At 67.6% G+C, this 57671-nt stretch carries 51 protein-coding genes and 5 pseudogenes (2 of these 56 cut by a window edge); 33 read left to right on the top strand and 23 right to left on the bottom strand.

The annotated features are described in order from the left end of the window. A protein-coding gene (locus tag OG538_RS35275; RefSeq protein ID WP_406099702.1) for a DUF2267 domain-containing protein crosses the window boundary here: on the bottom strand, positions 1 to 195 show its 5' end (the start). It extends 201 nt beyond the left edge of the window; 195 of the gene's 396 nt are visible here — the first part of the coding sequence; it begins with the start codon at positions 193 to 195; its stop codon lies beyond the left edge, outside the window. Between the two features lie 90 nt (positions 196 to 285). After that, complete coding sequence (locus tag OG538_RS35280; protein ID WP_406099703.1) at positions 286 to 720, bottom strand: Hsp20/alpha crystallin family protein; 435 nt, start codon at positions 718 to 720, stop codon at positions 286 to 288. A gap of 125 nt (positions 721 to 845) precedes the next feature. Between OG538_RS35280 and OG538_RS35285 the strand changes: the two genes are divergently transcribed. Beyond that, a complete protein-coding gene (locus OG538_RS35285) occupies positions 846 to 1496 on the top strand; it encodes a type III effector protein (protein WP_406099704.1) in 651 nt (216 codons plus the stop codon). Between the two features lie 96 nt (positions 1497 to 1592). On the opposite strand, the gene OG538_RS35290 is transcribed toward OG538_RS35285, so the two are convergent. The 3 genes from OG538_RS35290 to OG538_RS35300 all read right to left on the bottom strand — a co-directional run bounded on the left by OG538_RS35290 (position 1593) and on the right by OG538_RS35300 (position 3450). Continuing rightward, positions 1593 to 2465 carry an oxygenase MpaB family protein gene (locus OG538_RS35290; protein ID WP_406099705.1) on the bottom strand — a complete coding sequence of 291 codons (873 nt, stop codon included), beginning with the start codon at positions 2463 to 2465 and terminating at the stop codon, positions 1593 to 1595. A gap of 386 nt (positions 2466 to 2851) precedes the next feature. Then, positions 2852 to 3208, bottom strand: coding sequence for a hypothetical protein (locus OG538_RS35295; protein WP_406100457.1), 357 nt, complete (start codon positions 3206 to 3208; stop codon positions 2852 to 2854). Continuing rightward, a complete protein-coding gene (locus tag OG538_RS35300; protein WP_406099706.1) occupies positions 3112 to 3450 on the bottom strand; it encodes a maleylpyruvate isomerase N-terminal domain-containing protein in 339 nt (112 codons plus the stop codon). The genes OG538_RS35295 and OG538_RS35300 overlap by 97 nt, the downstream gene beginning before the upstream one ends. A gap of 502 nt (positions 3451 to 3952) precedes the next feature. On the opposite strand from OG538_RS35300, the gene OG538_RS35305 reads away from it, so the two are divergent. Together OG538_RS35305 and OG538_RS35310 are read left to right on the top strand one after the other, a co-directional pair. Then, positions 3953 to 5032: a protein kinase family protein gene (locus tag OG538_RS35305; RefSeq protein WP_406099707.1), complete on the top strand. Its 1080-nt coding sequence runs from the start codon at positions 3953 to 3955 to the stop codon at positions 5030 to 5032. A 325-nt stretch (positions 5033 to 5357) separates the two neighbouring features. After that, positions 5358 to 6728 carry a DEAD/DEAH box helicase gene (locus tag OG538_RS35310; protein ID WP_406099708.1) on the top strand — a complete coding sequence of 457 codons (1371 nt, stop codon included), beginning with the start codon at positions 5358 to 5360 and terminating at the stop codon, positions 6726 to 6728. A gap of 557 nt (positions 6729 to 7285) precedes the next feature. Here the strand turns inward: OG538_RS35310 and OG538_RS35315 are convergent. Continuing rightward, the gene (locus OG538_RS35315; RefSeq protein ID WP_406099709.1) at positions 7286 to 8221 is read right to left on the bottom strand and encodes an SDR family oxidoreductase; all 936 of its coding nucleotides are present in this window, start codon (positions 8219 to 8221) and stop codon (positions 7286 to 7288) included. A 52-nt stretch (positions 8222 to 8273) separates the two neighbouring features. Next, the gene (locus tag OG538_RS35320; protein ID WP_406099710.1) at positions 8274 to 8906 is read right to left on the bottom strand and encodes an NADPH-dependent F420 reductase; all 633 of its coding nucleotides are present in this window, start codon (positions 8904 to 8906) and stop codon (positions 8274 to 8276) included. Between the two features lie 286 nt (positions 8907 to 9192). Between OG538_RS35320 and OG538_RS35325 the strand changes: the two genes are divergently transcribed. Beyond that, positions 9193 to 10104, top strand: a complete 912-nt coding sequence (locus OG538_RS35325) for a LysR family transcriptional regulator (RefSeq protein ID WP_406099711.1) — start codon at positions 9193 to 9195, stop codon at positions 10102 to 10104. Then, a complete protein-coding gene (locus OG538_RS35330; protein ID WP_406099712.1) occupies positions 10097 to 10357 on the top strand; it encodes a hypothetical protein in 261 nt (86 codons plus the stop codon). Before OG538_RS35325 ends, OG538_RS35330 begins: the two co-directional genes overlap by 8 nt. A 159-nt stretch (positions 10358 to 10516) precedes the next feature. On the opposite strand, the gene OG538_RS35335 is transcribed toward OG538_RS35330, so the two are convergent. Continuing rightward, positions 10517 to 10918: a helix-turn-helix domain-containing protein gene (locus OG538_RS35335; protein WP_406099713.1), complete on the bottom strand. Its 402-nt coding sequence runs from the start codon at positions 10916 to 10918 to the stop codon at positions 10517 to 10519. 596 nt (positions 10919 to 11514) lie between these two features. On the opposite strand from OG538_RS35335, the gene OG538_RS35340 reads away from it, so the two are divergent. The 5 genes from OG538_RS35340 (at position 11515) to OG538_RS35360 (ending at position 23349) form a co-directional block, all read left to right on the top strand. Next, positions 11515 to 14679: a LamG domain-containing protein gene (locus tag OG538_RS35340; protein WP_406099714.1), complete on the top strand. Its 3165-nt coding sequence runs from the start codon at positions 11515 to 11517 to the stop codon at positions 14677 to 14679. 97 nt (positions 14680 to 14776) lie between these two features. Continuing rightward, a complete protein-coding gene (locus OG538_RS35345) occupies positions 14777 to 15532 on the top strand; it encodes a transposase family protein (RefSeq protein ID WP_406099715.1) in 756 nt (251 codons plus the stop codon). A gap of 30 nt (positions 15533 to 15562) precedes the next feature. Beyond that, entirely contained in the window at positions 15563 to 16120 is a 558-nt protein-coding gene (locus OG538_RS35350) for a LamG-like jellyroll fold domain-containing protein (RefSeq protein ID WP_406099716.1), read from the top strand. Between the two features lie 175 nt (positions 16121 to 16295). Further along, entirely contained in the window at positions 16296 to 22892 is a 6597-nt protein-coding gene (locus OG538_RS35355; protein WP_406099717.1) for an RHS repeat-associated core domain-containing protein, read from the top strand. Positions 22893 to 23016: 124 nt separating this feature from the next. Continuing rightward, on the top strand, positions 23017 to 23349 hold the full coding sequence (locus OG538_RS35360) for a hypothetical protein (RefSeq protein WP_406099718.1): 333 nt from the start codon (positions 23017 to 23019) through the stop codon (positions 23347 to 23349). 126 nt (positions 23350 to 23475) lie between these two features. Here the strand turns inward: OG538_RS35360 and OG538_RS35365 are convergent, their stop codons facing one another. Then, positions 23476 to 23817, bottom strand: a complete 342-nt coding sequence (locus OG538_RS35365) for a DUF5959 family protein (RefSeq protein WP_406099719.1) — start codon at positions 23815 to 23817, stop codon at positions 23476 to 23478. Positions 23818 to 23840: 23 nt separating this feature from the next. Between OG538_RS35365 and OG538_RS35370 the strand changes: the two genes are divergently transcribed. From OG538_RS35370 to OG538_RS35410, 9 genes and pseudogenes are all read left to right on the top strand, one after another. Continuing rightward, complete coding sequence (locus tag OG538_RS35370; RefSeq protein WP_406099721.1) at positions 23841 to 24590, top strand: transposase family protein; 750 nt, start codon at positions 23841 to 23843, stop codon at positions 24588 to 24590. Between the two features lie 79 nt (positions 24591 to 24669). After that, positions 24670 to 24844 (top strand): annotated as a pseudogene (locus OG538_RS35375) (IS5/IS1182 family transposase); the annotation flags it as partial. Positions 24845 to 24955: 111 nt separating this feature from the next. Beyond that, positions 24956 to 25711: a transposase family protein gene (locus tag OG538_RS35380; RefSeq protein ID WP_406099715.1), complete on the top strand. Its 756-nt coding sequence runs from the start codon at positions 24956 to 24958 to the stop codon at positions 25709 to 25711. Between the two features lie 601 nt (positions 25712 to 26312). After that, a complete protein-coding gene (locus OG538_RS35385) occupies positions 26313 to 27179 on the top strand; it encodes a GNAT family N-acetyltransferase (protein WP_406099722.1) in 867 nt (288 codons plus the stop codon). Positions 27180 to 27461: 282 nt separating this feature from the next. Further along, complete coding sequence (locus OG538_RS35390) at positions 27462 to 27764, top strand: GFA family protein (protein ID WP_406099724.1); 303 nt, start codon at positions 27462 to 27464, stop codon at positions 27762 to 27764. Between the two features lie 354 nt (positions 27765 to 28118). Then, positions 28119 to 28652 carry an AAA family ATPase gene (locus OG538_RS35395; protein WP_406100423.1) on the top strand — a complete coding sequence of 178 codons (534 nt, stop codon included), beginning with the start codon at positions 28119 to 28121 and terminating at the stop codon, positions 28650 to 28652. A gap of 279 nt (positions 28653 to 28931) precedes the next feature. Further along, positions 28932 to 29429, top strand: coding sequence for a hypothetical protein (locus OG538_RS35400; protein WP_406099725.1), 498 nt, complete (start codon positions 28932 to 28934; stop codon positions 29427 to 29429). Between the two features lie 25 nt (positions 29430 to 29454). Further along, positions 29455 to 30045, top strand: coding sequence for a DUF6529 family protein (locus tag OG538_RS35405; RefSeq protein WP_406099726.1), 591 nt, complete (start codon positions 29455 to 29457; stop codon positions 30043 to 30045). Between the two features lie 207 nt (positions 30046 to 30252). Next, positions 30253 to 31641, top strand: a complete 1389-nt coding sequence (locus tag OG538_RS35410; RefSeq protein ID WP_406099727.1) for a PP2C family protein-serine/threonine phosphatase — start codon at positions 30253 to 30255, stop codon at positions 31639 to 31641. A gap of 408 nt (positions 31642 to 32049) precedes the next feature. On the opposite strand, the gene OG538_RS35415 is transcribed toward OG538_RS35410, so the two are convergent. The 3 genes from OG538_RS35415 to OG538_RS35425 all read right to left on the bottom strand — a co-directional run bounded on the left by OG538_RS35415 (position 32050) and on the right by OG538_RS35425 (position 34835). Beyond that, entirely contained in the window at positions 32050 to 32535 is a 486-nt protein-coding gene (locus tag OG538_RS35415) for a DUF5709 domain-containing protein (protein WP_406099728.1), read from the bottom strand. 447 nt (positions 32536 to 32982) lie between these two features. Further along, entirely contained in the window at positions 32983 to 34278 is a 1296-nt protein-coding gene (locus OG538_RS35420; protein ID WP_406100424.1) for an MFS transporter, read from the bottom strand. A 17-nt stretch (positions 34279 to 34295) separates the two neighbouring features. After that, a complete protein-coding gene (locus OG538_RS35425; RefSeq protein ID WP_406099729.1) occupies positions 34296 to 34835 on the bottom strand; it encodes an ArsR/SmtB family transcription factor in 540 nt (179 codons plus the stop codon). Between the two features lie 167 nt (positions 34836 to 35002). Between OG538_RS35425 and OG538_RS35430 the strand changes: the two genes are divergently transcribed. The 4 genes and pseudogenes from OG538_RS35430 to OG538_RS35445 all read left to right on the top strand — a co-directional run bounded on the left by OG538_RS35430 (position 35003) and on the right by OG538_RS35445 (position 36950). Beyond that, entirely contained in the window at positions 35003 to 35215 is a 213-nt protein-coding gene (locus OG538_RS35430; RefSeq protein WP_406100458.1) for a hypothetical protein, read from the top strand. Between the two features lie 65 nt (positions 35216 to 35280). Continuing rightward, complete coding sequence (locus OG538_RS35435) at positions 35281 to 35793, top strand: SMI1/KNR4 family protein (RefSeq protein WP_406099730.1); 513 nt, start codon at positions 35281 to 35283, stop codon at positions 35791 to 35793. Positions 35794 to 36139: 346 nt separating this feature from the next. Further along, positions 36140 to 36220: pseudogene (locus OG538_RS35440) on the top strand (hypothetical protein); the annotation flags it as partial. Between the two features lie 91 nt (positions 36221 to 36311). Continuing rightward, entirely contained in the window at positions 36312 to 36950 is a 639-nt protein-coding gene (locus tag OG538_RS35445; RefSeq protein WP_406099731.1) for a zinc-binding dehydrogenase, read from the top strand. 336 nt (positions 36951 to 37286) lie between these two features. On the opposite strand, the gene OG538_RS35450 is transcribed toward OG538_RS35445, so the two are convergent. After that, positions 37287 to 38189 carry a helix-turn-helix transcriptional regulator gene (locus OG538_RS35450; RefSeq protein WP_406099732.1) on the bottom strand — a complete coding sequence of 301 codons (903 nt, stop codon included), beginning with the start codon at positions 38187 to 38189 and terminating at the stop codon, positions 37287 to 37289. 215 nt (positions 38190 to 38404) lie between these two features. On the opposite strand from OG538_RS35450, the gene OG538_RS35455 reads away from it, so the two are divergent. The 4 genes from OG538_RS35455 to OG538_RS35470 all read left to right on the top strand — a co-directional run bounded on the left by OG538_RS35455 (position 38405) and on the right by OG538_RS35470 (position 42784). Continuing rightward, a complete protein-coding gene (locus OG538_RS35455; RefSeq protein WP_406099733.1) occupies positions 38405 to 39382 on the top strand; it encodes an aldo/keto reductase in 978 nt (325 codons plus the stop codon). Positions 39383 to 39444: 62 nt separating this feature from the next. Further along, complete coding sequence (locus OG538_RS35460; RefSeq protein WP_406099735.1) at positions 39445 to 40473, top strand: zinc-binding dehydrogenase; 1029 nt, start codon at positions 39445 to 39447, stop codon at positions 40471 to 40473. Positions 40474 to 40503: 30 nt separating this feature from the next. Beyond that, positions 40504 to 41355 carry an aldo/keto reductase gene (locus tag OG538_RS35465; RefSeq protein WP_406099737.1) on the top strand — a complete coding sequence of 284 codons (852 nt, stop codon included), beginning with the start codon at positions 40504 to 40506 and terminating at the stop codon, positions 41353 to 41355. 919 nt (positions 41356 to 42274) lie between these two features. Continuing rightward, complete coding sequence (locus OG538_RS35470) at positions 42275 to 42784, top strand: lamin tail domain-containing protein (protein WP_406100425.1); 510 nt, start codon at positions 42275 to 42277, stop codon at positions 42782 to 42784. A 587-nt stretch (positions 42785 to 43371) separates the two neighbouring features. On the opposite strand, the gene OG538_RS35475 is transcribed toward OG538_RS35470, so the two are convergent. The 7 genes and pseudogenes from OG538_RS35475 to OG538_RS35505 form a co-directional block, all read right to left on the bottom strand. Further along, complete coding sequence (locus OG538_RS35475; RefSeq protein ID WP_406100426.1) at positions 43372 to 43872, bottom strand: metallophosphoesterase family protein; 501 nt, start codon at positions 43870 to 43872, stop codon at positions 43372 to 43374. Between the two features lie 649 nt (positions 43873 to 44521). Next, the gene (locus tag OG538_RS35480) at positions 44522 to 45361 is read right to left on the bottom strand and encodes an urease accessory protein UreD (protein WP_406099738.1); all 840 of its coding nucleotides are present in this window, start codon (positions 45359 to 45361) and stop codon (positions 44522 to 44524) included. Beyond that, on the bottom strand, positions 45358 to 46056 hold the full coding sequence (ureG, locus tag OG538_RS35485; RefSeq protein ID WP_406099740.1) for an urease accessory protein UreG: 699 nt from the start codon (positions 46054 to 46056) through the stop codon (positions 45358 to 45360). Before ureG ends, OG538_RS35480 begins: the two co-directional genes overlap by 4 nt. Positions 46057 to 46090: 34 nt before the next feature. Then, positions 46091 to 46765: an urease accessory protein UreF gene (locus OG538_RS35490; RefSeq protein WP_406099742.1), complete on the bottom strand. Its 675-nt coding sequence runs from the start codon at positions 46763 to 46765 to the stop codon at positions 46091 to 46093. Between the two features lie 120 nt (positions 46766 to 46885). Further along, positions 46886 to 48955 (bottom strand): urease subunit alpha, encoded by a 2070-nt coding sequence (locus OG538_RS35495; protein WP_406099744.1) that lies wholly within the window; start codon positions 48953 to 48955, stop codon positions 46886 to 46888. Then, complete coding sequence (locus OG538_RS35500) at positions 48945 to 49478, bottom strand: urease subunit beta (protein ID WP_406100427.1); 534 nt, start codon at positions 49476 to 49478, stop codon at positions 48945 to 48947. The genes OG538_RS35495 and OG538_RS35500 overlap by 11 nt, the downstream gene beginning before the upstream one ends. Then, positions 49455 to 49751: pseudogene (locus tag OG538_RS35505) on the bottom strand (urease subunit gamma); the annotation flags it as partial. The pseudogene OG538_RS35505 and the gene OG538_RS35500, both read right to left, overlap by 24 nt. A gap of 406 nt (positions 49752 to 50157) precedes the next feature. On the opposite strand from OG538_RS35505, the gene OG538_RS35510 reads away from it, so the two are divergent. Then, positions 50158 to 50397, top strand: coding sequence for a hypothetical protein (locus tag OG538_RS35510; protein ID WP_406099745.1), 240 nt, complete (start codon positions 50158 to 50160; stop codon positions 50395 to 50397). 151 nt (positions 50398 to 50548) lie between these two features. Here the strand turns inward: OG538_RS35510 and OG538_RS35515 are convergent. Further along, positions 50549 to 50823, bottom strand: a pseudogene (locus OG538_RS35515) (helix-turn-helix domain-containing protein); the annotation flags it as partial. A gap of 622 nt (positions 50824 to 51445) precedes the next feature. On the opposite strand from OG538_RS35515, the gene OG538_RS35520 reads away from it, so the two are divergent. Both OG538_RS35520 and OG538_RS35525 read left to right on the top strand, forming a co-directional pair. Next, positions 51446 to 51952: a DUF402 domain-containing protein gene (locus tag OG538_RS35520; protein WP_406099747.1), complete on the top strand. Its 507-nt coding sequence runs from the start codon at positions 51446 to 51448 to the stop codon at positions 51950 to 51952. A 3-nt stretch (positions 51953 to 51955) separates the two neighbouring features. Beyond that, positions 51956 to 52135 (top strand): DUF6480 family protein, encoded by a 180-nt coding sequence (locus OG538_RS35525; RefSeq protein ID WP_406099749.1) that lies wholly within the window; start codon positions 51956 to 51958, stop codon positions 52133 to 52135. A 263-nt stretch (positions 52136 to 52398) separates the two neighbouring features. On the opposite strand, the gene OG538_RS35530 is transcribed toward OG538_RS35525, so the two are convergent. Further along, positions 52399 to 52668: a GlsB/YeaQ/YmgE family stress response membrane protein gene (locus OG538_RS35530; RefSeq protein ID WP_406099750.1), complete on the bottom strand. Its 270-nt coding sequence runs from the start codon at positions 52666 to 52668 to the stop codon at positions 52399 to 52401. A 632-nt stretch (positions 52669 to 53300) separates the two neighbouring features. On the opposite strand from OG538_RS35530, the gene OG538_RS35535 reads away from it, so the two are divergent. Both OG538_RS35535 and OG538_RS35540 read left to right on the top strand, forming a co-directional pair. Then, positions 53301 to 54854: an alpha/beta hydrolase gene (locus tag OG538_RS35535; protein WP_406099751.1), complete on the top strand. Its 1554-nt coding sequence runs from the start codon at positions 53301 to 53303 to the stop codon at positions 54852 to 54854. Between the two features lie 106 nt (positions 54855 to 54960). Continuing rightward, positions 54961 to 55184, top strand: a pseudogene (locus OG538_RS35540) (hypothetical protein); the annotation flags it as partial. 94 nt (positions 55185 to 55278) lie between these two features. On the opposite strand, the gene OG538_RS35545 reads toward OG538_RS35540, so the two are convergent. Further along, a complete protein-coding gene (locus OG538_RS35545) occupies positions 55279 to 56106 on the bottom strand; it encodes an NUDIX domain-containing protein (RefSeq protein ID WP_406099753.1) in 828 nt (275 codons plus the stop codon). Between the two features lie 1328 nt (positions 56107 to 57434). Between OG538_RS35545 and OG538_RS35550 the strand changes: the two genes are divergently transcribed. Next, positions 57435 to 57671 carry the start of an amino acid adenylation domain-containing protein gene (locus OG538_RS35550; RefSeq protein WP_406099755.1) on the top strand. It continues 16188 nt past the right edge of the window, so 237 of the gene's 16425 nt are visible here — the first part of the coding sequence; it begins with the start codon at positions 57435 to 57437; the stop codon falls past the right edge of the window.

The following is a 57671-nucleotide window of genomic DNA, read 5'->3' on the forward strand; positions in this document are numbered from 1 at the left end:
GGCCTGCAACGGGTTGAGCAGGATCAGGGCGAAGGTCTCAGGGAGCCGGGCGGCCAGCTCGGCCCGGACCTCACCCACCAGGTGCGCACCCAGCAATGCCACGACCGTACGCGCAGCCCGTTCGGCTTCCTGAGCCGTGGCGTACTCGCCGCGTTCCCGTACGTGATCGAGGAATGCTTCCCATCGCACGGTCACCACTGCCCTTCTGCATGGTGTGGTAGCAGGGCGGGGGAGCAGGGAGACCGCTGCCCCGCCCTGCGCCTTCGGCCTCGGCGGCGTGAGTCGTCAGCCGCTGATCTGCTTGTGATCGGAGTTCGTGCCGATCGCGATCTTGCGGGGCTTGGCACGCTCGGCGATCGGGATGCGCAACGTCAGCACCCCGGCCTCGTAGTCCGCCGTGATGCGCTCGGTGTCCAGGGTGTCGGCCAGCACCAGCTGGCGGGAGAAGACGCCGAGGGGCCGCTCGGAAAGCTCCATCTGCACGTCGTCCGCCTTCGTGACCGGGCGGCGTTCGGCCTTGACGGTGAGCATGTTGCGTTCGACGTCAATATCGAGCGCGTCCTTGTCGACCCCCGGCAGGTCGAAGGCGATCACGTACTCCTCGCCCTCGCGATAGGCATCCATCGGCATGGCCGAGGGCCTCGACCAAGTGCCGGTCGCGCCGGTCAGCTGCTGAGCGAGCCGGTCGAGTTCGCGGAACGGGTCAGTGCGCATCAACATCGCGAAAACACCTCCACAGGTCTGGCAGAAACTGCCAATGCGCTTCGTCTGATCCCGTTGTAGCATGTCATCCAAACGATGACAACCTGGAAGTCATCCAAAGGGTGACGCCGGAAAGGATCTTCATGACTGCTACCCCCGAGCCCCGTGATGCCACGCCCTTCTTCGCCGCCGCGGCAGCGCTGGACACGATCAACGAGGCCGTTCGCACCGCCCGGGCCACCGGTACGGGGACGCGTTCCCCTGAGGGGCACGCCAGTGCTGAGCAAGCCCTGGCCGCGCTGCTCCTCCTGCGGGAACTGCGCGATCAGCTCGCAGAATGGGAACCCGGTCTGATCGAGGCAGCCCGGGAGGCAGGATCCAGCTGGGCAGACCTGGCCCACCCCTTGGGCGTCGCCAGCCGCCAAGCCGCGGAGAGGCGCTACCTGCGCGTGCGTCCGGGGGCTCCCGGAGCCACCGGGGAACAACGGGTGCAAGCGACCCGCAGCCGCCGTGCCGCCGACCGCACCGTTACTGCCTGGGCCCGGACCAACGCCGCGGACCTGCGCCGGCTCGCCGGCCAGATCACCTCACTCACCGACCTCCCTGCCCGGGCCGGCGCCCCCCTGGCCCGTCTTGCCGAAGCCCTTGCCGACGACGACGCGGCCGGCCTCATCGGCCCGCTCTCCGACACCCGCACCCATCTCAAGGCCGGCCACCCCGAGTTCGCAGCCCGCATCGACGCCATCACGGACAGCACGGATCAGCTTCGCCAGACCCACAGCGACCCGCACTGAACACCCCGTGCACGTCCTGTGATGTGACCGAGGACCACGTGGCCCGGCCGTCCGTGCTCGTGGCCCCGGCCTCGGATGTCGAACGGACAGGGAAGATCACATCGCTGGGCGTGGCGGAACCATCGCCCAGCGAATCGCGGCGGTCAGAGCTCGTCCGGTCGGCGCCACACAGGCTTCGGCGACCCCGGGCAGCCGGGGAAGTTCGAGTGCTGTACGGGCCCACCGGGGGAGGGCGGCGACGGAGTTCGCCGCGAGAACCGCATAAGGGGCACGGGCAACCCAGGGCAGTGGAGGGTGCAGCAGAATGAAGCGTGCTGCCTCGCGTGCTTCGCTGGTCGGGCGCAGTTCACCCCGGTACTCCCCGAGGCGGGCGGCGAGTTCTCTGCGATTACGCGGAGGATCGATGACGCCGAGCGCTTCCGCCACCCGCGCCGCGTCGGTGATGTAGCCGTCGCACCCAGCCGCGTCGAGCGGTTCGACCCCGAACCGCTGGTGGGCAAGCAGGAAACTCTCGACCTCGGCCACGTGCACCCAGCCGAGAAGGTGCGGATCAGCGGCGTAGTAGGACTCCCCGCGCGAAGTCGTTCCCCGGACCCGGCTGTGCACGGCGCGGACGTGGTCGACCGCCCGCTGCGCGTCGTCCGCTGTCCCGTACGTGGTTACGGCAAGGAACGTACTGGTGCGCTGGAGCCGTCCCCAGGGGTCGCCGCGGTAACCGGAATGAGCCTCCACGGCGGCCATGGCCAACGGGTGCAAGGACTGGAGCAGAAGCGCCCGCAGTCCACCGATAAACATGGACGCATCCCCGTGGACAGAGCGGATTGGCCGGTCCGGACCGAACCAGCGCGGGCCGGGCGTTTCGTGGATACGGGCACGGTTCTTCGGCCCTGCCGGCCCGGCGACCTGGGCAAAGATCGCGCTGCCCAGCCGCTCCCGCAAGCCGGGTGCGGCATGCGCGGACGAGTCCATAAGGCCAGTATGCGCTCACAGTGCTGGGGACTGGTGCCAGTCCGTAGCGGCCGCGCGGCGGACTGGTGCCGGACCGCAGTGGGGCCACAGCGGCTGCGCGGAACACCCGGATGAATGCGGGGCGTGACGCCGAGCCGGGAGGCCCGGCCGCTGGAACCGGCGTGAGTGTGGAAGCGCCGGGGTGTTGCGGGCAAGGGTGTGCTCCACGGGGCCTCAGGCTTCAGCCCGGCACCCCGGCTGCAGATCGTGATCTTGATGTGGCAGCTACGGTCTGTGTCACCAGAGGGCGACGGACCTCTCCTGTGTGACGAACTGGGTGACGTGGTGGAGATTCTCGCGCTACGTGCCCGTGGGCAGCGCTGGCAGAGCTCGCTGTCTTCTTCCTTTCAGCGGCCCATCAGCCGCAGCAAGCGGCTCTGCCGGACCTCGTGGGCCGGAGGCGGGGCCCCTGGGGCGGCGAAGAACCGATGGGTCGTGTCAGGGGAGACGGGCGACTCCGCCAACCCGGCATAGATTTCAGCGAGGTTGTCCTCGATCCAGGCGACGAGTCCCGGATCGAGCTCTTCGGGAACGCCGAGGGCCCGGGCCAGATCCCAGGTGTGAATGACCGTGTCGGTGGTCCGGACCGCGAGAGCCTGTCCTCCGGCTATGGGGCCGAGGGGGTAGTCCAGGGTCCACTGGAGAGCACCCGGCTTTCTGAACGCCGTGGCGCACTCCCGCACCGAGCGGGTGTACGCGCGCACTGGATCGCTGCCCAGGGCGTCCTCGTCCCGGAGCCGTAGGAATCGGCGGCCGGTCCGCCGTTGAGCAGAAGAACGTAATTGAGATTTCCCCGGGTCGCGTGATTGACGAGGTGCCGGACGTCCCATTCCGCGCAGGGGGTGGGCGCTGTCCACTGTTCGGGCCTTACCGAGCGCAGCCTGCGGCCGAATTCGGACGCAGCACGTAGATAGAGGTCGACGATGTCTGCGAAGCGGTATGGCATGTTTTCAGCGTGCAGGGTGCGGGGGGCGGCATGCTGGCGGAAATCGGACGCCGCGTTGGTGCCGCATACCTGCGCGTCTCGTCGAATGCCTACTCGTCCACCTGCTCGTCACCGTGGACAGCCCATGGTGCGGATTCACGGGGCGCGCTCGCCGGACGCGGGCGCGCAGCTCTGCGGGCCGAGCCGTTTGGACGGACATTCGAGCTCAAGGGCTTTCCTGGTCGGGACGGAGACCGGTGGCCATCCCACTGGCAGGTCTTCGCCGAGCCCGGGACCGCGGAAGCGGGACGTCCACCACACACCGATAGCTCGACGGCCCACCCGGGCTGATCGATGGAAGAGCCTGCCTTGCATCCTGAGCATGGCACCCGGGGCTGAGGCGACGACGGAGGTTGTCGCTCAGGGCGGGCACCAGGACCTGTCGGAACCGCCTCGGCGGCTAAGGTCGATCGCGTTCGCGAGATCACCGACGCCCTGGTTCCGGGGCACCGAGGAGCTGTCGATGCAACAACCGGGTCCTCGGTATGCAGCGCGGCTTGCCACTTATGGGGCCGCGGCCACGCGCCTGGCCCTCCTGAGCGACCGGCGGCTCGCCGAGGTCGTGGGCACCGCCGGCCCGCTCGGGTCAGGAATCGGCGGCAGGTCGGCAGAGGTGGACATCGACGGGACGCGAGTGTTCGTCAAGCGGGTCCCTCTGACAGATGTCGAGTTGCGGCCGGAGAACGCGAGGTCGACAGCGAACCTCTTCGACCTGCCGATGTTCTACCAGTACGGCGTGGGCTCAGCCGGGTTCGGGGCCTGGCGTGAGCTGGCGGTGCACGTGATGACCACCAACTGGGTCCTGGGGCGCGACTACGAGGGCTTTCCGCTGATGTACCACTGGCGGGTCCTGCCCGACTCCCCTCCCGAAGGGTTCGCTGACGAGTTCGGGGGCATCGACGGGGCGGTTGCCCACTGGGAGAGCTCATCTGCCGTGCGCGAGCGACTGGAGGCCATCGGCCGGTCCTCGTCGAGCCTGGTCCTGTTCTTGGAACACGTCCCGCAGACACTCGGCGCCTGGCTGCACGACTACCGGATCGCCGCACCGGAGGGCGGGGAGGGGGCGCCGTACCTGTGGGTGGAGGATGCCCTGGAACGAGGGACAGCCTTCATGCGCGCGCAGGGGCTCGTCCACTTTGACGCCCACTTCGCCAATGTTCTGACCGATGGGCGACTGCTGTACTTCGCAGATTTCGGACTCGCCCTGAGCTCTGGCTTCGAACTGGCAGCGGCTGAGGCGGAGTTCCTCTCCGACCATCTTGACTATGACCGTTGCCACACCATGAACCACTTGCTCCGCCACCACCTGCCCGACGGACTGCGCAATGGTCTGGAACACGAGGTGTTCCTGGGTGAGTGGATTGCCGGTCACCAGCCCGATGGGGTCCCGCACGAGATTGCCTCGATCATCGACCGGCATGTTCGAGCCGCCTCCGTCATGAGCGAATTCGCCCGTCGTCTGCTCACCGAGAGCAAGCGGACACCATTTCCGGCTGCCGAGATCGGGCGGGCCTGGGGTCCCGCGATCACCGCGCGCCGCTGAGGTCTGCTGCAGAAGTTCGTCGTCGGGACGTGTCGGGCCCGCTGTGTGGGACCGGATCTGATCGCTGCCGCCGCTGAGCTCAGTGAGTCGGCACCGAGGCGGCGGCTTGCGGCGCAGAGAGGGCCGGCCCCGAGGTCCCCCGGCAGGTCTGGGCACCGTTTGCCCTGGAGCGAGGCCAATGACGGCAGCGAGGGTGCGAACGGGCCGGGAACGTGCCGGGGCGCCCGCTGGTAAACTCGGGGGCACGCTTTCGAAACCGTTGGGGCCCGTACCGAGGGGTACGGGCCCCGGCGCGTTCCGGCGGTCAGACCGAGGAAGGTTCCCCATGAACGCGAAACTGCCGGCTCCGAAGGACGAACCCGCGTCGGCGCCGACGACTGCCAGCGACCTGTCGCCGGTCGAGTCCTTTGACGCACTCGGGCTGCCGTCGGAGCTGACGGTGGCGATGACCGGGCTCGGCGTGACGGAGCCCTTCCCGATCCAGGCGGCGACCCTGCCCAACGCACTGGCCGGCCGTGACGTGCTCGGCCGCGCGCGGACGGGCTCCGGTAAGACGCTCGCCTTCGGGCTTGCGCTGCTGGCGCGGACGGCGGGGATGCGAGCGGAGTCGAAGCGGCCGCTCGCACTGGTCCTGGTGCCGACCCGGGAGCTCGCACAGCAGGTGAGCGAAGCGCTCGCACCGTACGCACAGGCGCTGAACCTGAGGCTGGCGACGGTGGTGGGCGGGCTGGCGATCAACCGGCAGGCGGCGCTGCTGCGGACCGGCGCCGAAGTGGTCGTCGCGACGCCGGGGCGGCTCACCGACCTCGTATCGCGCCGGTCCTGTGATCTGCAGCAGGTACGGATCACCGTGCTCGACGAGGCGGATCAGATGTGCGACCTGGGGTTCCTGCCACAGGTCTCCGAGATCCTCGACCAGGTCCGTCCCGACGGACAGCGACTGCTGTTCTCCGCCACGCTTGACCGCAACGTCGACCAGTTGGTGCAGAACTACCTGCATGAGCCGGCAGTGGCTTCGCTCGACCGGGTGGCCGGCTCGGTCACCACGATGGAACACCATGTGCTGAACGTCCACCCAGCCGACAAGTACGCGACCGCGACCGAGATCGCCGCGCGGGACGGCCGGGTCCTCATGTTCCTGGACACCAAGGCCGGCGTCGACCAGTTCACCCGACACCTGCGGGCCAGCGGCGTACGGGCTGCGGCCCTGCACAGCGGGAAGTCGCAGCCCCAGCGCACACATACGCTCGCGCAGTTCAAGGACGGTGAGATCACCGTGCTCGTGGCCACCAATGTCGCGGCACGAGGCATTCACATCGAGGCGCTCGACCTCGTCGTCAACGTCGACCCGCCGGCCGACGCGAAGGATTACCTGCACCGTGGTGGGCGTACGGCACGCGCCGGGGAATCCGGGAACGTGGTCACCCTGGTCACCCCGAGCCAGCGACAGGACGTGAACCAGATGATGACCAAGGCCCGGATCCGGCCGACCATCACCCAGGTGCGCTCAGGCGAGGAGAAGCTGACGGCCATCACCGGGGCGAAGCGCCCGCCGATTGAAGGGAAGGGCAGCGGCAACGCACCTTTCCGTGGCATGGGCACTCGTCCGGGCCGCCCCAAGGAGTCCCGCAAGACGGCCGACGCCCGTAAGACAGCGGAAGCACGAGCGGCGGCCCGGGTGCGCAAGGGACGCTGACCAAGCCGGACTTGCCCGGGTGCGCTCAAGGGACAGTGGCAGACGGGACATGCACTGCTCGCGGGAGGGCCTGGCTGCAGGTAGCCGGTTCTACCACCTCGCGGCTGCTCCGGTCATGGATGACCGTCCTCCGCGCACCCGGTGAACGGGTGGTCCGGGTGCCGCGAAGAATCTCCCCGGCATCAACGTGTACGGCGCCGCACTGTTGGCGGGTAGACCGCAGGGCGGAATCCGTCAGCAACGGTCGCGGAGCGCGGACTTGGTGATCCCGGAAATCTGGGCGCCGCCAGGTCGCGGTTGCCTCGACCCGGCGGCAGCTCCGCCCCTGAGGCAGATGCGCTCTGCACCGCACCGCTCGCCTGTCGGCAGACAGGAACGGTGTACGCCCCCGCCCCGTCGCACATCCCTCAGCCTTCAGCGCAGCGCCGCAAAGCCATCAGCGCGCGCATCACGACCGCCCCCACTCGCAGCACAGCAGGGCGCTGCACCCTTTCCCGCGTGCGGGCGGTGAAATCGGATCGCTTCGGCTCGGCCGGGTCGTGAACAACTCCCACCTGTCAACTGGTGGAGAAGTAATGACCGTTGTCCAAATCGGCGAGCAGACTGGGCTGAGCGGGTTCCCAGCCGAGAGTCCGGCGCGTGATGAGGTTGGAGGCGGGGAGGTCCAACGTGACCACGTTCGCGAGGAACCCGAAGTATCCCGGCACCGTCAGTACGTCCAGGGGAACGCTCACGGCGGGCAGGCCCAGACGGCTGCCAATGGCCTCGGCGATGTCGCGGACCGGAATGCCCCTGTCCTCAACCGCGTGCCAATATCTGCCGGCCGGGCCCTTCTCCAGCGCCAGCCGGAACAGGGAGGCGACATCGTGCACGTGGACGGCGCCCCACAGGTTCGCCCCGTCTCCGGGGTAGCCGGCGAAGCCCTTCTCCTTTGCGAGCGCGATCAGCGTGGGGAGGAAGCCGGCCCGATCGGTCGCGCTGTGCATGATGGGAGGAATCCGTACGACCGAAGACCGCACTCCCTGCTCGGCGAGGCCGACTACGGCGGCTTCCACGGCGTTACGCACCCACAGGGTGCCCTTGTGCTCATCACCGCCGGGAAGGGCCGGGTCCTCCTCGGTGACCGGTCGGCCGAGGTTCCCGGGCGATCCCGTACTCCCCGCCGTGACCAGCGGCTTTCCGGTTCCCGCGAGTGCTTCGCCGTACGCGAGCATGACGGGGAGCTCGGCGGCGGCGACGGCGTCCATCCCGCCGGACGGAAGCAGATCCTGTCTGTTTGCGACGTGGATGACGCCGTCGGAGTCCGCAGCCGCCTCCTTGAGCCCGTTGAGATCCTGAAGGTCGCCGCGGCGCACCTTCGCGCCGAGCGCGGACAGCGTCGCAGCGGCCCTGTCCGACCGCGCCAGGCCGGTGACCTCGTGCCCGGCGGCGAGGAGCTCGGGGACGATGTACGAACCGGAATGGCCGGTCCCGCCAGTGACGAAGACGCGCATGTTGCTGGTCCTTGTGAGTGAGGTGGCGCGAGCAGTGGTGGTGCGGGTGCGCTCAGCTCAGAATGCTGACGCCCAGGAAGAAGTTGGTGTGCTTGACGGAGTGGGAGACGAGGCCGAGTTGCAGCAGGGCGACGCTCTCCAGTGCCCGCGCCATAGCCAGTTTCCCCGTGTCCATCGGGCGCAGCCCCAGGCTCTCGATGAAGGCCGACACGTGTGCCTTTGCCCGTGTGTCGTCGCCGGCGATGAACACGTCCATCGGGTGACCCTCGGCTGGGCCGGCTGCCAGGACATGGGAGAACAGGGTGTTGAACGCCTTGACGAGATGCGCGCCGGCGGGTGCGGCGGCGGCGATCTCCTGAGCACCGGAACTGCCGTCGGGGGTGACGAAGCCCTTGAAATCGGGGGAGACGGGGTTGGTGATGTCGATGATGACCTTGCCGCGGAGTGCGTCCCCGTATTCGCTGACCACCGCCGCCGCGCTGGCGTACGGCACTGCGAGGACAACGATGTCGCCGGCCGGGGCGGCGTTGACCGTCCCGACAGTGGCGCCGCCGAGCGCGGCTGCCAACTCCTTTGCTTTCGCCGGGTCGCGGCCGATGATCTCGACGGCGTTGCCGCCGGCGAGCGCCCGGCCGGCCAGGGCGCCGGCCATGTTCCCCAGGCCGATAATGCTGATGCTGCTCATGAAGTCCTGCTTTCTGGATCGTGATATGACGCCATGTCAACCCCGTCGTGGTTAACGCCTGCGTCCTCGACGCTGTCGAATGGCGAGATGGGCGGCGCTCAATTATCGAAATGCCAGTTCCGGGCCTTGAAGCTGCTGTCGAGTCCCGATGTCGAACTCTTATGTCGAATTCCCTCCGGCCCGCCCGTTGGGCACATATGAAGAATGGCATTGGCCTGCGTCGGGTGTCCAAGACCTCTTTCAACCCTGGTGATACCCTGAAGGCATCGCCGGCCGGGGAGGCGTCATGGATCTGGACCTGCGCAAGTTGCGCTACTTCGTCGCCCTCGCCGGCCAGCTGCACTTCGGCCGCGCCGCCGATGAGCTGCACATCGCGCAACCGGTGCTCAGTCGGCAGATCCGCGCGCTGGAAAAGGATCTCGGCACCCCGCTGCTGACAAGAGACAGTCATGGCGTGGCGCTGACAGACGCCGGCAGGCAGTTGCTGACCGACGCCGGCCCACTGCTGGCCTCCGCGCACGCCGTCCGCCGCCGAGTGGCTGTGGCCGCGCGCGGCAGCCAGCGGCTAATGGTCGGTTTCCGGGCAGGCGTTGCGGTCGCTCCGGCGGTACAGCTGTTCGCTACCCAGCACCCGGACGTGATCGTGGACGTGCGGCGAATCGAGTGGGACGACCAGGCCGCGATGCTGCTGGACGGCCGCATCGACGTCGGTTATGTGCGGCTGCCCATCGACGAGGCCGGCCTGCGCGTCGCTCCGCTGTATGCGGAGCCGCGGGTGGCGGTGCTGCCCGTGGGCCACCGGTTGGCCGGTCAGGAGCAGGTCACTGAGGCCGACCTGGCCGGCGAGCCGCTGGTCTGGCATGTCGACACCAGCACACAGCCCACCAGGCGCCCGCACCCCAACGCCGGATACCGGGTGCGCGGGGTGGAGGAGACGCTTGAGCATGTCGCGGCCGGCCGGGGTATCTCGTTCCTGGCCCGTTCGGCGACCGTGTTCTACTCGCATCCGAACATCAGCTATGTCCCCATCCCGGATCTGGCGCCCGATCAGGTGTGCCTCGCAGTTGCGGCATCGCGTACCTCGCCGGTCGTCGACGCCTTCTTCGCTGCGGCTCAGGCGACGGCCGAGATCACAGCAGAATGTGGGAACTACGAAATGTGGAAGCTCGGAAGCAGTCCCGCTTCAAAACATGGTTGAGCAGGTCGACCGGTATCCGTGGCAGCAACGATGGGCGTGCGACACAGCAATGGTGAAGGAATTTGAATCGATGGCGGCGGCGCTGTTGGCGCACAGCTCGAACGGACGCCGCGCAATCGCCCTCGAATCGATGGGAATCATGATCTCGTTGATCTCGTTGATCTCGTTGATCTCGTTGAAGTCGTTGAAGGAATTGTCGCTCGATTCCGAGAAGTGCTTTTCCTACTCGATCGTGGGCGGCGGCCCAGCATGAACGATGTTCAGTCCACCCTCCTGTACCGGACGGGGCGAACCTTTCGCGTTTGGCGCTACGGAGTGGGGCACGCGCGTCTGCTTCTCCGTTCTCTGCCCAGTGGAGAGCACACCGACCAACTTGACCTGCACTTCGAGGCGGTCGACGCCATGCAGCTCGTCACACGCTACGAAGGGCTTGAGATACATGCGGTCGACGAGGCGGAGTTCGCCCGTGTTTATGAGCAATCCGGGATGCCTGCCGAGTGGCGGGGGACCAGGCTCGTCGTTCGGCTGAGGTCCAGCAGCGGCAGTGGGTTCGTACAGTACTCACTCCTACCTTGACCCAAACGAAACCGCCTAGCCGGGGTCGACCAGGACACCCCGTGGAAGCTACTCCGGCGTGGCCGCCCTCGCGCCACTGGCGTCGCCAACGTTCCACCGATCGTTCCGAGACCCGCAGCATGGCAGCGATCTCCCGGTTCTTCCCGCCAGCCTTGAAGCACGTCACGGCATGGCGCCGGACCCGCTCCCTCGCGTCTCTCGCGACGTCGGTCAAGCCGCCGCCCTGCGAATATCTCACCGAACGAGGACTACCGGGGTCACCTTCACACTGTCCGGCGAACAGCCCGTCATCACCCGATCAAGTTCAGTAGTGCCTCCAGGCCCGCTTCTATGCCGTGGTTCTCCATCGACCAGTCGTACGTGTCGAGCCGGGACGCGGTCATCAGCGCCGCGATCAGCGTGCGGTCGCCCAGGTGGTGGCGTCCATTTTCGTTGTTTCGGCGCCGACGAGGTTTCTGGTCGTTCAGTTAGCTCAAGACGGCCATCGTTGTTCATGTCAGGCAAAGAACTCATTCAGGCACACGCCATGCCATACGGCATACCGTGTGTGGCTCAGGTGCTCTCGGCCATAACCAGCTCTTTCAGGAGAGTGTTCGAGCTTCCGTCACTTTTCAAATTGAGTCGTTGGCCGCCTTTTGTGAACTGACTGGATGCCTCTTTCGGCGGCATATGCCAGAAGTTGTGGTGGGGGCAGGTTCCTGCGGGTTCTTTCACGGACCACACATTTCATTGACGTGCGATGTCTCGCGTGCCTATAGTCCGCCAGCGACCTTCACTGGAAGGTCATAGGTGTGATGGACCCGGGGGGGTCCCGCAACGGGGTTGGGGTGGGGTATGTCTGTTGGCAGGCGGAGATCTGCGCGGGTTCTGGGCCCGCTGTTGGGCCTCGCGCTCATGGCCGGGGCTGCTCCCGCCTATGCGACCAGCCCCGGCGCCGTGGCTGAGGCGACCACCCTTGCGACCGACTCGGTTGCGGAGCAGACCGCGCTGGCCCAGGCCGCCGAGACCGGGGAGTCGGTCGAGATCACCGCAGCGCGCACCGAGTACGCCACGACCGCGGCGAATCCCGATGGGTCGTTCACGCTGACGCAGTCGACGGTCCCGCAGCGCGTGCGTGCCGACGACGGTTCGTGGCGCAGCGTGGACACGACGCTGGTGCGCCGTCCCGACGGTTCGGTGGGGCCACAGGCGGCCGTGGTGGATCTGGCCTTTTCCGGCGGGGGCAGCGGCAAGGACATGATCCGGCTGGGCAGCAAGCAGGGTTCGGTGTCATTGGGCTGGCCCACCGCGTTGCCCGAACCGACCATCGACGGCGCGACCGCCACGTATGCGGATGTCATGGCGGGAGTCGACCTGGAACTGACCGCGACAGCCGAGGGCTATCACGAGGTGCTGGTCGTCAAGTCGGCAGCAGCTGCCGCCAGCACGGAACTGGAGCAGGTGACCCTGTCTGCATCCGGTGAGGGCCTGCAGGTGGTGCCTGGTGCCGGCGGAGGGCTGCGCGCGGTCGACGGGAACGGGAACACCGTTTTCCAGGGCCCGGCCGGCCAGATGTGGGACTCGGCAGGCGGTCAAGCGGCAGCGCCCCGGTCGGCCCGTGCAACGGCGATGGATGATCCCCAGGATCCGGCAGGTGAGGGCAACACCACCCAGCCTGGGGTGAACGACACCACCGCGGTCCTTCCGGTCAGCGTCGAGGGTAAGTCTGTTTCGGTGACTCCGGATCTGGACCTGCTGCGAGGTGCGGAGACGGTGTATCCCGTGCGCATAGACCCGTCCGTCGGGCTGTCCGAGCGGTCGGTGATTTCCTCGGACGGTGACCGGTGGTGGGACTTCAAGGGGGAGTACGGCGTCGGGATGTGCGGGACCGCGGACGGGTACTACTGCGGTAACGGATACAAGAACCGGATGCTGTACGAACTTGCGCCGACTGGGCTCGCAGGCAAATACATTCTGGATGCGACGTTCCGCGCATTTGAAACATGGTCGTTCAACTGTGATCCGCACTGGGTGGATCTGGTGCGGACCGACAACATGACCGAAGGCACCCGTTGGCCGGGCCCGAACGTGCTGGACCTGATGGGCGACAGGAATGTGTCATACGGGCGGGGAGACAGATGCAGCCCCACACCGCAGCCCGACAGCTGGGTTGAGTTCAACGACAATCCCGCCGAGGCGGACGAGAACCTGAAGTCCACTGTCCGCTCGTTCGCCGACGGCAAGATCAGCCGTCTGACGTTCATGCTCAAGGCAAAGGACGAGACCGATCCCAGAGCCTGGAAGCGCTTCGACGAAAACGCTGAGCTCAAGGTCAACTATGCGCACCGGCCGGGTGTACCGACCAGTGTTGGTGTCATCCCGGGCAACGGCAATGTCGCGTACTGGCGGAAGACTTCGACGGATCCCCTGATGGTGACCCGGATTGACCCGATGGTCCAGGCACGTGTTCAGACCAAGGTTGAAGCGCACCTGGGGGAGAACGAGGGATCTCTGCAAGCTGAGTACGTCGTCGAGCGTGGCGACGACGCAGCCTGGCACGAAGTCTGGTCCGACTACCGGCCGGCCAGCGGCTGGGTCCCGGACGAAACGCTGCAGAACCTGCGCACCTCCAGCCGCGCGGACGGAGGCTTGTACCGACTCAAGGCGCGCACGCAGTCCCATTGGTCGTACGACGGCGCCTCCGGTGACCTGTTCTCCCCCTACTCCTCCTGGTGCTACTTCAAGATCGACTCCACGGCACCGAAGGCACCCACCATCACTGCGGGCACCCCGTACACCGAGTGCACGGTGAACCTGTGCAACCCCAGCGGCGGTCCCGGCACGCCAGGCAGCTTCACCTTCACGCACAACTCGGCGGACAGCGACGTCAAGGCATTTCGGTGGCGCCTGCTGACCACCTCGGCCCAGAAGACCAAGCAGGTCAGCGGGTCCACCGTGACGGTCAATGACGTCACCCCATCCCTGGCCGGCACGCAGGTGCTGTCCGTGGAAGCCAGTGACCTCAAACTCGACTCTTCCGGCCGGACACGTTGGGGCACGCCGGCAGAGTTCACCTTCAAGGTGTCGACGCCAGCTGGCCCCGTCGGTCGCTGGCACCTCGACGACGGCCTAACCGGATCGGGTGTCGTGGTGGCCAAGGATGTGGCCACCGAGGCAGGCGCGCGGCACGATGCAACGCTCGTCGGGTCTGCCGGCGCCACCTGGTCGGGTCGCGGTCGCCGCGGTGATCCGGACTATTCGTTGCGCCTCAACGACGCCGCGACGAATCCGGCAGATCAGGTCGGTCATGCGGCCACTGCCTCTGCTGCGGTGAACACCAAGGACTCGTTCACCGTCTCGGCATGGGTGCAGTTGTCGAACCCGTCTGAGAATCGGGTCGTTCTGTCCGAGTCCGGGGTGAACGGCAGCGCGTTCGCCCTCTATTACTCCGCCAGTTTCAAGAAGTGGATCTTCAATCGCATGGACAGGGACCAGGCGGATCCCGCGTTCATTCGATCCGTTGCCGATGGGAGCAATCCGCCACTGAATGTCTGGACACACTTGTCCGGAGTGTTCGACTCCCAAGGTGACGCGAACAAGAGCAATGACACGATCCAGCTCTTCGTGAACGGACGACCGCAAGGGGAACCTGTCACGCTTTCGGCTAGCGCCGCTACGTACGAACCGTGGACCGCGAACGCTGGTCTGCAGATGGGCCGTTCGATGGAGAGCGGCGGGTATGGCGGGTACTTCTTCGGACTTCTGGACGAAATTGCCGTCTGGCAACGCCCACTCACCGGCGACGAGATCATGGAGGAATCTAAAGCCGCCGTGGACAGCATCCCCACCAACGAGTTGGTGGCCCATTGGGATGCCGCAGCAGCGACGGAGACAGAGATTCCGGAGAGCCCTGCCACGCTTTACGCTCCGGGTTCCCTGAAGTTGGCCGGCGGCGCGGCTCGCAATGACGAGCACAGCGCTGTGGTACTCAACGGGACCACTGAGCTGTTTCCAACCTGACGGTGGTGTCCGTCAGTTGGGCGGCTCTGCATCGCGGTGAAGCTCCTGGTAGGAGGTGTCACGACCAAGATCCACCGTGCCCCACCAGGAGCTTCGCGTGCTTGTCTACCCGTCGTCGATTGATCTGTCCAGCCGCACCCTGCGCTATCTGAGCGATCGTCTGCATGCCCGGCGGCGGGAGATCGGGACGCGCTGGCGGCGTCTGCCCGCAGGCCGACAGGCCCTGCTCGCCTTGGCCCACCTGCGGTGCGGCGATACCTATACCCAGCTCGCCGCCGGGTTCCGCATCGGCATCGCGACGGTCTACCGCTACATACGCGAGGTCATCGACGTCCTGGCCGCCCTCGCCCCCACCCTGACCGAGGCGATGAAGACCATCCGGACCAAGGCGTTCGTGATCCTGGACGGCACCCTCCTGCCGATCGACCGGATCGCCGCCGACGCCCCGTACTACTCTGGGAAACACAAGCGCCACGGCATGAACGTCCAGGTCCTCACCGATCCCTTCGGGCGACTGCTGTGGGCGTCACCCGCCCTGCCCGGGTCCGTCCACGACCTGACCGCCGCACGGACCCATGGAATCATCGACGCGCTCGCCGCGGCCGAGCTGAAGTGCTGGGCGGACAAGGCGTACCAGGGAGCCGGCCACCCCGTACGCGTCCCGTTCCGAGGCCGTCGCCTCAAGCGATGGAAGCGCCGACACAACAGCACCCACGCCAAGATCCGCTGCCTCGGCGAGCAGGCCATGGCCACCCTCAAGGGCTGGCGCCTCCTACGGAAACTCCGCTGCAGCACCAACCGCATCACCGCGATCGTCCAGGCCGTACTTGTCCTCCATCACGCGTCAGCGTGAGGTTGGAAAAGGCTCACTGCCTACGCGTCTGTGAAGGGCCCAGTGGTTGACGAAAGTGGTTCCTTCACAGTCTCGGCGTCGGTGGAGTTGGATTCGAAGGCACTGGAAGAGAAGCCGTTGGGCTACACCGGGCAGATCGCTGGCCAACGCACGGATAATGAATCCGCCTGGGCGCTGTGGGTCACCAAATTTGCGAATGGCATGTACCAGTGGAAGTTCACCCGGACCGGTTTCGACTCCGACGGACAGGTCGAGAGCGCCGAGGTTATGGCTGAGGAACTTGCAGAGACCGACACATGGGTCGAGGTGACCGGGGTCTACGACGCCCAGGAGAGCTCGGGATCGGCTGACGCGACCTACGGACAACTGCACCTGTACGTCGGTACCTCCCACCAGCCTTCGGGCCCCAATTCAGCCTTCACCGCTGCACAGCCCGGCAGCGATGAACTGGCAATTGGCCGTGGCGCCAAGGGGGGCGCCACGGGCAACTACCTGCCCGGAAGTCTGCAGAGCCTGAAGATCTGGACCGGAGCGATGACGTCCGACCAGGTCAGCGCCGAAGTACAGGCCGCATCAGGCGCAGGTTAACCGGCGCCGGCCGGGTGGCAGCGCAGCTGCACTGTCACCCGGCCGATGCCTGGCCGTGCTGTCGCGACGGCCCTCACAGTCTTTGCGTTACCCACCAATCGTCCCCGTCGGCACAGGCCGCGGGGCAAGAACGCAGGGCGCCTTCCGGGCCGCTCATGCGGGGAGCGGAAATCAGATGAACGGGATCGGATCAGCTAGGCGTACGCGCAGAGTCCGTCCAGGCAGAGCAGCAGCCTGGACACGACGGATCGCGACGCTTGCCGGCTTCACCCTCATACCCGGACTGCTCACGCCGGTGGCGTTCGCCGACCATGTTGATCCGCTGGGCAAACCGCAGGTCACGCTGCACCCCGACAAGGTGTCACCGTTCACCGCGAAGGTGAACAAGAGAATTGCAGCAGTGGTGGCGGAGTCGGCTGCCGAAGCCCGATCCGCGACCGCAAGAGCCAAGAAGGATCGCGCCCAGACTGTCTCCTGGCCTACAGCTGGCCAGGCCCAGCTGACCCTGCCCACAACAGGGTCGGCCAAAGCATCGCCGGGGTCGCTCCCACTGACCTTGGACCGCCCGCAACGGGCCAAGGGAGAGAAGCAGCCCAAGACAGCTGGCTCGGTCAAGGTCAAGGTCCTCGACCAGAAGCAGACAGCCAAACTCGGAGTCAAAGGCATCGTTCTGTCCGTAACGGGCCCTGCCACCGGTGGGAACGCCCAGCTCGGGATTGACTACGCGGGGTTCGTCTCCGCGTACGGAGGGGACTGGGCAGGCCGCCTGCAGGCCTCGCGTCTGCCCGACTGCGCGCTGAGTGAACCCTCGAAGGCCGCGTGCCGTACCCGAACACCCCTTGAGTTCACCAATGTCCGTAGGCACAATCGCATCGACGCCCAGCTGACCTTCGGCACTGCAGCCGCCTCCGAGCAGGCTGCCCAAGTCGAAGGGCGCACGATGATGGTCGCCCTGGCAGCGGGCACCAAGTCCGGTGAGGGCGACTACAAGGCGACCTCCCTGGCGGCCGCCTCCACCTGGGAGGCAGGAGGCTCCGCAGGCACCTTCACCTGGTCGTACCCACTGCGCACTCCGCCCGCAGCAGCAGGTCCGGCGCCGAACCTGTCGATCTCCTACGACTCCGGAGCGGTCGACGGCCAGACCGCGAACACCAATAACCAAGGCACCACGATTGGCACCGGCTTCGACATCACCTCGTCGTATGTCGAGCGCAAGTACGGCGTCTGTGACGACGACGATCAGCCCGACAAGTTCGACCTGTGCTGGAAGTACGACAACGCCTCTCTCGTCCTCAATGGCAGGTCGAGCGAGCTGGTCAAGGACGACGTGACCGGCGTGTGGCGGCTGAAGAACGACGATGCCTCCACGGTTGCCCACTCAACCGGCGCCGACAATGGTGACGACAACGGCGAGTACTGGACTGTCACCACTGGAGACGGCACCAGGTACGTCTTTGGTCTCAACAAATTGGATGGCGCAGGTGCCAGTGACCGCACCGGCTCGGTGTGGACGGTGCCGGTCTTCGGCGACGACTCCGGTGAACCCGGCTATGCGGACGGGACCAGCTTCTCCGGCCGGGCCAAGGAACAGGCCTGGCGGTGGAACCTCGATTACGTCGAGGACACCCACAAGAGCGCCATGTCGTACTGGTACACAGCCGAGACCAACAACTACGATCAACTCGGCGACGACAACACCGGCACCCCCTACACCCGCGGCGGCTACCTGAAGGAAATCCGCTACGGACAACGAGCCGACGGCCTCTTCGCCACTCAGCCCGCCTCGAACAAGGTCGTCTTCACCTACGCCGAGCGTTGCGACGCAGCCGTTACCGGCTGCGATGCCCTGACCGAGGACACCCGGGACAACTGGCCGGACGTTCCGTTCGACGCCGTGTGCAAGGACGGCGGCAAGTGCACCGGCAACGTCAGTCCCACCTTCTTCACCCGCAAACGGATGACTGGTGTGACCACCTACGCCTGGGATGCCGCCGCGGCCACCCCTGGCTTCTCCCCTGTGGACAGCTGGGCGCTGCAGCAGCACTACATCGACCCTGGCGACACGGGGGACTCGACGGACCAGTCGCTGTGGCTGGACGCGATCAAGCACACCGGTAAGCGCGGCACTGACCTGAGTCTGGACCCGGTCACCTTCACCTCGGAGTCGCACCCCAACCGCGTCGACTCCACCAGCGACGACATCCTGTCCCTGGAGAAGCCGCGACTGACCAAGGTCACGTCCGAAGCAGGTGCGAAGACCGTCGTCACCTACATGGAAGCCGGGTGCGTCGCCGGACAGACCATGCCTCGCCCGGATGAGAACACCGGACGCTGCTACCCGGTGTTCTGGTCACCGAACGGGGAGAAGACCCCGATCCTGGACTGGTTCCAGAAGTACCCGGTCTCCTCGGTGCTCACCACCGACTCCCACGGCGGCTCCGAGGCCGTGCAGAACACGTACACGTACACCGGCGGTGGTGCCTGGCACTACAACGACGACCCGATGACCAAGGAGAAGGAACGCACCTGGTCCATCTGGCGCGGCTTCGGCCGAGTCACCCACCTCACCGGCGTGGCGGGCAAGACCCAGTCGAAGACCGTCACCGTCTATATGCGCGGCATGAACGGTGACCGGGTCCTTCAGGACGACGGGAAAGCCGTCGATCCGGACAAGCGCAAGACTGCCCAGGTCACGGGTATCAAGGCCGCGGAGATCACCGACTCCGAACCGTACGCCGGATTCACCCGCGAAACAGTCACGTACAACGGCGCCAACGAGGTCGGCGGCACTGTCAACGACCCGTGGTCGAAGAAGACGGCCACCCAGCACAAGTCGTACGCCGACACCGAGGCGTACTACGTGCGCACCGCCGCCACCCACACCCGCACCAACACCACCAGCAGCGGCACGCCCAAGGACCGGGTCCGCTCCGCCGTCACCTCCTTCGACGACTACGGCATGCCCCAAACCGTCGAGGACAAGGGCGACGACGCTATCCCGGGTGACGAGAAGTGCACCCGCACCTGGTACGCCCGTAACGACACCGTGGGCATCAACTCCCTGGCAGCCCGCACCCGCACGGTCACCAAGCCCTGCTCCACCACGGATGCCACTCTGGACCTGCCCGCGGACTCCACCAAATCCGGTGACGTCGTCTCCGACATCGCCACCGCGTACGACACCACCACCTGGAGCGCGACACAGAAGCCCACCAAGGGCGAGGTCCAGTGGACCGGCCGTGCCAAGTCCTACGGCCTCGATGACGCGCCAGTATTCCAAAAACTCGTCACCACGACCTACGACATCCTCGGCCGGCCACTCACCGTCAAGGACACCAACGACGCCCTCGTCACCACCGCGTCTTACGTCCCGTCCGGCAAGATCGGCCCCCTGACGTCCAGCACGAGCAGCAACATCAAGGGCTACACCACGACCACGGCGGTGGACTTCGCGACCGGCGCTGTCACCAAGGTCACGGACCCCAACGGCAAGAACACCGAGTCCGAGTACGACTCCCTGGGCCGTGTCACCAAGGTGTGGCTGCCCAACCGTCTCAAGATTCTTAACGCCACTCCGAACTACGTCTACAACTACAGCATCACGGCCACTGACACACCGTGGGTGTCGACCGGCTCGCTCAAGGGCGACGCGTCCGGTTATAACACCACCTACGAGATCTATGACTCCCTGCTGCGACCCCGGCAGACACAGTCCCCCTCGCCTGTGGGCGGAACCGTCATAGCCGAAACGCTGTATGACGAGCGTGGCCTCTCCGTCGCCAGCCTGGCGGATATCTGGGCAGACAAGATAAGCCCGTCCGGGCAACTGGTGGGAACCGAGGGCGGCCAGGCCCCCATGGAAAACGACACCACCTACGACGGTGCCGGGCGTGCCACCGTCTCGGTGACCAAGGTCCGGGGTGTTGAACGGTTCAGGACCAAGACCGACTACACCGGTGACACCGTGTCCGACAGCGCCCCAGCAGGGGGCCAGGCCACGATGGTCATCACCAACGCACTCGGCCAGACAACGGAACGCCGGGAGTACGCAGGACCACAGGCGACCGGCACCGAATACACCACCACGGGGTATGAATACACCCCGGCCGGCCAGCAGAAGGTCGTCACCGGGCCGGACAAGACCAAGTGGTCGTACACCTACGACCTCTTCGGGCGACAGGACAGCGCCACCGACCCCGACAAGGGCACCTCGCACACCCACTACAACGCGCTCGACCAGGTCACGAGCACCACCGACTCCCGCGGCAAGACTCTCATCTCCGAGTACGACAACCTCGGCCGTCAAACCGGTCTGTGGGACGGGACCAAGACCGACGCCACTCAGCTTGCCGCCTGGGGCTTCGACAGCTTGGCCAAGGGCCAGCAAGACACGGCCACCCGATACGAAGGCGGCCTGGCCGGCGGAGCGTACACAACCAAGGTCACAAAATACGACAACCTCTACCGCGTCATCGCCAGCGACCTGACGCTGCCCGATACTGAGCCACTGATCACAGCAGGCGTCGGCGTCCCCAAGACGCTGTCATTCACCACCAACTACAACGTCGACGGAACCGTCAAGGATACAGAGCAGCCCGCCATCGCAGGCCTCCCTCGCGAGACCGTATCCAGCACCTACAACGCCCTCGGCCAGCAGACCACCGCCACGGGCGCCACCGGATACCTTCAGGCAGCGACCTACTCCCCCCAGGGAGACCTGCGCCAACTCACGCTGGGCACCGATCCCACGAGTTCCGCGAAGAAGGCCTTCCTCAACTACGACTACGAGGACGGCACCCGCCGACTCAGCCGCTCCTACGTCACCGACGACATCCACGGCTACATGCCCCAGGAGCTCAAGTACAGCCAGGACGACGCCGGCAATGTCACCTCCATCTTCGATGCCAGCACCCAGGGCGGCACCACCAAGGCCGACTACCAGTGCTTCGAGTACGACGGTAACCGCCGCCTGACAGAAGCCTGGACCCCCAAGACCGCGAACTGCGCCACGACCGGGCGCACCACCACCAACCTTGATGGTGCGGCTCCTTACTGGACCAGCTACACGTACAAGGAATCCGGCCAGCGCGCGAGCGAGAAGCAACACGCCGCTTCGGGTGACACGACAACGGCGTACACGTACGGAACCACCACCGGCCAGCCCCACCCACTGTCGAAGACGACGGGCACCAAGACCAGCACCTACGTATACGACGAAGCGGGCAACACAACCAGCAGGCCCGGTACCCAGGCCCAGCAGACCTTGGTCTGGAACTCCGAGGGCAAACTCGTTTCCAGCAGCGAGCCCGCCACGGGCAGTAAGCCAAAGCTGGCAACGAACTACCTTTACGACGCTTCCGGCGAGCTGCTGATCCGGCGCGCGACAGGCGACGGCGAGACTGTGCTCTACCTCGGTGGCACCGAAGTCCACCTCACCACCAAGGGCACAACGAAGACCCTGTCCGGCACCCGCTACTACACGGCCGCCGGCCAGACCATCGCCCTGCGCACCGCCACCAGCGGGGTCTCCGGAACCAAACTCAAGTTCCTCTGCTCGGACACGCACGGAACAGCCAGCATTGCACTCGAACCCGCCACTTGGGCCGTCACCAAGCGATACACCACGCCCTTTGGCTCAACCCGAGGCGGACCCGCCACCACGTGGCCCGACGACAAGGGTTTTCTCGGCAAACCGGCCGACACCACCACGGGGCTAACCCACATCGGCGCCCGCGAATACGACCCAGGCATCGGCCAGTTCATCAGCGTCGATCCGATCCTTTCTGTGAACCAGCATCAGTCGCTCAACGGGTATAGCTATGCAAGCAACACCCCGGTCACGGCGAGCGATTCCACAGGACTAATGCGTGACGGAGGTGGCGACTGTGGCCAAATAGGTACCTGTAATCCCGATCCCAATGCTGGAAGCGACAACTGCTACGGAGGTAATCACTCCGCAAGCTGTAACCCCACAGGACAGGGCGGAGCAGTCCCCGGGGCCGCTCCGGGTGGAAGCCGCGGTACAGCCGGCGGAGGCGGATATTCCGGGGGAAACCAAGGAGTATCAACAGAAATCGTACCTCCCTTGGGGAATGGTGACCTGTGGATCGACCAATGGACAAACGGGAATGGGCACCTGTGGGTAAACTCGAATTACCAGATCGCCGAAGAGTACCGACTAAAAGCAGCAATGTGCATGTCGGATCCAATTCTCCTGGCCTGCACTAGTTCAACAGCTAGTACCATTTCGAAAGGTGTGACCGTAGGGCAGGCATTGATGTATTGGGCCACCGGGACGGCTCCCCAGGCGATGGTCTACGGGGATGGAAGTGACATAGCTGGCCTGATGGCGAGAACGCCAGAGGCGGGTAGAGCGCGGCACGCAGCAATGGAGAAGTGGAAGAGGCACGGCAATCGCGATTTGGCGAGGCTTTCTACCTACTCCATCGGCAAGTTTTCGACCGCCCAGAAGGCTGCACAAGTGACACGTGATGCTGGCAGCATGTTGGGGAACCTTCAAGATCCAAATTCCGTGAAAGTCCTACTCGGATCTTTTAAGATAACCGGTCGGGTACTGGCTTCCTCGAAAAGAGGGATACAAGTTAAATTCATGATCGACGAAATCTCAGATATTCCTTCAGCAGCCCATTTGATCACAGGGTATGAGGGGCTCGCAGCCATGATGGTGGAAGGGTACCTTGGTGACGGAGTCGGTAGTTTCATGACGCCGGTTTCCCAGAAAGTTACGTGGCGAGAGACGCTTCTCTATTGAAAGTGAAGGAGTACTGCGCGTGTCTAGATTGTGCGGCGTTTGGCGCATTTCTACCTGGGGTGTCATCGTTCTAGCTTTTACCGTGCTGGTTTCTGCATGTAGCCCTTCGCCCACTCTTGAGGATGTGGGGAGCGTCAAGAGGTCGGAACTTATCGGTACTTGGCGCGGCAAGGCAGGAGCCGTCCTCGTCTTGGGGAGTGATGGAAAGTTTGAGGCAAGCTCATTGAATACCTCTTACACCGGCGGTGCGGGGGTGGAAGTGATATCGAAGGAGGTTATCAAAGGGAAAGGCGAGTGGGTCTTCGGTGACTACGGGGATGGCTGGATGGTAGACCTGTCATTCACATCGGGCGGGAGCGCCTCGCTTCTAGCGGCTTCTCTAAAGGGTGAAAAAATCCTCTGGGCCTGGGTGAGGGACGGCGAGCAATTTATCTTGAGAAGGTCGGAAAGTCGCTGACCCCAAGTCGTTTGCTGGACCAAGAGGTCTTGCCAGAGTCGCGGGGGCAGGACCCACATGTTCACGGGGTGGTCTTCTGTGGTGCAGGACGACTCCGACGCCGTGATCACACCAGACACCCCAAGATTATCTCATTGCGGCAGAGCATCTCTTCGCGATCGCCTTGCGTACGTGACCAAGCCGCAGCCGGTTGTCCTCCAGCCACCCGGCCGACACGTCCACGGGAATCTGCACTGCGATTTGCGTCGACGGCGAATCGTGCACAGTGACCTCCAGCGGATCCTCGGGAACCACAGAGAGCCACGCACTACGGCCGCCGGGCGGCCACTCGGTTCCCTCAGCCGCCTCAAGGGCATCGAGAAACTGAGCGTTTCCAGCGTGGCCACTGATCGAGTGACGGGGCGGGGTGGGATCGGAGTGCACAACGGACAGGGCTCCCGTGCCGTTGAGGGAGGTGTTCGACGTCACAACTCAGCAACGCAGGAGCCCTGTTGGTACCGTATCCTGCCGTACTCGACCTGCCTCACGCCTTGGTCGAGTGGGTCACGATGCTCATCGTCACCCGTGAAGGTGACCGCCGGTGCAAACTCCCGCCGCACCGGCGTGCGCTGATCGCGCTGGTGTACCTGCGCCGGCACGACACCCTCGCTCGTATCGCCGTGGCCTTCCGGATATCCGTCGGCACCGCCCATGCCTACGTCACCGCGGTCACCGGCCTGCTCGCCGAGCAGGCACCGGGCCTGCTGAAGACGCTGCGCGCGCACGACCCGGACTTCGTTCTCCTGGACTGCACACTCGCAGAGTGCGACCGCGTCGGCGACGGCAGGGCCGACTACTCGTCGAAACACAAGCGGCACGGGGTGAACGTGCAGGTCGTCACAGACCCCAGAGGGGAGATCCTCTGGCTGTCGCCGGCACTCCCGGGCCGAACCCACGACCTGACAGCGGCCCGAACCCACAGGATCCTCCGGATCTGCGCGCGACAGGGCATCCCGATCCTCGCCGACATGGCCTACATCGGTGCCGGCGACTGGGTCACCACCGCCAAGCGCCGCCCGCCAGGCGGTGAACTCACACCCACTGAGCAGACTGCGAACCGAGCCCTGTCCGCAGCCCGTGCACCCGTCGAACGTGGCATGGCGCGACTGAAGTCCTGGCAGATCTTCCGCAGATCCCGCATCAGCCCCAACCGCATGAGCGTCATCGCCAGAGCCGTCCTCACCCTGGAGAGGCAACGCTGAAAACGCTCAATGTTCGGGACGTGCAGACCGGGAATCTCGTGGGCCTCATAGGACGCCGACAGACATTTTTGCAGACCTGGCAGTCCTGGACGAGCTCGGGCCCGGGGTGGGTTGGACTGGTCGCGGTGCGCGATCGACTCGGTCAGTGTCCGGGCGTCAAAAGGGGGCTTCTGACGGGACCGAATCCGACCGACCGTGGCAAGTTGGGATCGAAAATTCATCTGGTCACGGACCGGAACGGACTGCCACTGAGCTGTTTCCAACCTGACGGTGGTGTCCGTCAGTTGGGCGGCTCTGCATCGCGGTGAAGCTCCTGGTAGGAGGTGTCACGACCAAGATCCACCGTGCCCCACCAGGAGCTTCGCGTGCTTGTCTACCCGTCGTCGATTGATCTGTCCAGCCGCACCCTGCGCTATCTGAGCGATCGTCTGCATGCCCGGCGGCGGGAGATCGGGACGCGCTGGCGGCGTCTGCCCGCAGGCCGACAGGCCCTGCTCGCCTTGGCCCACCTGCGGTGCGGCGATACCTATACCCAGCTCGCCGCCGGGTTCCGCATCGGCATCGCGACGGTCTACCGCTACATACGCGAGGTCATCGACGTCCTGGCCGCCCTCGCCCCCACCCTGACCGAGGCGATGAAGACCATCCGGACCAAGGCGTTCGTGATCCTGGACGGCACCCTCCTGCCGATCGACCGGATCGCCGCCGACGCCCCGTACTACTCTGGGAAACACAAGCGCCACGGCATGAACGTCCAGGTCCTCACCGATCCCTTCGGGCGACTGCTGTGGGCGTCACCCGCCCTGCCCGGGTCCGTCCACGACCTGACCGCCGCACGGACCCATGGAATCATCGACGCGCTCGCCGCGGCCGAGCTGAAGTGCTGGGCGGACAAGGCGTACCAGGGAGCCGGCCACCCCGTACGCGTCCCGTTCCGAGGCCGTCGCCTCAAGCGATGGAAGCGCCGACACAACAGCACCCACGCCAAGATCCGCTGCCTCGGCGAGCAGGCCATGGCCACCCTCAAGGGCTGGCGCCTCCTACGGAAACTCCGCTGCAGCACCAACCGCATCACCGCGATCGTCCAGGCCGTACTTGTCCTCCATCACGCGTCAGCGTGAGGTTGGAAAAGGCTCAGTGCGGGCGAATCATCCTTGACCGCCGAGAAGGGCGTTCGTGTGATGCCGTCGCCCCGACCGAACCACGTGATGTGCTCTGGAGACTGCGGCCCTCAGACCTTCGCCCCGACGGGCCCGGCGTGGCCGCCTCGTCTCTCGATGTCCAGTGAGGTGTCGCCATCTTGAAGTTGCCGTTCAGGGGGCCGGTCCGGCAAGGTTTCGCGGCACTCGCACCGATCGCCGATGGGAGTCTGTTGTCAAGATCATCTGGCGGTCCCCTGAGTCCTTGGTGACCGTGCGCGAAGCTTCTTCGGCGCTCTGTCGTCTGACAGATTCCGTAACGCCGGACCACATCGCCGCTCGGCGGTCTGAGTTGGTCGTCGCTGACGTGTAGCCGGCCAAACGGTAGGTGGACGTGCGGGCCGAGGGTGACGAGTTCGAGGTGGCGATGCGCGCCCTTCGGCATATCGGAGAGCAGATCCACGGCATGTCGCGCCGACAGGACAACCGTGCGGAGCGAAGGTCTCAGCCGGGCCGCTGCGGGAGTACTACGGGATCGCTTAATCGGTTGCGAGCCTTCAGGGCGGGGTGTCTGATCCCGGCTATGACGATTGTGCTGGGAACGCCGGCGGTCGACGAGGTGCGCGAGGCCATGGCCGCGCTGCGGGAATGGCAGTACGACGGAGCGCCAATGCAATTGCATTCGGGGGACATCGGCTGGAACTACCGGTTCGGAACGGCCGAGACGGCGGCGGTCGTCCGGACCTGGAGCCGGGACGGACGGATACTCGCGGTCGGGATGCTGGACTCGCCGATGGTGGTGCGGATGACGGTCGCTCCGGATGTCTTCCAGGATGAGGGCTTGGCGCGGCGGCTCGTCGAGGACTTCTCGCTGCCTGAGCGCGGCGTGCTGCCGGAGGGAGCGGTGTCGATCGAGGCGCCGCTGGGCCTGCTGCTTCACGACCTGTTGACCAACGAGGGCTGGGGCGTCGACGAGCCGTGGACGCCCCTCTTCCGCGACCTGGCGGAGCCGGTCGAGGTCCCCGGAGTGCGGATCAGGGCCGTCGGCCCGGAGCAGGCGCAGGATTTCGCGGACGTCCTGCGGTCGGCGTTCAACACCACGAAGCCTACGCGCGAGTACTGGCACGCGATGTCGGCGGGACCGTTCTACGCAGACGCCCGCTGCCTGGGCGCCTATGACGACCAGGGCAACGTGGCGGCGGTGGTGACGGTGTGGTCGGCCGGGCCGGGGCAGCCGGGGCTGGTCGAGCCGATGGGCGTACACAAGGACCACCGTGGTCGCGGCTACGGCCGGGCGATCACCGTGGCCGGGGCGGCCGCGCTGCGGGAGATGGGCTCGTCGAGTGTGCGCGTTTGCACGCCGAGTTCCAACGTAGGTGGCGTCGCCACGTACAAGGCCGCCGGGTTCGAGGCGCGACCGGAGGTACGGGACCGGATCCGGACGGCGTGACACCGTGGTTGCTCGGCGGAGCGGGCCGTAGGGCCAGTCAGGTGCGGGGCGGGGGCGCGTCAGCAAGGGTTCAGCGATCACAGCCAGTCGCTGTCCCCTTGGGTGAGCGAGGGCTGTCAGACTGATGGGCTCAACTGGCCTACGTCTTCTGGAGATCGCCTGATGACCGCTTTCCCCGCTGCGGGATTGGCAGAGCGCACCGGTGGATGCCTGTGCGGTCGGATTCGCTTCACCGCCACGGGTCCGGCGGTATACCCGCACACATGCCACTGCGGCCATTGCGTGCAGCTCGGTGGGGCCCCGGTGATGTGGTGGGTCGGCTTCGAGAGGGTCACGTGGACCGGCGAGGGTGGCGAGCCGAGCTGGTTCGAGACGTTCCCGGGCAAGGCCAAGCGCGGCTTCTGTCCCACCTGCGGCAGCCGAGTCGCGGCGGTCGACTGCGACATCCCGGAGATCGGCATCAACGTCCCGGCCCTCGACGACACCAGCGGCACAGACCTCATGCCAGTCAACGCGTCCTTCCACGAGAACGCGGTGCGCTGGATGCCCCCGGTGCCCGATACCCGGCGCAACCCCATCGGCTGACCCGCAGTCCGTTCGGGCGGACGTCAGCATCTGGGCGCCCGGGCTCACATCACACGGAGGCCTGCCTGGCTTCCGCCACGACCACCATCCGGACGGCCACGTGCCACGCAGGGGCCGGCGCTGTTCCGGCCCCGGACGAGGGCCGGTACTGAGGGCTTGTCCGGGACCGTGCCGTCGACTGCAGAAGGCAGGTTCCGGTGCTGCGACACGGCGAGTGCAAGACAACCCGAGCGTTGCACCGTGACCTGCGGATACCCGAGGAAGGGTCCCTTGGCCCGCAGGCTGCGCACAGGGCCGCAGACTCGGCCATAGTCCATGGCTGTGTCAGACGCTGCCGGTAGCGTTGTGCGGATGATGGCGGGTACCGCAGAGACCAGGCTCGTTCTCCTGCGCGGGAACAGCGCTTCGGGCAAGTCCACGGTCGCGGCCGGCATCCGGGAGCGCTTCGGCCGCGGCCTCGCCCTGGTGGGGCAGGACAACCTCCGCCGGATCGTACTGCGAGAACACGACCGCCCCGGCGGCGCGAACATCGGCCTCATCGACACCGTCGCCCGCTACAGCCTCGATGCCGGGTATCACGTCGTCCTCGAAGGCATTCTGTACGCCGACCACTACGGGCAGATGCTCCGGCATCTGCGCGCCGACCATCGCGGGCACACCCACTGCTACTACCTGGACGTCCCCTTCGCGGAGACCTTGGCCAGGCACGCGACCAAGCCAATCGCGGGAGAGGTCAGCGAGATCCACTTGCGGGAGTGGTTCCGGCCGCTCGATCTCCTGCCCGGCAGCATCGAGACCGTCATCGACGCCGGCAGCACTGTGGCGGACACCATCGACCGCATCATGCACGACACCGACCTCGCTCGACTCGCCCCACTGGAGGACTGACCCCCCTTCCCCCCTTCCCCCCTTCCCCTCATTCCTCCCGGGACGTCAGGGCGCGGCGCGATCGTGAACAGGGCCACAGTGCCCCGCTTGCCCCGCAACCGACATGGGCGTACGCCCGAATCGGAGCCCCGTTCGCGCCAACGGCGCGCGGGGGAATCTCCCGATAAGTCAATGGGCCGATGCTCCGGGGGAGTGGATTCGACGACAGGTCTGTCAGCGGTGGGGCGCGGGCGGGGAGAGACATGGAACCCCGCCGCATCCTCACCTACGGAGCTCTCGATGAAGCGCACCGCCACGGCCACCACGTGTGCCGCCGCCCTACTTGCTGCCGTTCTGACCGGATGCTCCGACAACTCCGGTGACACCTCGGGCGACGGCTACGGTTCCACCTCCTCCAGCGCCTCGCCATCCAAACCGGCCACCGTTGACACGAAGTCCGTAGGCAAACTGGGCACGATCGTCGTTGACGAAAAGGGCCGCACCCTCTACCTCTTCCTCGCCGACAAGAAGAACAAGTCGAACTGCACGGGCGACTGCGCCAAGGCCTGGCCTCCGTTGCTCAGCAAGGGGGATGCCAAGGCCGGAAAGGGCGTGGACCAGAAGCTGCTGGACATCACCAAGCGATCCGGTGGTGAGGAGCAGGTCACCTACAACGGTCACCCCCTCTACTACTACGCGGGCGACACGAAGCCCGGCCAGACCAATGGCCAGGCTCTCGACCAGTTCGGCGCCGAGTGGTACGTCCTGAACGCCAAGGGCAAGCAGGTCGAAGACTGAGACGAAGACTGAGACGGGAGACGACATGAGTGCGCGGCGCGACGGGAAGGGCGAGGGGAGCCGCGTTGCCGGCGTCGTGCTCGCGCCCCTCGCGGTCCTGGTGCCTGTCGCGGTCGGCGTCGGGATCTACCTCTTCGGAACCCTCCACACACCGGACTACGGGACCGGGCTCTTCGGCAGGAACGGCAGCGCCGCAGTCGACCTGAAGGCCCAGCTCGGTACCGCGCTGCTCGGTCTCGCCCTCATCCAACTCGGCCTCGCCCTGTGGATGTACGGCCGCATCCCCGGCGTCCGTGCCGCGCCCCGACGGGTGCGATGGGGACACCGTGCGCTTGGTTTCCTCACCTTCCTGCTTTCGCTCCCGATCGCCTATCACTGCCTTGCGACGTACGGAATCGAGACGGCTTCACCACGGACCGCGATCCACTCCATCGCGGGGTGCGCCCTCTACGGTGCGTTCGTGGCCAAGGTGATCGTGGTGCGCAGCAGGCGCCTGCCCGGTTGGCTGCTCCCCGCAGTGGGCGCCCTGCTCGTGCTCTGCATCGCCCTCCTCTGGTACACCGCCGCTCTGTGGGCTCTGAACGCAGATTCGGCACCGGGCTTCTCCGCCACGTGACGGCACGACTTCGTGGTACCCGTGGTTTTTTGGGCTGGGCGCACATCATGTGCCTGGGCACGGGGGCGGGGGACTCGTCTGCCGAGCCACCGGCGGGACCGTGGAGAAGGACTTGGCCGATGAGGGCTTCAAGGACCAGGTCGTCGGCCCCTCAGCTCTCGATTGCTACCGGATGCGCCGTGCGCCGACGCGTGATCCGATACAAAGGTGTCGCCCTTCCGCTCACCGCAGATCCGCCCGCCGGGCCCGCCGCCCGGCCTGTCGGGGCGGTGGCGGCAGGCACTGGAGCGCAGAGTGGATCGGGCGGCGTACGTCCTGCCTGCCTGGCTGCGGCGGCGCCGGGTGGGCTGGTTGCTACCGCTGACGGCACTGGTCGCGGTCGCCGTCACCGATTGGAACACCTCCGGCGATTTCCGGGCGCTCTCCTGGATCGTGATGGTCCCGGGCCTCGCCGCCGCGCTCTGTCCCGTCCGGGTGACCGTGCTCTTCGGGCTTGTCTCCATCGTGGCATACCTGGGTCTCGACGCCGCCTGGTCGCACGAGTACCGGGCCGGTCTGCCCGACTTCATCCTGGTCGCCGCGGCCAGCGTGCTCGCGGTCGCCGCCTGCTGGCTCCGGCTGCGTCGGGAAGGCAGAATCCTGCACATTCGTAATGTCGCGGACGCGACCCGAGCCACTGTGCTGCGTGACATGCCGCCGCACGTTCACGGCGTCGAGAATGCCCACGTCTATCTCCCCGCCGATGCGGTGGCAAGGCTGGGCGGCGACTTCTACGACCTCCAGCCGAGCCGCTGGGGAGCTCGGGCTCTGATCGGCGATGTTCAGGGGAAGGGGCTGGGTGCCCTGGCCGCGGCCGCCGCGATCCTCGGATCGTTCCGCGAGGCCGGGTACCACGTGCCGAACCTCAGCATCGTTGCCGGACGGCTGGAAGTACGGATGGAACGCCAGCGCCGTCTCGGCGTGGCCATGGGAGACACGCAGCCCGACCGGTTCGCGACCGCGGTGCTGATGGGCTTCCCCAACCCAGGCTGTGGCGAGTCCTGGGTGGACGTTGTCGATTTCGGCCACGAACCGCCGTTGGTCGTGAGCCCGCGCGGGGTCAGGGTGCTGCAGGTGGCCAATCGGCTGCCGCTCGGCCTCAGCGACCTGGATCCGGCCGGAGTGGCCTCCGCCGTCCCTCACCGCTTTACGCTGGCCGACGACGACGTGATCGTGCTCACCACCGACGGGGTCACCGAGGCACGCGACGCGGCGGGTGAGTTCTTCCCGCTTCGTTCGTTCCTGGAGGACGCCGTCGTCCGCGATCCCGCCGCGGTGGCGTCCGCACACCAGGTTGCCGCACTGGTCTCGGACGGGCTGCTGCGGCACTCGGGGGGACGGCTCCACGATGACACGACGATCTTCGCGCTACGGTTCTCCGCCACCGAGGACACGTACTGGACGCTGCCGCTGGACGACAACGCCGCACGGGTGCTCGGTCCGCTGCCGGCCGGTGGCGATCCGTCCGAGCAGGTTTTCGAGCAGGGCATCGTCCGGCTGCGAACGGGGCCCGAGTACGGCCCCTCCGGTGCCCGCGATGTCGGCGCAGCCGACTGAGCTGGGTCACGACGCAGGCCGTGGCGGGGGCGGAACGGATTGTGGGACCTCGTAGTACCCGGAGTGTGCGGGGCGTGGCGTTCGCCAAGACCGATGCCGGACCTGGGTGGCCCCAGCTGCCCAAAGGGCCCTCAGCGCTATCGGGGCCTCCGCCCGCCACCCCGTCGGCGCGGAGGCGAGGGCGGTCGCGGCGGCGGTCCTGAGTGGGGCACACCAACTGGGCCTGGTCCGGGGAGCGAACGGTGAAGGCAGGGGAGTGCAGAGTCCCCACAGCGGCCGTCAGTGCGTACGTACCCACGACGCGGCCTGCTGTCATCCTGCGCCCGTAATGCGGCCTGCCGTCATTCGGTTCCAAGCACAGACAACTCTCCCCCTGCGCAGAGGGATCCAACATGCTGACGCGTGTCTTCAGCCTCGGCGACCCTGGTCCTCTTCCTCGTCCGTGGTGTACACGGCTGCCTCCTCGGCCGAAGCCGCACCGCCGTCGATGCCCATGTCCTCGGCGTAGACATCGGTGTGCCGCCCGGGTACCACCTCCGCAGCGCTCAGGCGGCCGGAGCGCGTCTCGTCTTCCTCCGGCTCCAGCGGTTCGCCCTCGCCGTCGGCCAGGTCTCCGATGTCGTCGTCTCCGATGTCGTCGCCGTCCGGCGGCTCGACGTCGTCGACCTCCTGCGCCAGGCGTTGGTCGAGGGATTCCCCGCGGCGCTCCTCCTCGCCCGTCGTCCCGTACTTGTCGACGGCCAGCGGACGCTCGGGCGGGGAGTAACCATCCTCCATCTGGTCGTCCAGCCCCCGCTCACCGAGCGCGTTCTCCAAGTCGAGCTCGTCGTTCGGCGGGTCCTGGCCGTCGTGCTGCGGCTGGTAGACATCGTCGCCGCGTGCCTCTGTCGGCATGATTCGTCCTTCCGTCGGAGGCGTCATGAGTACCCAGGTCGCCGCCGGGCGCTGTCAAGCCACCCGCTGGCTTGCATGCGCACTTTGCGAGTGCCCTGGGAGGTGGCGGTACTCTAATTGTCACCCTAGGGGCGGGTTTGATCGGCGTCCTCCTGGACGTCCTCACTCGGGCTCAGCGCATCCCCGGACTGACATGGTGGCCCGGATCGCCCCTCACCGCGGCGCGGGCCCCGCCATCGGAGTGTCCCCGAACGCCCGGCCCGCTCGGCGGCGCGGCATCGAGGTACCGGAGAGGTACTGGGCCCGGGTCGGTACCGGAAGGGCCTGGCGCAGGCGGTTCAAGAGCGGCTGCGCTGAGCGTCTGAGAAGCGGGCGAGCCCCGCCCGCCGCGCATGTCGTTGGATGGGCCCCGCGCTCCGGGCCGAGGCGACGAAGGCCGAGTTGCGCTCAGCGTCGGCTCTCCGGCTTCGCGGGGCTCTGAATGGCACCTTCCTGCACGCGGCCCGAAGGTTCCGGGTGCTCTGTATGACCGGCCGGGGCGGCGGCACGCAGCGCGGCCTCCACATGGTGGTTGCTGGTCATGGTCGACGTGACGGCGGTCATGGTGAGGAGGAGGCCGGCAGCGGTGTAGAGCGGGGTGCGTACGTCGTAGGTGGTGGCCAGCCAGCCGCCGAGGAAGGCGCCGAACGGGGCGGCGCACATGGCGAGCATGCGTGAGGTGGAGGCGACCCGGCCCATGAGGTGGGCGGGGACGATCGCCTGTCGGAGGGACGGGCCGAGCACCATCGTGGCGCCCATGCCCGCTCCGCAGACGGCCAGCGCGAGGCCCGCCACATACGGGTTCGGGGCGGCGGCGAGGCCCAGGACGGCGAGTCCCTCGACTGCGGCCGTGCAGGTCAGCGCGGTGCCGGTGCCGAGTCGTCGGCCGAGGAAGGAGGCGATGCCCGCGCCGAGCAGACCGCCGGTGGCTTCCGCCGTGAGGAGCAGGCCGAAGCCGAAGGTGTCGATGCCGAGACGATCGTGCGCGAAGAGGGCGAGTACGGTCTCCACGGCGAGGAAGGCGATGTTCCCGACCGCTGGACGCAGCGCGAGCCCCAGCAGCAACTGGTCCCGAAATACGTGCGAGGCGCCGGCCCGCGCCTGCCTCAGCAGCGACTCACGGGCCTGCGGCACGGGCCGCGGTGCGGCCGGCAGTGACCGTACGAGCAGTGCGGAGAGCGCGAACGACACTGCGTCGGCGAGCAGCGGAACTGCTCGTCCGAGCGCGAGCAGTGCGCTGCCCGCAGGCGGTCCCACGAAGCCGGACGCGGCGGTCTGGGTGCCGCGCAGGCGGGAGTTGGCGCGCTCCAGGAGCGCGGGGTCGCGGCCCAGCAGATCCGGCAGATAGGCCGTGGCGGCGGTGTCGAAGAAGAGTCCGCCGAGGCCGAGCAGGAACGCCACGGCTGCGAGCAGCGGAACGCTCAGCACGTCGAGCGCGGCCGCTGCTGCCGGTATCGCGAGCAGTACCGCACGCGTTGCGTCCGCGACCCACATCGTGCGCCGACGGTCCCAGCGGTCCACCAGCGCACCGCCGAGCACCCCGAAGAGCAGCCACGGCAGCGTTCCGGCGGCCGTGACGACGGCGAGCGCCATCGGATCCCGCGTCAACGTCAACGCGATCAACGGCAGCGCGGCATGGGTCACTCCGTCACCGAGCGAGGACACCGTCTGCGCAGTCCAGAGCCGTCCGAATTCGGTCGGCAACTTTCGCATGTCTGTGGTCACTTGGCGTCCCCTTCAACCTGCCGGCGCGGGGCCGGGTGGAACAGTGCGAAGACGAGTGACGCGTCCGGCAGCGACGGGTCGGACAGCTCCCGGTATTCGTCCGCCAGCGCCTGCAGCCGCGCCCCGAGCTCCGCGAACTGCTCCTCGGTCAGCCGCAGATGTGCCATCCGTACGTGCCGCTCGCCATCTCCCGGCGCTGCCTCCAGGTCCGCCACTGCATGCCGCATCAGTACATCTGGCCCTCCCTCGCCCGGATCCGGCAGCACGAGCGCCCGCGCGGCCATGGCGTAGTACCGCTCGGTGACCCCCCGGACCTTCCGCGTTCGTACCACCGTGACCAGACCGGCGCGTTCGAGCAGCCGTACGTGGTAGCTGGAACTCCCCTTCGCGATGCCCACGCGCTCGGCGATCTGCGTAATCGTCGCGGGCTCGAAGCGGAGCACGGCCATGATCCGGTGACGCGTGAGATTGGAGACGGCGCGTAGTTGTTCGTCAGTGGTGACGTGGAACGTCTCGGGAAGCTCGTCCGTAGGCATGTCGCCAATGGTCAACGTTTCTTGACCATTGCGCAAGAGGTTTCCGGAAACCGGCTGTCCAGCATGTGAGGCCTTCGCTCCCGCACTTCCTTCACGACCTCACCCAACCCGCCCCCGGGCGCGTCCACTCCGCCTGCGGCGGAAGCTCACCCGCGCCGCCGGAGTCCTTGGGCCGTCAACAGGCCCGCAAGTGCCTGGAGTTCGCCGACTTCACCCGCTATTCGTTCCGCAGTAGCGGCGACTTCACCACCATCGCCGACGAGCTGCACTCGTCCGTGTCCACTGCCGGGTCGCCGGCGAGCCGGTTCCCTGCGGGTGGTCCGCAGCATGCGCAGCCCCTCGTCGTCTTCGATGTCCCCCGCTCGCGTCCCGTCCCGTAAGCATGGTGATCGTCCGGGGTGAGCCGGGCGGGCAACTGCCGTGCGTGGCTCGTACGATGCCGGGTGTGGCACGCTTTGAAGATCTCAAGATCTCCCTGTGGGACACCGGTAGCGACTATGGAGTACAGCCGACCGTGACGGCTGAGGTGATTCAGGAGGCCGAGCGGCTGTTGAACGTCACGCTCCCCGACTCCCTGCTCGACCTGCTCCGACAGCAGAACGGGGGCCAGATCGCGAGCAGTCGCAGTGCTTTCCCCACGAGGGGGCCGACCTCATGGAGTGCCGACCATGTCCCGTTCGACAGCTTGCTGGGCATCGGCCGCCGAGAGGGAATGGTTTCCCTGCTCGACAGCCCGTACCTGATCGAAGAGTGGGGTCTTCCCGACCTGGCGGTCCTGGTCTCAGGTGACGGGCATTGCTGGATCGGACTCGACTACCGGTTCTGTGACCGGAACGGGGAACCGTCCGTCACCTGGTTCGACGCCGACGACAACTCGGAGTTGCGTCTCGCTCCGGACTTTCGTTCCTTCGTCGAGGGCCTCACAGCCGCCAGCGGGTTCGCCGAGTGTGAAGAGTGACAGCGCATCCGGCCAGAGCTGCACGAGGCTGATCGCTTCGTCTCCTTCGACTGCAACGTCACGGGTCTCGCCACCGTGGACGCCACCGGTGTGGTCGGCCTGAAGATCGACCCGAAAGGTGTCGTCCCTCGGCGTCGGCGCTCGGTGGTCAAGTCCGTCGTGAAACAACACGCCTACCGGTTGCCGCACATGGGCCGCCGCCAGTCGGCGGTTGGCGGTTGGCGGACCCGCTGTGCCGGGTTCCCGTCCGCCTTTGAGCGATTCGACTTAGCTGTAGGCGCGCTCCGGCGCCGGCCACCCCAAACACTTCGCGGAGGTCACCCCGCATCTCGACGGCGCCGGGACGATCGACGCCGTCGGGGAGAGCGTCGACCAGAGCCGGGCCGGTCAGCGGGTCTGGCTGTTCCTGGCAGCCGCCGGGCGGCCCACCGGCACCGCCGCCGAGTTCACCGTCGTGCCCGCCGAACAGGCCGTGCCGCTGCCGGACGAGGCCGGCTTCGATGTCGGAGCCTCACTCGGTGTCCCCGCACTCACCGCGCACCGTGCGCTCACCGTCGCCGAGGACGGGCCGCGCGGTCTGCGGGGCACTCGACGGCAGGGTGGTACTCGCCGCGGGCGGGGCCGGGGCGGTCGGGCACGCGGTGATCCAGCTCGCCCGATGGGCCGGCGCCACTGTGATCAGCACGATCAGCAGCCCGGAGAAGGCCCGGCTGGCCACCGCCGCCGGAGCCCACCACGTGATCAACTATCGCGAGGGCGACCCGGTCACTGACATCCGCAAGATCGCCCCGGACGGCGTCGACCTCGTCGCGGAGGTGGCACTGGGAGCGAACCTCGCTCTGGACCTGGCCGTGCTGCGGACGCGCGGCACGATCTCGACCTACGCCAACGACGGTGGCAAGCCGGTCGAACTGAACGTGATGCAGAACATGGCGCTGAACACGCGCTTCCAGTTCCTGGTCCTGTACACGGCCGGTCCGGAGGCGCGAGCCGCGGCCGTTGAAGACGTCGCCGACGCGGTCCGCGGCGGAGCGCTGCCGGTCGGCGAGGAGCACGGCCTGCCACTGCTCCGCTTTCCGCTCAACCGCGCCGCAGACGCGCACCGAGCAGTGGAGAGCGGTGCGGTCGGCAAGGTCCTGGTCGACGTCACGTCGTGACGTCCAGCCGGTCTCGTGCATCGAGCAGGCACCGCACGTTCATACGGTCACCGAAGGTGGTGACGCCGAGGGCTGCGCCGATCTGACGGGAGGCGTTGAAGACTGCGGACGCGGCCCCGTGCAGCGCGGGTTCGACGGCGGCGATGGACCGTGAGGTTGTGGCCAGGTTTGCGGTTGACCGTTGACCCCTTCCCCAGCTGATTGCCGACTTCCTGGTGGGAATCGGGCTCAGGCGAGCGACGCCCGCGGCGGCTCCGAGTTCTTCTCTCAGCTTCTGGTTCTTTGGCCGGGACGAGGGGTCGGCTACCCGCTCCTGCCGTAGTAGGGGCGAGATGCTCAGTTCTGTCGACGCGCTGCGTCCCGCTGCGTGGGGCCGGCGGCAGGCGGCGCAGTCATGTCCAGCAGAAGCAGCGCATCGTGGTCGGGGGTACCGGGCTCGGCGGTATAGACGCCGACGCGCTGGCCGGGGGTGCCTTCCACCTGCAGGGACTGCGAGGTGAGCGTGAGCGTTCCGACCTGGGGGTGCTGGAACGTCTTGTGAGCGGGTTTGCGTCCGGTTACTTCGTAGCGTTCCCACAGACGTGAGAAGTCGGGGCTTTTGAGGAGGAGCTCGCCGACCAGGTTGGTCAGGTCGGGCGCGTCGGGGGCAGTGCCGGCGACGGCGCGCAGGCGGGCGACGCAGGCGGTGATCTGCCGGTCCCAGTCGGCGAAGAGGTCGCGGGCCGCAGGGTGGAGGAAGAGGTAACGGGCCAGGTTACGGTGCTTGGCCGGCCAGTCGTTCAGGCCCGCGTACAGGGCGAGGCCGCCGGGGTTCCAGGCGAGCATGTCCATGCTGCGACTGATGACGTAGGCCGGGTTCGGCCGCAACGACTCCAGCAGCAGCTTCAGGTGTGGGCGCACGGTGCGGCTCGGGGCCGGCGGCGGCTCGGGCGCGTAACGGGCGGCACGCGCGGCGAGCTCGCGCAGGTGCTGGTGCTCCTGGTCGTCCATGTGCAGAGCGCGGGCGAGGGAGCCGAGTACCGCTGGGCTGGGGCGGGTCTCCTTGCCGCGTTCGAGGCGCACGTAGTAGTCGATGCTGATCCCGGCGAGGGTGGCCAGCTCCTCGCGGCGGAGCCCCGGGGTGCGGCGGATGCCGGCGCCGGCGGTGAGGCCGACGTGCTCGGGGCTGGTCTGGGTCCGGCGGGCACGCAGGTAGCGGCCCAGCTCGGCGCCCTCGCTGTGCGCGCTCGTCGAAGTCATGACTCCAGTCTCACCCGCCGGGCACCCGCTACGAGTGCGGGAGGGGGGCCCTGTCGTTACCCCCGAAGAGCCCGCCCTGCCACACCCGATCAATCAGGGCGAAGGTGAATGAGGAAGACGCCGGCCCCTCGCGCCGCCCGGGCTTCATCCGGCATGACCTGCCGGGCCGGGCGACAGTGAGAGACCAGGTAACACCATGATCGGAAGAGGGCGAGATGCGGTACATCAAGTTGCGTGACCTGGAGGTTTCCCGGATCGGGCTGGGCGCGATGGGCATGTCCCATGGCTACACCGGCTCGGGTACCGATGACGCGGAGTCGATCAGGACCGTGCACCGAGCCCTGGATCTGGGCGTCACGCTCATCGACACCGCCGAGATCTACGGCCCCTACACCAACGAGGAGCTGCTCGGGCGGGCACTGAAAGGTCGCCGGGACAAGGTGGTACTGGCCACCAAGTTCGGCCTGGTCTCGCACGGCGGCGAGGGCGCGTGGAACCTGGACTCCGGCCCGGCCAACATCCGAACCGCGGTCGAGGGCTCTCTGACGCGCCTGGGCACCGACCACATCGACCTGTACTACCAGCACCGGGTGGACCCGAACACGCCGATCGAGGAGACCGCCGGCGCCGTGAAGGAGTTGATCGCCGAGGGCAAGGTCCGCGCCTTCGGCCTCTCCGAGGCCGGCCCGGACACGATCCGCCGGGCCCACGCCGTCCAGCCGGTCACCGCGGTGCAGTCCGAGTACTCCCTGTTCACGCGCGGGATCGAGGAGCGTGTCCTGCCCGTCCTGCGGGAGCTGAACATCGGTCTCGTACCCTTCTCCCCGCTCGGGCGCGGCTTCCTGACCGGCACCGTGCGCTCCACCGACCAGTTCGACGAGAGCGACTTCCGCCGCGACAACCCGCGCTTCACGGGCGAGAACTTCCGGCACAACCTGGCGCTCGCCGACGAGGTCAAGGCCCTGGCCGACGAGGCCGGTGCCACGCCGGGTCAGGTGGCACTGGCCTGGCTGCTCGCCCAAGGCAACGACATTGCCCCGATCCCCGGCACAAAGCGCGTCAGCCGGGTCGAGGAGAACGCCGACGCCGACGCCGTCACGCTGACCGCTGAGCAGTTCCACCGGCTCTCCAGCCTGCCGCCCGCGGCCGGCGACACCCACACCGAGGCCCAGGCGCAGATGCTCGAACGCTGATGCCCCCAGCATGCCGCGCTTCGCGTGGCGCCCCCCGCCCCTCGTTTGGAGTAACACCTTTCATGCGTGCAGCAGTGATGTACGGAGCCGGCGACGTTCGCGTCGAGGACCGGCCCGACCCGAAGATCGTTCAGCCCGCCGACGCCGTGGTGCGCGTGGTCGCTGCCTGCGTATGCGGCAGTGACCTGTGGCCTTACGCGTCGATGCCCGCCACCGACACCGGCCGGCCCATGGGGCATGAGTTCCTCGGTGTTGTCGAGGAGATCGGCGCGGACGTGACCGGCCTGAAGACGGGGGACCTGGTCGTCGCGCCGTTCACGTACAGCGACAACACCTGTGGCTGCTGTGCCAAGGGCCTGCACATCTCGTGCCGCAACGGTGGCCGGTACGGCTTCGACGGTGTCGACGGCGGCCAGGGTGAGGCCGTCCGCGTCCCGTATGCGGACGGCACCCTGGTGAAGCTGTCGGTGGCCGCCGACTCCGCGCTGCTGCCGTCGCTGCTGGCGCTCTCGGACGTGATGACCACCGGCCACCACGGCGCCGTCACCGCAGGGATCGGTCGCGGCGACGTGGTGTTGGTGGTCGGTGACGGCGCGGTCGGCCTGTGCGCGGTGATCGCCGCCAAGCGGCTCGGCGCCGAGCGGATCGTGCTCGCCGGCCGCCACGAAACCCGCACCCGCCTGGGCCGTGAGTTCGGCGCCACGGACGTGGTTGCCGAGCGCGGCGAGGAGGGTATCGCCCGCATCCGCGAGCTGACCGGCGGCGTGGACAAGGTCATCGAGGCCGTCGGTACCCGCCAGGCCCTCGACACCGCGCTGGGCGCGGTCCTGGACGGCGGCACCATCAGCCGACTGGGCGTCCCCCAGTACGAGCAGGGCCCGATCGGCCCAGCCGAGTTCATGCGCAACATCACCCTGACCGGCGGCGCCAGCCCTGCCCGCGCCTACATCGAGCAACTGCTGCCCGACGTTCTGGACGGCACCATCACCCCCGGCCGCGTCTTCGACCAGGAATTCGTCCTCGACCGGATACCGGACGCCTACCGGGCCATGGCCGACCGCCAGGTCCTCAAGGCCCTCATCCGCCCCTGACCACCCGCCTCCAGCGAAGGACATCCGCTCATGCAGACCCTCACCCTCAACAACGGCGTCGAGATGCCGCTCCTCGGCTTCGGCGTCTATCAAATCCCCGCCGAGGACACCGAGCGCGCCGTCTCCGAGGCCCTGGCCGCCGGCTACCGCCTGCTGGACACCGCCGCCGCCTACGGCAACGAGGAAGCCGTCGGCCGCGCCATCAAGGCCGGCGGCATCCCTCGGGAGGAGCTGTTCGTCACCACCAAGCTGTGGGTCCAGGATGCCCCGGCCCAGGACAACACCCGCCGCGCGTTCGAGACGTCCCTGGCCAAGCTGGGCCTGGACCACCTCGACCTGTACCTGATGCACCAGCCCTTCGGCGATGTCTACGGTCAGTGGCGCGCCATGGAGGCCCTCAACCGTGAAGGCCTGACGAAGGCGATCGGCGTCGCCAACTTCTACCCCGACCGGCTGATCGACCTGATCGTCAACAACGAGATCACCCCGGCCGTCAACCAGATCGAGACCCACCCCTTCTTTCAGCGCGCCGACTACCAGGACCTCATGCGCGAGCACGGGGTGCAGATCCAGTCCTGGGGCGGCTTCGCCGAAGGCAAGAACGACCTGTTCACCAACCCGCTGCTCGCCGAGATCGGCAAGGAACACGGCAAGTCGGTCGCGCAGTTGGTGTTGCGCTGGCTCACCCAGCGCGGCGTCATCGCGATCCCCAAGTCCGTACGTGCCGAGCGCATGGCGGAGAACTTCGACGTCTTCGACTTCGAGCTCACCGACGAGCAGATGGTCCAGATCGCCACCCTCGACACCGGCAGCTCCCTGTTCTTCGACCACCACGACCCCGAGATGGTCACCCGGCTCGCAGGGCACCGCCTGGACAGCTGAACACCTCACCCACTGCCCCCCGGCCGCGGGTGCCCTCAAGCGAATGCCCGGGGCACCCACCCGGCTTCCACGGTTCACCGAGAGCCGCCCGCCATGATCCCGCGGCTTTACCGGCGGACGGCACCCGTGCCTGCGTAACCAACTACGGCAACCGCAGGGTGTCCGTGACCAATACCGCGCCCGACGCTGTGGCCGCCACAGCCGACGACGGCTCGATTTCCGGTAGCTACTTCCTGCAGCGTTGGACCAGTCGAGCAGGCGCCAGGTGGGCGCGGTCGTGAACGACTGCACCCACCTGGCGAACGCATCGATTTCGTCGGGCGGCGCGCCTGGGCGGTCCGCGCTCGCGGCGTACAGGCGGCCTCGCCCTGCAGAAGTGCCGGCCACCGCGGCCGAGGAGCCACGGATGGGGTGCGGACCGGAGGTGCCAGGTAGGGAATCGGGTTCTCCGCTTGCTGCGACGGGCGGGAGGAACACCTCGTGATTGCTTCGGCATTGGCCGGCAGCCGAATCAGATGCGGTCGACCTGTCTTCCGCTTCATCGACCGCCCATATGTACGGGCCTGGGACAGGTGTGCGAGTGATTGCGTATATCGGCTGTTACGGAGTTCGTGTCTGCCGTGCGGGTGATGCGCTGGGCAGCGCCCCGGGGTGCGCGCCGGGGTATGGAAGGGCTTGCTGTTGATGGTTGAACGGGTGGGTGTAGCAGTCAGTGAATGTCAGGGCCACATCCATTGCATATGCGTGTCGATTACAGGTGAGAGTTGCGGAAATGTCCGCGATTGGTGACCGAGCCGGGCATGGCTTCCGCGGGCGGCCTTGAGGGCGCAGTGTTCTGGTTCTCGGCCCGGGACGGGTCGGGATGGCTCCGCTCCTGCCGGCCGATATCGGCCGGCACGAGCACTGTTCTTGAGGGGACATCACCTTGTCTGCTTCTTCGGCTTCCCGCCGTATTGCCGCGACCGTGATCACGGCCGGTGCTCTTGTCTCGGCGGTCGCGCTGCCGGCTTCCGCGCAGGACCATGACCGCCACCACTCCCGCGCCCGGGTCGTGATCAGCGATGTCCAGGCCGACAGCCCCGGACGTGACAACGGCTCCAACCGGTCCCTGAACCGTGAGTGGATCGAGATCACCAACCAGAGCCGCCGCGCGGTGGACCTGGACGGCTGGACCCTGCGCAGCGATGACGGCAACCGCTACCGCTTCGACGACGTCCGCCTCGCCGGACACGCCACCGTCCGCATCCACACCGGTATCGGCCGCGACACCCGCACTGACCTCTACCAGGACCGTCACCACTACATCTGGGACAACTACTCCGACACCGCCACCCTCCGCGACGACCGGGGGCGCACTGTAGACGTCGATTCCTGGGGCCGCTCCGCCGACGACGACTCCTGGGGCCGCGGACACCACCACCGCCGCTGACCACAGGTGACAGGCCGGGGAAGTGAACGGCTGACTGCCGCCCCACGGCAGACACCCCTTCACTCTTCCCCCAGGGGGCCGGGCAGCCGCCCTGCCCGGCCCCCGTCCTTGGCGGTCGCCCCATACAGGGGCGACTGTTAGGGGCCCGGCCCCCAGCCTCTGCGGCCCTCTCATGCCGGGCCGGCTCAGTCCGACGATCCTTCTGTTCGGGGCCGGGTGCCGCCCCCTGAATACCCGAGCCCGTTCCTCCTGATGGAACCCGTCAGACGGGGCGTCATTCCGTACGATTCCGCTGCTCACCGGCACCAACCGTGCTGGGACCCGGTCTTACTCATGTGTACACGCATTGCCGGTTCTCGCGGTCAAGGATGCCGCTGGGAACCGCTTCAGGTTTTGCGCTGACCACGATCTCCCGCCCGGGGACCACGTGGACCTCGGCACCGAATCCGACGCCGGCACCATCGCCCACGGCAAGACCGGCACCATCGCCCGCCGCAACGTCGGCAACTCCATGTGGAGCAACGACAGTGACGCCGGAGGAGCACCTGCTGCAGTGACCCCTTCCCGCCTGCTCCCGGCGGGAAGAGTCAGTGTCTCGGGAGACGGTGCAGGACGACATCGCCGAGGACTCCCTCCCTCACCGTGCAGGTCATGTACGTGCAGTACGGCTGCCGTCTGCGGTCCGTCGGAGACCCCGGGTTGAGCAGGCGCAGCCCGCCCGGCGCCTCGGTGTCCCACGGGATGTGGCTGTGGCCGAAGACGAGGACGTCCAGGCCCGGGTGGAGCGCGGCGCAGCGCGCCTCCCGCCCGCGGGCCGCCCCCGTCTCGTGGACGACGCCGATTCGCAGGCCGCCCAGCTGGACGCGGGCTACCTCCGGCAAACGGGCCCGCAGTTCCGGGCCGTCGTTGTTGCCGTACACGCCGACCAGGTGTCGCGCGCGTCCTTCCAGGAGGTCCAAGGTGGCCACGTCGACCCAGTCGCCGGCATGAACGACGATGTCCGCCCCGTCCACCTCGCGCAGCAGCTCCTCGGGGAGCTGCTTTGCGCGTAGGGGCACATGCGTGTCCGAAACGAGCAGCACCCGCACGAGGGAGTCCGTCGCCGCCCCGGTCGTGTCGTCGTTCATCGGCCTGCCTTCTCCTCGGGGCTGTCCGGTCTACCGGCCGTAGGCGTTCATGCGGAGGATCAGGCCCCTCCTGGCGTGGCGGGCGCAGGCGTAGCGCTGCCCGTGGCGGGGCTGCCACGGAGAGCGAGCGTGTCGGACACGGCGCGATTGGCGAAGGCATCCACGGCCGTGGGCCACGTCGACTAAGTGCTTCCGGGAAGGTGCGCCGAAGGGGAAGGTGCGCCGAAGTCGGTGGCGTGGGCCCGGGCAGGAGGGGACCGATTACAGGGGCGGGGGGCGCTTGAAGTGCAGCACGCCGACGCCGGAGCGAGGTCTCCCACAGCTCAGTCGGTCGTGGGACTTCATCGGGTTGCCATATCTCGAGAACCTCGGCGGCCAGTTGCGCTACGTCTTCATCTGCCGCCCCTGTTCCGAGGGCGCCTTCCTCACCTTCCTCACGGACTGACCAATTGGCTGTCCAGCGCGCTGTGCCTGATGCTCCTGGGCTGAACCGGCCTTCCTGGGAGCATGACTGTGAGCTGGTGCGCCCGCTGTTCCGCCTCGTCGAGCAGACTGGTGGGGTGCATGTGTACGGCCGGAGGCTTCGACGGCCCCGAGTGGGCCGTGCGGGTCATGAGACGAGAATGCGTGACTGTGCCTCGTCGAGAAGTTCACGCAGCGCCGAACTGGTGGGGGCGACGGCCGTGGCGAGTACTGCCGGGCCACCAGCCAGTGGGGTCAGGACAGCACACCCCTCCCGGGAGCCCCCACCGAGCAGTAGAGGGTCTCGGCGGGTGTCCAGACGTGGGTCGACGACCAGGAGCTGACCGGTGGCGCGGTGTCCGCCCAGGATGGCGGGACCGTCCCAGCCGGGCTCGGGGGACCTGTAGGCGGTGTGCTGGTCGAGCAGCGGGTGCCCGGCGCGATGGGCCAGGAGGCGGCTGACGAGGTGGCCCGGTTCCTCCCCTGCCCGGCCCAGGAGTTGTTCTTCTCGCAGGAACAGCCGGGCGGTGGCGGCGAGTTCGATGCTGTATGTCTGACGCAAATTGCTGCCGGCGGCGCTGATGAGAGGCTTCGGGAGCCAGCGAAGGTAGGCGTGTTCTCCGACGGTGAGGCAGACGTCATAGGTGGCGGGGTCGCTCGTGGGGCCGCGCAGGGCGAGGGTGGCTGCGGCCGTGGTGACTTCCAGCTCGGCGCGGTCCTCTGCGGTGATGTCGAGGGTGAGCCGGTCGCCGCCGAGGGGGGCGCTCATTGCGCCGATGATTCCCACGGTGGCGCCGCGGCCGTCGGTGTGCAGGCGCCGCAAGTGGAAGGGGCCGTCGCTGCGCAGCTGCGGGAGGGTGGTGACGCGTCCGTTGTGCACGGCGCGGATCCTGGCTGTGGCCCGTACGCCGTGCGGGTATCCGGCGCGCTCCGGGCCGCGGCAGGCCGCGGGGGAGCGGGCGGCGGCGAGTTGGGCGGCGGTGCTCACAGCGCACCTGCCGTGGCGTGCCACTGGGTGAGGTGGGCGGTGACCCAGTCGGCGACGTCCCGGATCCCGTCGTCGGAGGTGAGGTTGGTGAAGAGGACAGGCAGCTTGCCGCGCTGCCTTGCGGCGTCGAGGGCCATGGTGTCCAGGTCGGCGCCGACGTACGGGGCGAGATCGGTCTTGTTGATGACGAGGAGGTCGGCGCCGGTGATGCCGGGGCCCCCCTTACGAGGGATGTCGTCGCCGCTGGAGACATCGATGATGAAGATCTGCACGTCGACGAGGCCCTTGGAGAACGTGGCGGTGAGGTTGTCACCGCCCGATTCGACGAGCACGAGGTCGAGGGGGTGGAGCGTCTCCTCGAGGTGCTCGACGGCTTCCAGGTTGGCGGAGATGTCGTCGCGGATCGCGGTGTGCGGGCAGGCGCCGGTCTCGACGGCCGTGATGCGCTCGGGCGGCAGGACGGCTTCGCGCAGCAGGTACTCGGCGTCCTCGCGGGTGTAGATGTCGTTGGTGACCGCGGCGATGCACCATCGGTCGCGCAGGGTGCGGCAGAGCGCGGCGACGGTCGCGGTCTTGCCGGAGCCGACGGGCCCGCCCAGGCCGACGCGGAGTGCTCGGCGGTTGCCGTCGGGGCGGAGGGCCTCGGCGCTGTGCGTGTGCTGCCGGGGGAAGGCCTCGGAGTGGTCGAGATGCATAGCAACTCCTATTGGTCATGCGTGGGTTCGGTGTTCATGAGGCGAAGAGCCGGACGGTCCAGGCGGCGTGCTGCTCGGCGGTGATCTCCAGCAGAGGCGAGGAGGCCGACGGCAGGACGTCGAGTCCCTCGGCCAGGGCGCGCATCGCTGCCTCGGCCGCGGCCTGTGCCACGCCGTCGGCCTCGGGTCCGAGGCGTGCCAGCACTCCGGTGGCGTCGAGCGGGTCGAGACTCAACAGGCGCACGGCCGCCGTGGCCGGGCCGCCGATCGCCTCGTACGCGGCGGCGTGCGCGGCGTCCACCGGGGCAAGCCCGGCGGCTCGCGCGGCAAGGCCCAGCACGATCGGCTGGTGGGCTCCCTGCGGACGAGCTGCGGCCAACTGCTCGAGCTCCGCTGAGGGGAAGGTGGCACGGGCCGCCCGCATCATCTGCCGGCCGAGCCTGCGGGCGACGACACGCAGCGCGCTCATGGGGGTGCGAGCGTCAGCAGCGTCGTCGAGGAGCAGCGGGTCGCACCCGGCGGCGGCAGCGGCAGCCAGTCCCGCTGCGGTGAGACCCGTGGTGTGCAGGCGGCCGCGACAGAATGACTCCAGGCTGTTGGTGTTGTGTACGGCTTTGCGGGCGATGGCAGCCTCGACCCCGCCGGAGTGGGCGTGCCCACCCGCGGGGAATCGGCCGTCGGCCAGCAGGAGCAGGGCTGCACGGCTCATCGGCGAGCGGCTGCCTTTCGCGAAGTCGAAGGTAGTGAGGCTTCCCGGGCAGGTGCGGCGGGCCACCCGGAGGCCGGGCCGTGGCCTCCGGGTGGCCCGGCAGAAGCCGGATCAGGGGACTCAGAAGAGGAAGTACCGCTGCGCCATGGGCACCTCATTGACGTAGGCGCGTGGCACTGTCACCCCTTTGATCTCGGTGCGGGCGTCGCTCGTTGTCGCGCCGCCAATGGTGACCTCGAAGGTGTCGTGATCGACCTTGAGCTCCGTCGCCGTAGGCACCAAGTCGTTCAGCAGCATGTCCTTCTTTCCGATACTCCGGATGTCGCCGCTGATGTCGACGAACTCCTTCCGGAATCCGAGCCCCTGCGTCTTCACCCTCGTCGTGACCGTGGTGTCGCCCGTGACGGTGGGAACTCGGAGGGTGTTCAACCTCTCGGCCACGCCAGGGGCGGCGAAGTTCACCGAATTGCTCCTGGGAGCCCGGCCGGTGGAGCCCCAGACCGGCCGCGGCAGGTAGGGCTGGGGCGTCGTGATCGAGGCATTCGCATCGCCGGTCTGCGCCCAGGCGATCTGACCCCGCTTGATGATCCGGTGCGGCTTGACGCCGAAGAACTTCGGCTCCCACAGCACCAGGTCGGCCATTTTGGTCGGTTCGACGGAACCGACGGTCCCGTCGATGCCGTGCGTGAGTGCCGGGTTGATCGTGTACTTGGCGACGTAGCGCCGTACCCGGAAATTGTCGTTCGGCGTCACGGCACTCTCCACGGCAGAGCCACCTTCGCCGCCCTGGCCGGCCGGATCGGCCCGGGGGGCATTCTTCACCGCCTTCGTTCGAACCTCTGCGTACGCGAGGTCCTCGGCCAGTGCACCGTAGCGGCCCTTCATGACATGGGCGGTCTGCCAGGTTCGCATGATCATCTCACCGATGCGCCCCATCGCCTGGGCGTCGGAGGACATCATCGAGATGGCGCCCATGTCGTGAAGGAGGTCCTCCGCGGCCATGGTGGACGGCCGGATCCGGGAATCGGCGTACGCCATGTCCGCTGGGATGCTCGGGTTGAGGTGATGGCACACAACCATCATGTCGACATGCTCCTTGACGGTGTTCACCGTCAAGGGGCGGGTGGGGTTGGTCGAGGCCGGGAGGACGTTCGCCTCCTTGACCAGTTCGATCATGTCCGGAGCATGCCCGCCTCCGGCACCCTCGACGTGGAAGATGTGGACGGAGCGAGGCTTTTCGCCCGCACGCTGGAAGGCAGCCTTGGTGCTCTCCAGGAATCCGGACTCGTTGCACGAGTCGGCGTGCAGGGCGAGCTGGATCTTCCTGTCCTCGCAAACCTTCAGCGCCATGTCGATCACCGCAGGTGTGGCGCCCCAGTCCTCGTGGACCTTGAGTCCGATGACACCGGCATCCACCTGCTCCACCAGTGCCTGCTCGCTCATCGAACTGCCCTTGCCGAGCAGGCCGATGTTGACCGGGAACTCGTCCAGGGCCTCGAACAACCGGGCGATGTGCCACGAGCCCGGCGTCACGGTGGTGGCCGTGCTGCCCTCTGCGGGACCGGTTCCGCCGCCGATGAGAGTGGTCACGCCCGAAGCCAGCGCCTCGTGAATCTCCCCCGGGCAGATGAAGTGGACGTGGGTGTCCACACCGCCCGCGGTGAGGATCCGGCCGTTGCCGGAAATGACCTCGGTGCTCGGGCCCACCACGAAGTTTTCCGGTTCCCACCGCCGCTTCCCGTCGTCGTCCGGCTCCCACGGGGGATGGGCCTCACCCGCTACCGAGCTTCGAGCAGGCCGCTCGAAGTCCGTGATCGCGTCCATCGTCTCGGGGTTGTACGCCTTGCCGATGGCGGAGATGCTGCCGTCCCTGATGCCGACGTCGGCCTTGACCACCCCCCACCAGTCGAGGATCAGCGCACCGGTGATGACCGTGTCCACGGGTTTGGGACCGTCAGGAGTGAGTCCGTCCCTCGGAATGTGGGACATGCCCATCGACTCGCGGATCACCTTCCCGCCGCCGAAGATCATCTCGTTTCCGCTGTGGTGCGGCCCGCCGGCCCAGTCGGCTTCGATCTCGATGACGAGATCGGTGTCCGCCAGACGGACACGGTCCTGAGCGGTCGGCCCGTACAGAGTCGTGTACTCCGACCGCTTCAGCTCGTTACTGGCGCGCTTCCTACGGCTCATCGACGGTCTCCATACGCAGTCCCTGAATCTTGCTGACCCTGCGGCCCTTGGCTTCGCCCTGGAACTCCACCAGTTCGACCCAGCACTCGTCGCCCGGCTCGAACCGCACGGACTTACCCGCAGCGATGTTCAGCCGTCGGCCCTTCGCCTCGTCACACTTCGCGAGCTCCGGCTCCACGTTCGCGTCGGAGGAGTTCTCGATCACCTTGAGGCCCGGGTTGACCTCGGCGAAGTGGTAATGCGATCCGACCTGAATGGGGCGGTCGGACACGTTCCTGACCTTGATCTTCTTCTTCTGCGGCCTTTGCGAGGCCGGCGTGTCGTCCTGCAGATCCTTGTTGAAGAGGATCGACGCGTGCCAGGCCGTGCTGTCGTCACACTCGGCGCAGCAGGCGGACGAGTCGGAGTCGTCGCAGTCGACCGGGCAGGCGGGCCTTCGCGCCGGTCGGGGGTGCTCGATCTTGCCCGGGTGAACCGTGACCTCCTCCGCCGCCTCCGGGATGGGGTTGTGGAGCGTGACCAGTTTGGTGCCGTCCGGGAAGGTGGCCTCCACCTGGACGACCTCGATCATCTCCGGCACACCGGACATCAGATCGGCGCGGGTGAGCAACTGCCGGCCCGAATCCATGACGTCGTTGACGTTCTTCCCGTCACGGGCTGCCTCGAAGACGTGAGCGGTCAACACGGCCATGGCTTCGGGATAGTTGAGGAGGAGCCCCCGGGCGCGGCGCTTCTCTGCCACATCGGCCGCGACGTGGATCAGCAGACGCTCCTGCTCATGCGGAGTCAAATGCACGATAAGTCGTTTCTGTTGAACGGATGGTGCAAACGGCCGGCACGCCAAGGCAACAGACCATGCTCCCCAACGCCGGCGGGCGCTCTAAGATCATCAGTGGTGGCAGTGCTGCCGGATGACAAAGCGGCACATGGCCCACACCATCCGGTGAAAAGCCGCGATTGCCCGTAACCGGATGCCTCACGCCCGGATGCCCCATACAAGGAGCGCACCCCTACGAGCGACCTTGCGCGCGCAGGTCGCGAGACAGGGGTTGATACGGAAGGCGCTCGCGGTGGGTACCGCCGAGGACGTGGGGATGGCGCTTGCGATGACCTCGGAGCCGACGGCGGTCTGCGTAACGAACCAGTCCGACCGACAAGTGCTGTGACCGCTATGGTTCGCCGGGGTGAGAGGGAGGGCCGGTGTGTTCGTCGAGATCGTCTTCGTGGGGCTGCCGATCGATCGTGACGAGGTAGAGGAGGCTCTGGAGGCGGCGTTCGAGCTCGACGGCCAGGTCACCGGCGCGGGCAGCGGCATGGGTCGTTGCCATCTCGACCTTGAAATCGCGCAGGGCTCGGACACGACTGCGGCCCTGGAGCGGCTCCGGGTGGTGCTGTCGGAACTGGGCGTCGCGGACTGCGCGACCGTGAACGTCAGCGAGTGATCAAGCCGCCATGCGCGCGCGTCCGCCCCAGCGGATGCCCTTCTCGCTGCGGACACGGGCCCGTTCGCGGCGCTCGGCCGCCAGGACGTCCCCGTGGCGGGCGTTGGCGTTGCGCCAGCGCAGGTCGGCGTGCAGGGACCGGGTCTGGAGCGTCGTCAGGACTGAGCAGGCGGGGACGGTCTCCCGCCCACCGAGGGTCCAGGCAGGCCAGGCCGATCTCGTCGAACCGATGGATCACGTCGCGGACGGTGTCCTCGTCCGCCCCACCAGCTTCGCGATCACTGGGCCCCGGTTCCCGCCGGCCGAGGCCAGCAGCATCATCGCGCGTCGATAGCGCACCGAACTGGTGCTATCTCGGCGCACGATCTGCTGCAGCTTCTGCCCCTCCTGGTCGCTCAGTCTGCGCACCCGCACAGGCTCGGCCACCACATCCCCAAACGGTCGGACGTACGTCACGGCACATCCAACCGCCCTGACCACCGACCCGGCGAACCAATGCGGTCAGAGCACCAGTGCGTGGCCGACACCCCGACGTGCGACAAGGGACCTTGCGTCCTGTACCCGAAGTCGGCCGAGCCGCTGAGCGGCAGGCTCGTGGCGGCGTTCGAGAACAGTCAGGGAGACCCGGCCATTGATCGGTAACCGTCCGCAACGACGCCGACCCCACTCCGACGTGAGGTATCAGGGGCGGCCCGGACCCTTTGCCTTCACCAACGGAAGGTGACAAGACGCCGAATCGGCGGCTTGCCCAAGCGGCCGGGGTGGCGCTGTGCTGCTGCCGTGCCGGACACCCCGGCCGGAGTCCAGGAGGACACGGTGGAAGCATTCGCGGTAGGGGAGACGGCCGTGCGACGCGACGTGCACCGCAGCGGCCGGGTATGGAGCGAGCAGGCGCTGCGGGTGATCGCCGACACCACCGAGGCTCTGGTGACAGCCTGCGCACCCGGGGCTGAGGCTCTGTGGCCGTCGCTGTACGCCAAGGCGCGTGCCGAGGGCGACCGTACGGTGCGCACCGAGGCCTTCGACGCGATGGCGACGGGGGAGTGGGATGCTCGCGCCCGGGGCGTGGCAGGACGCCGAGCTGCTGCTGTGGAAGCCGCCGACGGCGTGGTTCAGCATCAATGCCTTCTACACGACGACGGGGCTGAGGAACCGGTACGTCAACTTCGAGCACCCCACCCGCCGCACTGAGACCGGTTTCGACACCTTCGACCTGACCGTCGACCTCGTCGTCGACCCAGATCTGAGCACCCTCACATGGAAGGACGAAGACGAGTACGCCCACGTCCGGCGTCTGGGCATCGTCACCGACACTGAGCACCGGGCAGTGGAGCTCGCCCGCGCCCAGGTCCTCGCCCTGCTCGACGACCGGGCCGGGCCGTTCGCGGACGCCGCGCGATGGGCGTCCTGGCGCTGGAACCCGGCCTGGCTCACGCCGCGCCTGCCCCATGTGGCCATCACCCCGCTGGACCCCGGGCCGGCGAGGACGTGTGCCGGCTGCTGCCCCGCCGGGCGGCCGGAAGATGCGCGAACGGGTGAATGGCACCACCCTTGAAGCATGGCTGAGCAACTCGTACCTCCCGGGGAGACCCCACCGGTCGAGGGCTGTATCGCGGAAGCCCACGACGAGCGCGCGGACGGAGGCATGTGGGAGCACCCCGGAATCTGGCTGGGGCTCATCGTCTTGGGCGCAGTACTCATCGCTGCCCTCTTCATCGCCCGGACAGTGGCTCTGTGATCTGACAGCGAAGGCGACAAGAGGCCTTCCCGCAGGCCGCTTTCGGGTCCCGGACCGCCGGGGCGAACAGAGCTGGCGGCACTCAACTGACGCTTGCGTGAGTTTCGCTCGGGCTGACTGCTCAAGCGCCCACATCACTCTCCGGCGTCGCGATGGGACTTTGAGTGGTCCCGCTGTGTCGGCAGGGGGGACTGAGGTATGCGAAGCGGCTCCGCCCAGGCAGGGCGGAGCCGCTTCGCTGTGATGTAAGGCGGTGATGGCCGTCAGGCGTGGCGGCGGTTGCCCGTGACGACGCGATACAGCACCAGCAGGATGATCGAGCCGACGATGGCGGCAATCCAGGTGGAAAGGTCGAAGAAGCCGTCGATGGAGTCGACGCCGAAGATGACCTTGCCGAGCCAGCCGCCGAGCAGACCGCCCGCGATACCGATGAGCATCGTGATGATGATGCCGCCCGGGTCCTTGCCCGGCATGAGCGCCTTGGCGATGAGGCCTGCGAGCAACCCGATGATGATCCAAGCAATGATGCCCATAATGCCTCTCCTGCCTGTTCGTATAAAGACGGTGTCAAGGACCGTCTTTACCGTATCGGTGCTTTCAAACGCTGATCGCATTTCTCGATCCAGGTGAGCTAAAGGGGTGCCGGTCAGTGCTGGACCGGGCGGGACCGTCAGAGCCGAGCGAACCGCTGGCGGCACTGAGCTTGTTCCGCTTGGACGGACACCATCGGTGTGGTGGTGAGCCTGCGAGTGCGGCCTCGTCCTCGCGAAGGTGATCGGCGGCACGGGGCCGACACTGGGCTCGCAGGCAGCCCGCCCCGGTGACGACTCGCCGCCGCACATCCAGCAGCCCGGCGTCCGCACACGCCGGGCCGGACTGCAGGAGGAGTCGCGTGAGCAGGGGGCGGTCCACATCTCCAGGCACACTCGCGAGCCGAGCCGAGCCGAGCCGAGCCGAGCCGAGCCGAGCCGAGCCGGGCCGGGCCGGGCCGGGCCGAGCCGAGCCGAGCTGAGCTGAGTCCCAGCTCAGCCGAGCAGTCGGCGGAGGCTTGTACCCTGCACTCATTCGACGATCGGACGATCGGACGATCACGGCTGCGGGCATGCGGGCATGCGGGCATGCAGGCACGTGGCGGGCGTCCAGGGGCGGGAGCGCGGGGGTTTCAATGAGTGACCCACATCCGATACGAAGCCGCAGACCGGGCCTCTCGGCCGGTGCGCTCATCATCGCCGGGGTCGTCCTCGTCGCGATCGGGGCCGTCGGCGCCTGGCTCCAGCGCGATGCTCCTGGCCGGAGTACGGAGCCGCGTACGGAGTTCACCGCGAACAACCCGCCCGCCGGTCTGCCCACCGAGCTCACCATCGGCCAGCACCTCCACTGGTCCCGCTGCACTTCGCCCCCCACCGCGCGCACGGGCTACGACTGCGCCGTCATGAAGGCCCCCCTCGATTACCGGAAACCAGGCGGCAGGACGATCGACGTCGCCCTGATCCGCCGCAAGGCCACCGGCCCGAACGCCCGGCGCATCGGCTCGCTCGTCCTCAACTTCGGCGGCCCCGGCGTGTCCGGCGTGAGCGGGCTGCCCGCGCGCCTCAACCAGTACAAGCCGCTCCTCGACCGCTACGATCTGGTCTCCTTCGACCCGCGCGGGGTTGGCGGGACCATCCCCGTGCGGTGCGGGAAGACCGCGGACGACATCGGCTTCGACGGAGCCGACGCCTGCGCCCAGCACTCCGGGGCGCTCCTCCCTTACGTCGGCACCTCGCACACCGCGCGCGACCTCGATCTGATGCGCTACCTCCTCGGCGACGGGCGGCTGCACTACTTCGGGGTCTCGTACGGAACGGCGCTCGGCGCGGTCTACGCCCACCTGTACCCGTCGCACGTCGGACGGCTCGTCCTCGAAGCGTCCGTCGATCCGACCGAGGACCTCGACGAGGAGCAGGTGTCGCAGGTCAAGGCGGTCCAGGCAGCCTTCGACCGCTTCGCTGCGCACTGCGCGGCCCGTATCCGCCACTGCCCGACCGGCGACGGACCCGAGGAGGCCGCGCGACGCATGGCTCGCCTGGCCGACCGCCTGGAGAGGAAGCCTGCCCCGGCCGGCGGCGGAAGGAACCTCGACGCCGACGACCTCGCGTACGCCGTCAGCGACCATCTCCGCCTCGGCACAGACGGCTGGTCGCCGCTCGCCAAGGCCCTCACCGCGCTGATCGACCACAACGACGGCCGTCCGCTGAACAAGGGCGCGGACGACATCGGCTCCGCCGACCACGCGGCGACCCCGCGCGACAGCAGCCGCGCCGCCCTGATCGCGATCACCTGCGCGGACTCCAGCCTGCGCCCTGGCTTCGAACGCCTCGACCGGGAAGGGGACCGCGTCAAAGCCGCCTCACCCGTCTTCGGCGCGGCCTGGTCCACCGGCGTCTACCTCTGTTACGACTGGCCCTTCGACGGCGAGCGCGCCACGCCCCAGGTGAACGCTGACGGCGCGGCCCCCGTCCTAGTGGTCGGCGGCACCGGCGACCCGACTACCCCGTACCCCGGCGCCCGCCACATGGCCCGGGCCCTGGGCGGCGGTGTCGGCGTGCTCCTGACGGCCGAGGAGGAAGGCCACGGCACGTACCCGGAGAACCGCTGCGTCACGGAAGCGGTCAACGAATACCTCCGCACGGGCCGCACCCCGGCTCCGGGAACGGTGTGCCGGGGCAGCATGTCCTGAGGCCCGTACGGGTCCGCCGAGCGGCAGTCAGCACACCGGTCTGCTCGCGGGGTCCGGTGCATGCACCACCACACCGACCGGTCCACACAAGAGAGGGATGGGGACCGGCGTCGGAGTGATCGCCCTCCGCCTCTCACCGCCATCACGAACTTCTGGAGCGATGAAAACGTCGGGCGCGTCCTGGCTGCATACGGCGGAACTCTTGTCGCCGGTTCGATCGCCGGGGGCATGATCCCCGACGGATACCTCCCCGAGCGCTTCGACGTCATCGGAGCCCTCGTCTGCCTCGCAGGAATGACCGTGATCATGTGCTCCCCGCGTGGAAACTGACGACCTCAACCGCAGGTCGCTCCGCAGGTTCTGATCGCCGGACCCACGAGCATCGTTGAGGGGCGGCGTGTCTCCTGGGTGGTCGCACCGTAGATCAGGTGTGCGTGGTGAGGTAGGCGGGTCCCTTGCCCAGCCTGGCTCGTTCGGTGGCGTCAAGGCGAACGAAGGCACGGGGCGCCATCAACTCCTGCCAGTCGGTCATGTCGTGGACGGCCCACATATCGTGCTCGGAGGGATCGAGGCGGATCTGGCGCAGCTGGTCTGCAGTCAGCCGGCCGCCGTCGAAGATGAGACCCACCTTGTTCAGGGGCATGTGGGGGCCGGAGTGCAGGAAGTGGGTCAGGAGGAGTCTTGGCGTCTCCAGGCCGAGTTCGAGGCCGGTTTCTTCGACCGCTTCGCGCCGGGCGGTCTGGAGGGGGTCCTCCCCTTGGGCGTCGAGGTCGCCGCCGGGGAACTGCCAGAGCCGCGAGCCGTAGACCGAGCGCAGCTGTACCGGTCGGTCGTGTTCGTCACGGACGTAGAGACAGCCGTACACCGTGTGGTGGGAGACGGTCTGTGCGTACTGCGATGGCGTCATCGGCATGGGGCGGCCGGGTCGGGCCGGGCGGTGGTCGAACTCGAAGGCGAGAACGCCGAGAGCTTCCTCGGCGGGCGGATGGATGCCCCGGAGCTCGGCGAGTGCTTCCCGGCGTGGACCGTCCGGGTCGATGCGCGCGAAATCCTCCGAACTGAGCAGCTCCTCGAAGGAGGTGTAGGGAGTGATCCGCTGCACGATGACGTCGAGTTCCCGGTTGCTGCCCCGGTCGTGGAAGACGACGGCATCGCCTGCCGCGACTGCACGCTGTTGTGGGGTGGCCACCCCCACCTCGATCGACTTGCGGCCGGCCTCCACTTGGCGGTAGCACTTCGGGCTCAAGCGCATGTGGTGCTCGCGCCGTTCACCCCCTTTTGCCGGGCCGGGGATGGCCGAGGTTGCTGGCTGGGTGTCGTCAGACACGAGTGCCTCCCATTGACGCTTGCGGCTGCTTTGTTGCGGGGAGTGCGGGCCGCTGGGAGGAGGAGCCGGGAGGCGGCCTTGTCGCGATGACGAAGCGGTCTGCTTCGGACGGGGGAGTTCACGGCCATAGCTGACCCTGAACGCGACGTAGAGGTTCGCCTATGCGCCCAGGCGTACGAGAGGTTGACCAGGACTCGGACGGCGAAGCCGGGCACGCTGCCTTTCGCTTCCACAGAGGCTGTGTTCGTGTTCCTTGAAGGTGGTGTCGCTTTTCCGCAGGGGCATTGTTCGAGGCAGTGTTGATCGGCGTCGGCGAGCGTGAGGCTTTCTGCCTTCGAGTGAGGAGGAACAGGCTACTCCTCCGGCTGTTGATCGAGTGGAGACGCGTCGGGGCAGGAAAGTCGAACAGAACGGCGTTGGCGAAGGCGCACGACCGTGCGGAGCGGTCGTGCGATCCGCCTCGGGCAAAATCCCGGAGGCGCACTGGAGAGCAGCGGTTGGACGGCGCGGTGGGCGCGGCGGTCGATCACCGTCACCGCGACCGGTGACCGCCGCCGCAGGGCGCAGGCGCCAACAATCCGGCGAACCCCCGCCGAGGATCCCCATCCGGACCGCTTGGCTTTCGACCGGTCTCTTCCCTCGGGAGCGGTGGGCAGTCACACGCTCCTTCGGCCGGTGAGGCTCGTACACCCCGTTCTGAACACGCTCATCCGCGTTGCCACCTCGGGCGCGCGCGGGCAGCGGGAGCTGCCATAGAGGTGGGATATAGGCCGGTCCTGAACCGTGGCGGGTGCTTGTCCCTCATGACCGCTCGCCTTTGCATGACCGCTCGCCTTTGGAGGATCCGTGCTCCACCGCTTCGCCATGACGGCGACAGACGCGGCCGCGTCGGCGTGCCGCCCCCGCCACGAGTGCACGGACGCGCCGCTGTGGGAGGAGCGCGGAGCCGCTGCCGTACGGCGCCCGGGACGGACGGTCCCGCGCCGGAAACCCGCAAGGCCCCAGTGAAGCTGCGCTGCTCGACACGTGGGCGGTCCTGGGACGGCACCGAGCAGCCATCCGGCCGCGGTGTGGCCGAACTCCCGGCGCCGGCTGAGTACGGCGGCCGGCGGGCCGTGTCGCCGGCCTCTTCCCTGACTCCCGCGGCTCGGCCCTGCCACGCCTGACCCCCTCATTCCGGCCCCGGCACGCTCGCGGTCGGCCGTGCCGACATGTCCGCCTTCCCAGAACCTCGTTCCCAGACGGAGTGACAGATGTCCAGCACCGACCTCGCGACCGCAACGACTGCAGCTGGCACGGCACGGCGTCTCCCGCTGCTGCTCGGCCAGTCCGGGATCTGGTTCGATCTGCAACTGGGCACCGCAGCGGAGCAGTACAACGTAGGTCTCTACACCGACATACGAGGCCCGCTGGATCTCCGGGACTTCCGAGCGGCCGCGAGCCTGGGTGTGGCGGAGACCGAGGCCCTCCGGGTGCGGTTCGCTGCCGGC

The organism is Streptomyces sp. NBC_01013, from assembly GCF_045162765.1.
In the GTDB taxonomy this organism is placed as follows: Bacteria; Actinomycetota; Actinomycetes; order Streptomycetales; family Streptomycetaceae; genus Streptomyces.

What these genes read in the sequence shown, in the direction of transcription:
- OG538_RS35280 (WP_406099703.1), bottom strand. Translation starts at nt 720, where the DNA reads ATGTTGATGCGCACTGACCCGTTCCGCGAACTCGACCGGCTCGCTCAG.
- OG538_RS35285 (WP_406099704.1), top strand. Translation starts at nt 846, where the DNA reads ATGACTGCTACCCCCGAGCCCCGTGATGCCACGCCCTTCTTCGCCGCC.
- OG538_RS35290 (WP_406099705.1), bottom strand. Translation starts at nt 2,465, where the DNA reads ATGGACTCGTCCGCGCATGCCGCACCCGGCTTGCGGGAGCGGCTGGGC.
- OG538_RS35300 (WP_406099706.1), bottom strand. Translation starts at nt 3,450, where the DNA reads ATGCCATACCGCTTCGCAGACATCGTCGACCTCTATCTACGTGCTGCG.
- OG538_RS35305 (WP_406099707.1), top strand. Translation starts at nt 3,953, where the DNA reads ATGCAACAACCGGGTCCTCGGTATGCAGCGCGGCTTGCCACTTATGGG.
- OG538_RS35310 (WP_406099708.1), top strand. Translation starts at nt 5,358, where the DNA reads ATGAACGCGAAACTGCCGGCTCCGAAGGACGAACCCGCGTCGGCGCCG.
- OG538_RS35315 (WP_406099709.1), bottom strand. Translation starts at nt 8,221, where the DNA reads ATGCGCGTCTTCGTCACTGGCGGGACCGGCCATTCCGGTTCGTACATC.
- OG538_RS35320 (WP_406099710.1), bottom strand. Translation starts at nt 8,906, where the DNA reads ATGAGCAGCATCAGCATTATCGGCCTGGGGAACATGGCCGGCGCCCTG.
- OG538_RS35325 (WP_406099711.1), top strand. Translation starts at nt 9,193, where the DNA reads ATGGATCTGGACCTGCGCAAGTTGCGCTACTTCGTCGCCCTCGCCGGC.
- OG538_RS35330 (WP_406099712.1), top strand. Translation starts at nt 10,097, where the DNA reads ATGGTTGAGCAGGTCGACCGGTATCCGTGGCAGCAACGATGGGCGTGC.
- OG538_RS35340 (WP_406099714.1), top strand. Translation starts at nt 11,515, where the DNA reads ATGTCTGTTGGCAGGCGGAGATCTGCGCGGGTTCTGGGCCCGCTGTTG.
- OG538_RS35355 (WP_406099717.1), top strand. Translation starts at nt 16,296, where the DNA reads ATGAACGGGATCGGATCAGCTAGGCGTACGCGCAGAGTCCGTCCAGGC.
- OG538_RS35385 (WP_406099722.1), top strand. Translation starts at nt 26,313, where the DNA reads ATGACGATTGTGCTGGGAACGCCGGCGGTCGACGAGGTGCGCGAGGCC.
- OG538_RS35395 (WP_406100423.1), top strand. Translation starts at nt 28,119, where the DNA reads ATGGCGGGTACCGCAGAGACCAGGCTCGTTCTCCTGCGCGGGAACAGC.
- OG538_RS35400 (WP_406099725.1), top strand. Translation starts at nt 28,932, where the DNA reads ATGAAGCGCACCGCCACGGCCACCACGTGTGCCGCCGCCCTACTTGCT.
- OG538_RS35405 (WP_406099726.1), top strand. Translation starts at nt 29,455, where the DNA reads ATGAGTGCGCGGCGCGACGGGAAGGGCGAGGGGAGCCGCGTTGCCGGC.
- OG538_RS35415 (WP_406099728.1), bottom strand. Translation starts at nt 32,535, where the DNA reads ATGCCGACAGAGGCACGCGGCGACGATGTCTACCAGCCGCAGCACGAC.
- OG538_RS35425 (WP_406099729.1), bottom strand. Translation starts at nt 34,835, where the DNA reads ATGCCTACGGACGAGCTTCCCGAGACGTTCCACGTCACCACTGACGAA.
- OG538_RS35450 (WP_406099732.1), bottom strand. Translation starts at nt 38,189, where the DNA reads ATGACTTCGACGAGCGCGCACAGCGAGGGCGCCGAGCTGGGCCGCTAC.
- OG538_RS35455 (WP_406099733.1), top strand. Translation starts at nt 38,405, where the DNA reads ATGCGGTACATCAAGTTGCGTGACCTGGAGGTTTCCCGGATCGGGCTG.
- OG538_RS35460 (WP_406099735.1), top strand. Translation starts at nt 39,445, where the DNA reads ATGCGTGCAGCAGTGATGTACGGAGCCGGCGACGTTCGCGTCGAGGAC.
- OG538_RS35465 (WP_406099737.1), top strand. Translation starts at nt 40,504, where the DNA reads ATGCAGACCCTCACCCTCAACAACGGCGTCGAGATGCCGCTCCTCGGC.
- ureG (WP_406099740.1), bottom strand. Translation starts at nt 46,056, where the DNA reads ATGCATCTCGACCACTCCGAGGCCTTCCCCCGGCAGCACACGCACAGC.
- OG538_RS35490 (WP_406099742.1), bottom strand. Translation starts at nt 46,765, where the DNA reads ATGAGCCGTGCAGCCCTGCTCCTGCTGGCCGACGGCCGATTCCCCGCG.
- OG538_RS35495 (WP_406099744.1), bottom strand. Translation starts at nt 48,955, where the DNA reads ATGAGCCGTAGGAAGCGCGCCAGTAACGAGCTGAAGCGGTCGGAGTAC.
- OG538_RS35520 (WP_406099747.1), top strand. Translation starts at nt 51,446, where the DNA reads ATGCTCGCGCCCGGGGCGTGGCAGGACGCCGAGCTGCTGCTGTGGAAG.
- OG538_RS35525 (WP_406099749.1), top strand. Translation starts at nt 51,956, where the DNA reads ATGGCTGAGCAACTCGTACCTCCCGGGGAGACCCCACCGGTCGAGGGC.
- OG538_RS35530 (WP_406099750.1), bottom strand. Translation starts at nt 52,668, where the DNA reads ATGGGCATCATTGCTTGGATCATCATCGGGTTGCTCGCAGGCCTCATC.
- OG538_RS35535 (WP_406099751.1), top strand. Translation starts at nt 53,301, where the DNA reads ATGAGTGACCCACATCCGATACGAAGCCGCAGACCGGGCCTCTCGGCC.
- OG538_RS35545 (WP_406099753.1), bottom strand. Translation starts at nt 56,106, where the DNA reads ATGCGCTTGAGCCCGAAGTGCTACCGCCAAGTGGAGGCCGGCCGCAAG.